This is a genomic window from Alteromonas sp. 4NS20-0143 (genome assembly GCF_057542855.1).
In genome coordinates this window covers 57,672-115,342 of record NZ_BAAJLR010000008.1, presented here as the reverse complement: position 1 = coordinate 115,342, position 57,671 = coordinate 57,672, and the positions used below count along the sequence as shown (strand labels likewise).

The 57,671-nt window shown below is 44.7% G+C and carries 43 protein-coding genes (2 of these 43 cut by a window edge); 24 read left to right on the top strand and 19 right to left on the bottom strand.

What is annotated here, in order from left to right:
* The 5 genes from AC27HD_RS15535 to rnr form a co-directional block, all read right to left on the bottom strand.
* Positions 1 to 188: the 5' end (the start) of a DUF4397 domain-containing protein gene (locus tag AC27HD_RS15535; protein ID WP_487106954.1), read on the bottom strand. The gene continues 1,255 nt to the left of window position 1, outside the view; 188 of the gene's 1,443 nt are visible here — the first part of the coding sequence; it begins with the start codon at positions 186 to 188; its stop codon lies beyond the left edge, outside the window.
* A 353-nt stretch (positions 189 to 541) separates the two neighbouring features.
* Complete coding sequence (locus tag AC27HD_RS15530) at positions 542 to 2,242, bottom strand: S8 family serine peptidase (protein ID WP_487106952.1); 1,701 nt, start codon at positions 2,240 to 2,242, stop codon at positions 542 to 544.
* Between the two features lie 768 nt (positions 2,243 to 3,010).
* Positions 3,011 to 3,988 (bottom strand): transposase, encoded by a 978-nt coding sequence (locus AC27HD_RS15525; RefSeq protein ID WP_487106950.1) that lies wholly within the window; start codon positions 3,986 to 3,988, stop codon positions 3,011 to 3,013.
* A 240-nt stretch (positions 3,989 to 4,228) separates the two neighbouring features.
* Positions 4,229 to 4,969 (bottom strand): 23S rRNA (guanosine(2251)-2'-O)-methyltransferase RlmB, encoded by a 741-nt coding sequence (rlmB, locus tag AC27HD_RS15520; RefSeq protein ID WP_349377481.1) that lies wholly within the window; start codon positions 4,967 to 4,969, stop codon positions 4,229 to 4,231.
* The gene (gene rnr, locus AC27HD_RS15515) at positions 4,970 to 7,351 is read right to left on the bottom strand and encodes a ribonuclease R (protein ID WP_487106948.1); all 2,382 of its coding nucleotides are present in this window, start codon (positions 7,349 to 7,351) and stop codon (positions 4,970 to 4,972) included.
* 703 nt (positions 7,352 to 8,054) lie between these two features.
* Here rnr and AC27HD_RS15510 point away from each other — a divergent pair.
* Positions 8,055 to 9,731 carry an alkaline phosphatase D family protein gene (locus AC27HD_RS15510; RefSeq protein WP_032094901.1) on the top strand — a complete coding sequence of 559 codons (1,677 nt, stop codon included), beginning with the start codon at positions 8,055 to 8,057 and terminating at the stop codon, positions 9,729 to 9,731.
* A 120-nt stretch (positions 9,732 to 9,851) separates the two neighbouring features.
* Here AC27HD_RS15510 and AC27HD_RS15505 read toward each other — a convergent pair whose 3' ends face one another.
* A complete protein-coding gene (locus tag AC27HD_RS15505) occupies positions 9,852 to 12,215 on the bottom strand; it encodes a TonB-dependent receptor (RefSeq protein ID WP_487106945.1) in 2,364 nt (787 codons plus the stop codon).
* Between the two features lie 343 nt (positions 12,216 to 12,558).
* Here AC27HD_RS15505 and AC27HD_RS15500 point away from each other — a divergent pair, with 343 nt between their 5' ends.
* Together AC27HD_RS15500 and AC27HD_RS15495 are read left to right on the top strand one after the other, a co-directional pair.
* Entirely contained in the window at positions 12,559 to 12,843 is a 285-nt protein-coding gene (locus tag AC27HD_RS15500) for a PepSY domain-containing protein (RefSeq protein WP_032094903.1), read from the top strand.
* A gap of 103 nt (positions 12,844 to 12,946) precedes the next feature.
* A complete protein-coding gene (locus AC27HD_RS15495; RefSeq protein ID WP_487106943.1) occupies positions 12,947 to 13,825 on the top strand; it encodes a cytochrome b/b6 domain-containing protein in 879 nt (292 codons plus the stop codon).
* A 166-nt stretch (positions 13,826 to 13,991) separates the two neighbouring features.
* On the opposite strand, the gene AC27HD_RS15490 is transcribed toward AC27HD_RS15495, so the two are convergent.
* Positions 13,992 to 14,642, bottom strand: coding sequence for a tetratricopeptide repeat protein (locus tag AC27HD_RS15490; RefSeq protein WP_487106941.1), 651 nt, complete (start codon positions 14,640 to 14,642; stop codon positions 13,992 to 13,994).
* Between the two features lie 117 nt (positions 14,643 to 14,759).
* Positions 14,760 to 15,011 (bottom strand): TIGR02647 family protein, encoded by a 252-nt coding sequence (locus AC27HD_RS15485; RefSeq protein WP_032094905.1) that lies wholly within the window; start codon positions 15,009 to 15,011, stop codon positions 14,760 to 14,762.
* Between the two features lie 225 nt (positions 15,012 to 15,236).
* Between AC27HD_RS15485 and ubiD the strand changes: the two genes are divergently transcribed.
* The 4 genes from ubiD (at position 15,237) to AC27HD_RS15465 (ending at position 20,423) form a co-directional block, all read left to right on the top strand.
* Complete coding sequence (gene ubiD / locus AC27HD_RS15480) at positions 15,237 to 16,706, top strand: 4-hydroxy-3-polyprenylbenzoate decarboxylase (protein ID WP_032094906.1); 1,470 nt, start codon at positions 15,237 to 15,239, stop codon at positions 16,704 to 16,706.
* Between the two features lie 53 nt (positions 16,707 to 16,759).
* On the top strand, positions 16,760 to 17,455 hold the full coding sequence (fre, locus tag AC27HD_RS15475) for an NAD(P)H-flavin reductase (RefSeq protein WP_032094907.1): 696 nt from the start codon (positions 16,760 to 16,762) through the stop codon (positions 17,453 to 17,455).
* 249 nt (positions 17,456 to 17,704) lie between these two features.
* Positions 17,705 to 19,051, top strand: a complete 1,347-nt coding sequence (locus AC27HD_RS15470; protein WP_487107041.1) for a M28 family metallopeptidase — start codon at positions 17,705 to 17,707, stop codon at positions 19,049 to 19,051.
* Positions 19,052 to 19,400: 349 nt separating this feature from the next.
* Positions 19,401 to 20,423, top strand: a complete 1,023-nt coding sequence (locus AC27HD_RS15465; RefSeq protein WP_487106938.1) for a substrate-binding periplasmic protein — start codon at positions 19,401 to 19,403, stop codon at positions 20,421 to 20,423.
* 315 nt (positions 20,424 to 20,738) lie between these two features.
* Here AC27HD_RS15465 and AC27HD_RS15460 read toward each other — a convergent pair whose 3' ends face one another.
* Both AC27HD_RS15460 and AC27HD_RS15455 read right to left on the bottom strand, forming a co-directional pair.
* Positions 20,739 to 23,441, bottom strand: a complete 2,703-nt coding sequence (locus tag AC27HD_RS15460; RefSeq protein ID WP_487106936.1) for an ATP-binding protein — start codon at positions 23,439 to 23,441, stop codon at positions 20,739 to 20,741.
* 205 nt (positions 23,442 to 23,646) lie between these two features.
* Positions 23,647 to 24,852, bottom strand: a complete 1,206-nt coding sequence (locus AC27HD_RS15455) for an MFS transporter (protein WP_487106934.1) — start codon at positions 24,850 to 24,852, stop codon at positions 23,647 to 23,649.
* 212 nt (positions 24,853 to 25,064) lie between these two features.
* On the opposite strand from AC27HD_RS15455, the gene AC27HD_RS15450 reads away from it, so the two are divergent.
* Genes AC27HD_RS15450 through AC27HD_RS15440 form a run of 3 tightly spaced genes read left to right on the top strand, consistent with a single transcriptional unit; the run spans position 25,065 to position 28,021 of the window.
* A complete protein-coding gene (locus tag AC27HD_RS15450; RefSeq protein WP_032094910.1) occupies positions 25,065 to 25,622 on the top strand; it encodes a GbsR/MarR family transcriptional regulator in 558 nt (185 codons plus the stop codon).
* A gap of 11 nt (positions 25,623 to 25,633) precedes the next feature.
* Positions 25,634 to 27,004 carry a cytochrome ubiquinol oxidase subunit I gene (locus AC27HD_RS15445; protein ID WP_487106932.1) on the top strand — a complete coding sequence of 457 codons (1,371 nt, stop codon included), beginning with the start codon at positions 25,634 to 25,636 and terminating at the stop codon, positions 27,002 to 27,004.
* A 9-nt stretch (positions 27,005 to 27,013) separates the two neighbouring features.
* Positions 27,014 to 28,021, top strand: a complete 1,008-nt coding sequence (locus tag AC27HD_RS15440) for a cytochrome d ubiquinol oxidase subunit II (RefSeq protein WP_032094912.1) — start codon at positions 27,014 to 27,016, stop codon at positions 28,019 to 28,021.
* Between the two features lie 271 nt (positions 28,022 to 28,292).
* Here the strand turns inward: AC27HD_RS15440 and AC27HD_RS15435 are convergent, their stop codons facing one another.
* From AC27HD_RS15435 to prlC, 8 genes are all read right to left on the bottom strand, one after another.
* Positions 28,293 to 28,766 carry an Lrp/AsnC family transcriptional regulator gene (locus AC27HD_RS15435; protein WP_200883163.1) on the bottom strand — a complete coding sequence of 158 codons (474 nt, stop codon included), beginning with the start codon at positions 28,764 to 28,766 and terminating at the stop codon, positions 28,293 to 28,295.
* Positions 28,767 to 28,948: 182 nt separating this feature from the next.
* The gene (locus AC27HD_RS15430; RefSeq protein ID WP_487106929.1) at positions 28,949 to 29,785 is read right to left on the bottom strand and encodes a hypothetical protein; all 837 of its coding nucleotides are present in this window, start codon (positions 29,783 to 29,785) and stop codon (positions 28,949 to 28,951) included.
* Positions 29,786 to 30,119: 334 nt separating this feature from the next.
* Positions 30,120 to 30,329, bottom strand: a complete 210-nt coding sequence (cspE, locus tag AC27HD_RS15425) for a transcription antiterminator/RNA stability regulator CspE (protein WP_032094913.1) — start codon at positions 30,327 to 30,329, stop codon at positions 30,120 to 30,122.
* A 301-nt stretch (positions 30,330 to 30,630) separates the two neighbouring features.
* The gene (gene ubiB / locus AC27HD_RS15420; RefSeq protein WP_487106927.1) at positions 30,631 to 32,262 is read right to left on the bottom strand and encodes a ubiquinone biosynthesis regulatory protein kinase UbiB; all 1,632 of its coding nucleotides are present in this window, start codon (positions 32,260 to 32,262) and stop codon (positions 30,631 to 30,633) included.
* A 9-nt stretch (positions 32,263 to 32,271) separates the two neighbouring features.
* Positions 32,272 to 32,907: a ubiquinone biosynthesis accessory factor UbiJ gene (locus tag AC27HD_RS15415; RefSeq protein WP_487106925.1), complete on the bottom strand. Its 636-nt coding sequence runs from the start codon at positions 32,905 to 32,907 to the stop codon at positions 32,272 to 32,274.
* Entirely contained in the window at positions 32,907 to 33,761 is an 855-nt protein-coding gene (ubiE, locus tag AC27HD_RS15410) for a bifunctional demethylmenaquinone methyltransferase/2-methoxy-6-polyprenyl-1,4-benzoquinol methylase UbiE (RefSeq protein WP_235207861.1), read from the bottom strand. Before ubiE ends, AC27HD_RS15415 begins: the two co-directional genes overlap by 1 nt.
* Before the next feature lie 68 nt (positions 33,762 to 33,829).
* Entirely contained in the window at positions 33,830 to 34,519 is a 690-nt protein-coding gene (locus AC27HD_RS15405) for a DNA-3-methyladenine glycosylase I (protein ID WP_032094916.1), read from the bottom strand.
* A gap of 8 nt (positions 34,520 to 34,527) precedes the next feature.
* Positions 34,528 to 36,564: an oligopeptidase A gene (gene prlC, locus AC27HD_RS15400; protein WP_032094917.1), complete on the bottom strand. Its 2,037-nt coding sequence runs from the start codon at positions 36,562 to 36,564 to the stop codon at positions 34,528 to 34,530.
* 341 nt (positions 36,565 to 36,905) lie between these two features.
* Here prlC and AC27HD_RS15395 point away from each other — a divergent pair, with 341 nt between their 5' ends.
* From AC27HD_RS15395 to AC27HD_RS15330, 14 genes are all read left to right on the top strand, one after another.
* Positions 36,906 to 37,466 (top strand): response regulator, encoded by a 561-nt coding sequence (locus AC27HD_RS15395; protein WP_032094918.1) that lies wholly within the window; start codon positions 36,906 to 36,908, stop codon positions 37,464 to 37,466.
* Between the two features lie 26 nt (positions 37,467 to 37,492).
* Positions 37,493 to 38,308 (top strand): PhnD/SsuA/transferrin family substrate-binding protein, encoded by an 816-nt coding sequence (locus tag AC27HD_RS15390; RefSeq protein ID WP_200883164.1) that lies wholly within the window; start codon positions 37,493 to 37,495, stop codon positions 38,306 to 38,308.
* A 10-nt stretch (positions 38,309 to 38,318) separates the two neighbouring features.
* The gene (locus tag AC27HD_RS15385; RefSeq protein WP_487106922.1) at positions 38,319 to 39,980 is read left to right on the top strand and encodes a sensor histidine kinase; all 1,662 of its coding nucleotides are present in this window, start codon (positions 38,319 to 38,321) and stop codon (positions 39,978 to 39,980) included.
* 148 nt (positions 39,981 to 40,128) lie between these two features.
* Positions 40,129 to 41,436, top strand: a complete 1,308-nt coding sequence (nosR, locus tag AC27HD_RS15380) for a response regulator c-di-GMP phosphodiesterase, NosR family (protein ID WP_032094921.1) — start codon at positions 40,129 to 40,131, stop codon at positions 41,434 to 41,436.
* Positions 41,437 to 41,782: 346 nt separating this feature from the next.
* Entirely contained in the window at positions 41,783 to 43,132 is a 1,350-nt protein-coding gene (gene gorA, locus AC27HD_RS15375; RefSeq protein WP_487106920.1) for a glutathione-disulfide reductase, read from the top strand.
* Between the two features lie 401 nt (positions 43,133 to 43,533).
* Entirely contained in the window at positions 43,534 to 46,875 is a 3,342-nt protein-coding gene (locus AC27HD_RS15370) for an amidohydrolase family protein (RefSeq protein WP_487107039.1), read from the top strand.
* Positions 46,876 to 47,380: 505 nt separating this feature from the next.
* Positions 47,381 to 47,929 carry a hypothetical protein gene (locus AC27HD_RS15365; protein ID WP_487106918.1) on the top strand — a complete coding sequence of 183 codons (549 nt, stop codon included), beginning with the start codon at positions 47,381 to 47,383 and terminating at the stop codon, positions 47,927 to 47,929.
* A 21-nt stretch (positions 47,930 to 47,950) separates the two neighbouring features.
* Positions 47,951 to 49,204 (top strand): hypothetical protein, encoded by a 1,254-nt coding sequence (locus AC27HD_RS15360; RefSeq protein ID WP_487106916.1) that lies wholly within the window; start codon positions 47,951 to 47,953, stop codon positions 49,202 to 49,204.
* A 22-nt stretch (positions 49,205 to 49,226) separates the two neighbouring features.
* Entirely contained in the window at positions 49,227 to 50,678 is a 1,452-nt protein-coding gene (locus tag AC27HD_RS15355; RefSeq protein WP_487106915.1) for a hypothetical protein, read from the top strand.
* Between the two features lie 10 nt (positions 50,679 to 50,688).
* Positions 50,689 to 52,689 (top strand): PEGA domain-containing protein, encoded by a 2,001-nt coding sequence (locus tag AC27HD_RS15350; RefSeq protein WP_487106913.1) that lies wholly within the window; start codon positions 50,689 to 50,691, stop codon positions 52,687 to 52,689.
* Between the two features lie 124 nt (positions 52,690 to 52,813).
* Complete coding sequence (locus AC27HD_RS15345; RefSeq protein WP_487106911.1) at positions 52,814 to 53,584, top strand: MotA/TolQ/ExbB proton channel family protein; 771 nt, start codon at positions 52,814 to 52,816, stop codon at positions 53,582 to 53,584.
* A 15-nt stretch (positions 53,585 to 53,599) separates the two neighbouring features.
* The gene (locus AC27HD_RS15340; protein ID WP_487106909.1) at positions 53,600 to 54,658 is read left to right on the top strand and encodes a vWA domain-containing protein; all 1,059 of its coding nucleotides are present in this window, start codon (positions 53,600 to 53,602) and stop codon (positions 54,656 to 54,658) included.
* On the top strand, positions 54,658 to 55,608 hold the full coding sequence (locus AC27HD_RS15335; RefSeq protein ID WP_487106907.1) for a VWA domain-containing protein: 951 nt from the start codon (positions 54,658 to 54,660) through the stop codon (positions 55,606 to 55,608). The genes AC27HD_RS15340 and AC27HD_RS15335 overlap by 1 nt, the downstream gene beginning before the upstream one ends.
* Positions 55,609 to 55,924: 316 nt before the next feature.
* Positions 55,925 to 57,331: a M20/M25/M40 family metallo-hydrolase gene (locus AC27HD_RS15330; RefSeq protein ID WP_487106905.1), complete on the top strand. Its 1,407-nt coding sequence runs from the start codon at positions 55,925 to 55,927 to the stop codon at positions 57,329 to 57,331.
* A 177-nt stretch (positions 57,332 to 57,508) separates the two neighbouring features.
* Here AC27HD_RS15330 and AC27HD_RS15325 read toward each other — a convergent pair whose 3' ends face one another.
* A protein-coding gene (locus AC27HD_RS15325; protein WP_349378306.1) for a hydroxymethylglutaryl-CoA reductase crosses the window boundary here: on the bottom strand, positions 57,509 to 57,671 show its end. Its footprint extends 1,382 nt past the window's final position; the window shows 163 of its 1,545 coding nt (coding positions 1,383-1,545); the start codon falls outside the window, past its right edge; its stop codon occupies positions 57,509 to 57,511.

Sequence of the window (57,671 nt, the reverse complement as noted above, 5' to 3'; positions counted from 1 at the left end):
AACTGAAGATACGCAAATTCGTAATCTGAATCGCTGCTGTCTGAGCCTCCACATGCCGCAAGGGCAAATAGCGCAACTAAACCTAGTGCTACAGTTCGATACCACGAACGGTGACCGCCACTAATGAGACAGGCATCATAAAAGCCACTAATGTGACAGGCACGGTAAAGGGAGGAGAGTGCTTGCATAAACGGTGTTTCCTTTAAATTTGTTTTTAAATAGATTAATTGGATAACAGCACAGACGGGAAAACCTGCGCCGAACGCCGTTATGGCATAAAGTTTTGAGGTAGGTTCATAGCTTTACGCTGTCTTTACAAAGCTGACAATTCACTGAAGAAAGTGACGGTGAATCTATACAAAGTTTGTGATTAGTTTGACTGTCACTTTTAAAAGGCTCAGTTTGAGGCATAAGCTTGAAGGGGTAAGCTTAAAAAGCTGTTACTGCTGAGTGTTTATTTTCACTTTTCGATAAAAAGAAAAAAGCCTGCAGAGCTGCAGGCTTTTACCTATCAATCTTATTTACATTTATTCGCTAAAGATTATTCATAAGAATAAGACAGTGTTACGTTGCTGTATCTAGAGTATGCACGTATACCGATATGCCAAGTACCTGCCGCTGGCGCGTCGAAGGTACATTCTTCGTTGTTACCATTGCGATAAGGACGGCAATCGAAATCACTCGTCTCAGGTTGAGAACCGAACTTCATATATAGGTCTGCATCGCCTGAACCACCAGCAATACTCACGGTCATTTGGCTTACACCTTCTGGGATAGTCCACGTGTAGCGGTTCCACTCGTTACGAGCCGCCGATAAACCTGGTACTTGGCCAGACACTGGCTCAACGGTAGGGCTACCACCATTGTCAGTTCCGCCGCCGTTTCCATCACAACCGTTGGTATTAAGTTGGTTGTAAGCATCAGCCAATTTCATCAAACCAAAACCATAGAAGTTATCGCGACCTGCACTGCCTTTATCCTGTGCAGTTACATTCAACGCATTTCGAATTTGGTTATTTGTACACTGAGGGAAATAGCTCCATACCAATGCTGCACCACCTGCTACGTGAGGTGTTGCCATTGATGTACCGCTAAGGGCTGCGTAGGTGTTAGTTGGATAAGTAGATTGTACCGCACTACCAGGCGCAGCAATCTCTACTTGGTCGTTATATTGACTGTAGCTGGCACGGTTTTCATTTGAATCTACCGCAGCAACTGACATAACCGCATCGTAAGACGCCGGGTAAGACTTGCCACTGTTACCATCGTTACCCGCAGCAGCCACTAGCAGCATGCCTGCATCGGTGAAGCTTTGCATAGCATCACGTTCTGTCGCTGATGCACTGCCGCCACCCAAGCTCATATTAACAACGTTTGAACCCGCATTTTCACACTGAGTAATAGCATCGATAAGATCTGACGCGTACGTCCACTGACCGTTGTCATTGAATATTTTCACAATGTGAAGGTCTACGCCAGGATACACACCTACAACACCTTCGTTATTGTCATAAGCCGCAATAGTACCAGCGACGTGGGTTCCGTGACCGTTTCCGTCGTTATACCAGTTACCCACGGCGGCATTGTTTGCATTGCCTGTTACACCGTTATTGGTATCCGGTAAGTCGGGGTGGCCCAAGTTGTATCCTGTATCGATAACACACACTTTACGCGCTGTGGTATCTGCTTGACCAAACTGGTTAGCCTGAACCATGGTGTAACCGTATGGCGTGGTTTGTGCCATAGGCTTGCGCTTCGCATCTATTTCGATACTTTCTACATTTGGGTTTTTACGCAGTTCATTTAATGCTTTACGATCGAGCTTCGCCGCCATCATGCGATGTTTTTTCAATTCTTTTTTAACTAAGCCCCCTGCACGAATAACATCATTTTTTGCAGCTTGTACGTTGAACGCTTTCTTCTGTTTACCGAATTTTAACGCTCCTTTTCCTCTTAACGACACATCGTTTGTTCCCATAAGAACTTCAGATGTCATTTCATCTTTGAATTTTACAATGTAGCGATCGCCAGGCTCTTCAAGTGAGCCAAGACCGACTTTTTTGAATCGTTTATCTAGGCGCTTATTTAAGCTTTTATTCAATTTTGAGGAGAAAGATTTTTTCTTTACTTCTACTTTTACCGGAGCATTTTCTTCAGCTATTGCGCTTTGACCAGCGAAGGCTAAAGAAACTGCGATGGCAGCAGCAGTCATACATGTGTGTTTCTTATTTTTTAAATTCAAAATTTATTTCCTGTTTATCTGTCTTGTTGTTTCAACACTTTTACTCTCGTGCTTTAGAAACTTTTGTTATGTTTTGACATACAGGTTCAACCATTACCTTATACGAAACGCCTATCCATGACTTTCAACGCAACTGCGTTGCAACGACCTACCCGCGTGTCAGTTGGCGTAAATAAAACGTATCAACACTTCATCTACAAAATCCATATTAATAGGCAAATCAGCATGTTGAGTATACAACCTCAGTCTTGATGAGTTTTTTTCATACCTATTAAACAGTAATCAAACGGAGTAAAAAAACGTCATACCCCGTCAGCCCTGCCCTATGGACAGATTCAGATTAGGAATAGATTTTTATAATTAACAATTATTTTACAACTGTAAATGTAACAAAATGTGAGCTGTGCCTTTTTGAAAGTTATTGGCAGAAACTTGAGATGGCTTAAAAGGCCCATGAGAAGGTGGTTTGGTGAATTAGGTGAGTGGAACTGGAAGGTTTATTAAATTTAGACGGGCAGTTTGCTCAATACGCGAGAGTATTTATTGAGACAGGCATAGTTAAAGACGAAAATTGTGACAGGCATAGTTAAAAATGAGAAAAGTTTTCACTTAGTCTATTTGCTAGGCACAAAACGGGCTTGAACAAATTTTTTTGAATTCTTCTTGTTGAAAATTAGAAGCGGTTGAGCAAATGAGTTTCGCTGTCGAAAAAGAAGTATGCAGCCACATTGACTGGTCTGGTATGTGGTTGGTCAATTTAGATTGAAATTATCCTAGCAAACGTCTGGCATTTGTTTGCCCGTGCACCCGTTGTTGATTTTGATTATGCGCGTACTGTTCTAAGTGCAGCACTTTTCCTGCTGCATGCTTAAATAGGGTTTCGAATTGCGTGGTTAGCGTTAACCATTTGTCACTTTCGATGTTGAGTCTTTCTAAAATGTGTAATTTGATGTTGTCTACTTTCCCTTGTTTGGCAAGGTAGATGTGTCGACTGGTTGCATCAACGGCCTGAAGATATTCAATGAGAGTAAAGGGCAAACCGGTCGATAAACCTTTTTTTGATTTACTTGAAAAAGACATGAGTCGTTTTGGGGTCTTCCCTGCCCTAGCTGCGCGTATACGATACTGTATACTAGTGTGATTGGAACTTTCTGGGGTTTTTGCCATATTTGCACGCACTGGATTTAAATCTACATAAGCCATGCAGGCCGCAAGAGCCGATTCATCTAATAGCGCTTGCGATTTAAATCGTCCCTCCCAGAAATGTCCTGTGCACTCATCTTCTTTGTTAGCAGCTCGGGCAATGTATTCATTCAGTGCCCGCATAAACCAGCTGATATCGTATAGCCGCTTTCGCCACACTTCTGCGGTACATTCAATGGTTTTAAGCTGCGCTTCACTTAGCACTTCTCGCGTAGGTAACGACAGATACTGCTGTGTAAGCAGGGTTCCCTTATACAATGTATGCCACCTCTGAAGCACTTCCGCTGTGGTCATTGATTGCGCTTTGTCCTTGTCTATATGCAGCACCAAGTGGGTATGATTACTCATGACCGCATAAGCACATACACCGATAGTGAATACCTCACTCAACACATGTATGCGATCTTCTACCCATTGGCGGCGGTGTTCAAAGCTTTTTCCATTTTCTTCCCCGCATAAAAATGCACGACGAACACAGCGTGAAATACAGTGATAATAAGGCGTATCGAATAAACTAATTTGCGACTTTCTGGTTTTAGGCATCGAGGCTGTCAAACTATGAGTTGTAATATAAACAGTTTGAGTATTCATCGAGTTTAAAGAAAGTGTATTGAAGTACAGTTTTATTACTGTTTTATGTTTGTCGCATTAATTGCTTGGGCATCGGTCTATGCCTGTCTCACTAGTTGTCACTAGTTGATGAGTACTTGGGCACAAAAAAGGGGCAATAAAGTTGCCCCTTCGTCAGTGCGCTAGGTTTCACGCGCGGTGGTGTTAGCGATGCTAACTGAGTCGCTGCCTAACAATTTCATATAAGCACACGCCAGTGGCAACCGACACGTTCAAACTAGACACACTGCCTGCCATAGGAAGCTTCACTAACTCGTCGCAGTTTTCTCTTGTGAGCCTGCGCATTCCCTTTCCTTCAGCGCCCATAACCAGAGCTGTAGGGCCCTTTAAATTAACATCGTAAAGGGTTTTATCGGTCTCACCTGCTGTACCTACAATCCAAATTCCTTTGTCTTGCATGTGCTTTAAGCTTCTCGATAAATTCGTTACTTGAATAAGCGGTATCACTTCTGCCGCACCGCACGCCACTTTGCGCACAGTGCCATTTAAGCTAGCTGATTTGTCTTTAGGTACCACAACGGCATGTACACCAGCGCCATCAGCAGTTCGTAAACACGCGCCTAAATTATGCGGGTCGGTAATTCCGTCTAGCACCAGTAAAAAAGGTTGTGACTCTTTCTCTAAAATGCGATCAAGATCGGCTTCATCAAGTACTCTTGCAGCTTTTGCTCTGGCAACTACGCCTTGGTGCTGCTCGCCGTTAACTTTGTCATCTAAGGTTTTGCGCTGACAAAACTGTACAGAAATGCCAAAACGGCGGGCTTGGTTCACAATGTTGACTAAACGCTCGTCGGTTCTACCTTTAAGCACCATAACTTCAACAACACGCTCAGGCTCGTTTTCTAATACCGACTGCATAGCATGTAAACCGTATAACCATTCTTGCTGCGCCATTTAACGCTTTCCTCTTCTGCTCGTTTTATCTGATTTACCCGCTTTAGCAGGGCTTTTTGCCCCACCCTTGGCTGATGTCTTCGCTGGGCCTTTTTCTTGCTCGGTGCCACCACCTTTATTTGATGCAGGTTTAGGGCCTCGCTTCCCTTTTCCAGCGGCTTTCTTAGAAGGTTTCGCTTTTCCCTTCTTGCCACCAGGGCTGCGCAGCATAGACTTATCGAACAATAAATCAATCTTTCTTTCATCTAAATTAACGGCAGCAACTTGTACTAAAACGGTGTCGCCCAATCTAAACTGATTGTGCCCAGACTCGCCAACTAGCGCCATTTTCACATCATCAAAATGATAGTAGTCATCATCTAATGAAGTAATGTGAACAAGCCCGTCAATGTGATATTCGGTAAGACGTATAAACAAGCCGAAATTAGTAACCGAGCTCACCACACCTTCAAAGGTATCGCCAACGTGGTCGAGCATAAATTCACATTTCAACCAATCGGCAACGTCGCGCGTCGCATCATCGGCTCTGCGCTCTGTCATAGAGCACTGTTCACCTAATTGCTCTATTTCATCAACCGTATAACTCTTACTGCCGCTTACCGACTTTTTGCCCTGCTGCTTTGCAATAATGCTTTTCAGCGCTCGGTGAACCACTAAATCTGGGTAGCGACGAATTGGAGAGGTAAAGTGCGCGTAAGCTTCAAGCGCCAGACCGAAATGACCTACGTTCTCGCCGTCATACACCGCTTGCTTCATTGAACGAAGCAGCATGGTTTGTATTAGCTCTTCATCAACGCGACCTTTGGTTTTTAGTACCACATCGGTAAACGCAGAAGGCTCTGCATCATCAACAATGCGATGAGTAATCCCTATCTCGCTAAGGTAACTCGTGAACGCGGTAAGCCTGTCGGCGTCTGGCTTGTCGTGTATGCGATATAACGCCGGTGCTTCATGCTTTTCAAGCATAAGTGCAGCGCTCACGTTCGCCATGATCATGCACTCTTCAATAAGCTTATGCGCGTCATTTCTCACAAGAGGAACAATGTTTTCTATCTTGCGCTGTGCGTTAAACACAAATTTCACTTCTTGCGTTTCAAACTCAATAGCACCGCGTTTGGCGCGAGACTTTTTAAGGCCCCGATACAAGTCGTGTAAGTTACGCAAATGAGGCACATGCGCTTCGTAGCGCTGATGCATTTCTTTGTCGCCCTGCAGAATTTTCCACACCTTGTTATAAGTAAGACGAGCATGAGAATTCATTACGGCTTCGTAAAATTGGAACTCTTCAAGAATGCCTTGCGCACTGATGGTCATTTCACACACCATGCACAAACGATCTACTTCAGGGTTAAGCGAGCACAAGCCGTTTGATAGTACTTCAGGCAGCATTGGAATAACTTGGTCAGGGAAATACACCGAGTTTCCACGCTGCTGCGCTTCATCATCAAGGGCTGAGCCTGTTTTGACATAGTGGCTCACATCGGCAATGGCTACCCATAGCTGCCAGCCGCCATCGTCTAGCGGCTCACAATATACTGCGTCATCGAAGTCTCTGGCATCTTCACCATCAATCGTTACCAACGGTAATTGACGTAAATCTACCCGTCCCGCTTTGGCATCATCAGGCACTTGGTCGGTAAGGTGTGATACTTGTTTAGTCACGCCCTTCGGCCACTGGTGTGGAATATCAAATGTGCGCAGGGCCATCTCAATTTCCATACCTGGCGCCATATGCTCTCCAAGTACTTCAACAACTTTACCTACTGGGCTCATTTTTCTGCGCGGGCGCTGAGAAAGCTCTACAACCACAACTTGCCCCATTCGAGCACCGTTGGTGCTTTCCGGCGGAATAACAATTTCGTGCTGAAGGCGACTGTCGTCTGGCACTACCATGCCAAAGCCTTGCTCTACAAAGTAGCGCCCAACAATGGGCTCTTCTCTTGGCTCTATCACTTGTGTAATAAAGGCTTCTTTGCGGCCTCTGCGGTCGGTGCCGCTCACTCTGGCTTCTACAATATCATCATGCAGGAACATGCTCATTTGCCCTGCACTTACGAATAAGTCGCCGCTTTTATCTTCAGGGCGCAAGAAACCAAAACCGTCGCGGTGACCAATTAGTCGGCCTTTAAATATTTCATCACGGTTTTGAAGAATGTACTTTTTCTGACGCGTAAACTGTACCTGCCCCTCGCGCTCCATGGCACGAAGTCGTCGTTGAATACCAATGCGGGCATCTTCGTTTTCAGCATTTACTTCGGCGCAAATATCAAGAAATGACAAGGGTTTGTCATGCTCTTTCAATATGCTCATCAAATGTTCTCGGCTAGCTACCGGGTTTTCGTACTTTTCTTTCTCGCGCTGATAATGCGGGTCGTCACTCATGTATTTGTAAATTACCTTTTGTTTATTTGGTTTTGTTTTTCAATATCATTTCTAAAAAGCGGATATTTCAATTGGCTTTGCGTGATTGCATAGTGTGTAAATTCATTCCCGAAACTACTTTGCTGTTATGGCATCACTGCAAACTGTTCGCCATTTGGTTGTTTGATGCACAGTATAACAGTATTTATCACAAAAATATTGCGCTCAAGTGACAGCCAGAAACGGCGTAAATGCGTAAGTTGACTCGACTCATTATTTTTCTTACAAAATAATGAGCGGTCTCTCGCCTCGTTTGATTAGTTCATTGTCTACAGGTGACGCCTTCATATCACAAAAGCGCAATTTATCATGCCTGTCTTATTTCTTTTCATCTCTTGTCATTATGCCTGTCTCATTAGTTGCGTTGGCTAATTTTTATGACTGTCTTAATAGTATTTTTTTACAATGAATACTCAAGCTTGGCTTTAGTAGTGCAAAATATTGATAAAAAAGTGACACCTTCATGTCATATAGCTCCTGTATAAAAATAAGCGTTAACATGTCGAGATGTGTGTTTGTAAACATTAACGCTTCCGAGAATTTATGCTTAGAAGCGACAGTGCTCTGGGGCACTGGCACTTTATAGCGTTGAAACCTAGCGTTATTTCCGAAATATAAACGCGGCATCGCTATATCACTTACTCTTTTTGGAAAACCAGGCACCATGGATAGAAGAAAATTTATTGCATTATCATCAGTTGCTGGCGTGAGCATGGCAATATCAAGTGGACTAGCGGGGTGCGTTTCAAACGCTCGCCCATCAAGTAATGCCACTTTTACACATGGCGTGGCCAGTGGCGATCCGTTACAAAGCGCGGTTATTATCTGGACGCGGGCAGTTCCAGCAGATAATGCCGCTAAAGCCGATATTATTTGGGAGATAGCCAGCGACAAAACGTTCAAAAGTATTGTGGCCAGCGACAGAGTATCCGCAAAAGCATCTCAAGATTACACCGTTAAAGTTGACGTAAAAGGCCTATCCCCTGACAGCCAATATTATTATCGCTTTCGAAGCGCTGACAGCGTAAGTGCTATCGGTGAAACCCGAACTCTACCCTCCAATGATGTCAGTGAAGTGACTTTTGGAGTATTTTCTTGCTCTAATTATCCAGCAGGCTTTTTCACGCCTTACATGGAGGCGGCCAAGAATTCAAACATAGACTACGTGCTTCACTTGGGCGACTACATCTATGAATACGACGGCGAAGGATATGCCACAGAAAACGCAAAACAAATTGGCCGTACATTTGAACCTGATAATGACACCGAGCTCTTTACCCTTGCCGATTATCGCCGCCGCTATGCGCTTTATCGAACAGATGAAGGGTTGCTCGCGCTGCATCAAAACAAACCCTTTATTGTAGTATGGGACGACCATGAAGTATCGAACGATACTTATAAAGATGGCGCTCAAAATCATCAGGATGATGAAGGCGACTTTTTCAACCGTCGCGCTGCAGCGATACAAGCCTACTACGAGTGGCTACCAATAAGACCCACCTTTGGTGAGGCGCGCATGGAAATTTATCGACAATTCACATTTGGCAAGCTGCTCGACCTGTACATGTTAGACACGCGGGTACTCGCTCGCGATAAGCAGCTTGAATATGCTCATTACCGAGACAAAGATACTAAGGCGTTCAACCAAACGGCGTTTACTAAAGATATAAGCAACCCGCAGCGAGGTCTGCTTGGCGACGCGCAGCGTAAATGGCTGAACGAGGCAATGAGAAACAGCAGTGCAAAATGGCAGGTGTTAGGCCAACAGCTTTTAATGGGTCGCATGCTGTTTCCGGTGTCTATATTTAATGGCGTGCCGCGGGAGCAAATTCCGGCTCACGTTAGCAATCTTGCCGAGATAAAGCGTAAACAGCAGCGCGGAGAAACGCTTAGCGAAAAAGAGTTGCAGCTAGTGGCCTCGGTCATGCCATACAATCTTGATGCGTGGGATGGCTACCCTGTTGAGCGGGAGCGTTTACTAATGCAACTAAAACAGCTTAATAAGCCAGTCATAGCCCTAGCTGGAGACACTCACAACGCGTGGCATAATACCCTCACTCTCGCTGATGGAACAAAAGTCGCCGTTGAGCTTGCGACTCCAGGAGTTTCCTCGCCAGGGATGGAAAACTATTTATCTATGGATAATAAAGCAGCCGAGGCAATGGCGAAGGATTTACCCATGCTTATTGACGACCTTCAATACTGCAATCTTCATCAGCGCGGATTTCTAACACTAAACGTTACCAATGAAGAAGCAAATGCGACATGGTATTTTGTCGATGACATTTTGACTAAAGACGGAAAAGTAAGCCAAACACATTCCATAACTCTTAAGGCTTAGCAGTAAGGTTTTATAGTTTTGGGCGTGAGAATAAAAAAGGGGCAGAGTGAAAGCTCAGCCCTTTTTTGGTGTTACTTTTGTGACGCGTATTTAATTGGGATCTGACCCTATTTATTGTTTTTAGAACTCGTAGTATACGCGTACGCCGGCTATTCTGGGCATGCCGCGAACATTGGTAGGAATACCAAGGCCGCCACCGGTGTTACCAGCATCAATCAAATACTCTTTATCGAACAGGTTATTTACGTACAGCTCGTAGGCAAATTGGCTGTCTTTTTTATTCAACTTAAAAGAGACGTCGGTGAGTGAATACGTATCTTGTGACGAACCAGGATAATTACTGCTTTCAAAAAACACGGTAGACTGAAAGCTCGTTAACCAATTCACATCAAGGGTCCAAGCATCTACGTAAAACAACTTGTTGATGTTAAACGCACCGCTTACCTCTGGTGCTAAACGAAACTTGTTACCGCCATATTCGAAGGGTGAGCCATCTGCCGTGTCATTAGCAAACTCGGCATCAAGAAATCCTAAGCTACCTGTTAGGGTTAAGGTGTCGCTGTAATTATAAACCGCCATTCCCTCAATACCCGACATCGACGAGTCACCTACAGTCACGGTAATCGATTGCAACGTTTCAGGGTCGGTAAAACTTTGCTGATAATTACTGTATTCATAGGTAAACATGGCACCGGTAAACATAAAGTTGGCACTTTGATATTTAACACCAACATCAAAACTATCCACTATCTCTGCATCGGTAATATTTACCCCACCAGCATTGGCATCTACTACAGGAGAGCGTCGGCCTCGCGCGTAACTTGCGTACACATTCCAGTTATTTTGAATATCGTAACTTACTGCAAAACGAGGAAGGGTATCGCTAAAATCGCCCTCACCTTCAAACGTAAATGGCCCATTCGCAGTGGCAAAGGTATTGCGCGTGAAGCGAGTTTCATCAATGTAACGCATACCCGCTGTAACATTTAATTCATCGGTAACAAAGTAAGAAAACTCAGCAACGTACGACTTAATATCTAATTCAGCCTCGAAAACAAACGGCCCCTGAATAACAGTAGAAGGTAAGTCGGGATTGGAAATTGGCGTACCATCTGCGTTAAACAACGCCGATACCAGCTGGCTGCGAAGGGCTTGTATTTGCTCAAGCGTTGCGTCGGTAGCAATATTTTGGTTAAGTGGAATATCCGACGACGCTTCTAGCTGAGCCTTTACCGCATCGAATGTACCGCGAACAAATGGGTCCACCATGATGTAGTAAGGCAAAATTGAATCATCCTGCATAATAGATGCCCCCACAAACCCAGTTAGCCTGTCACCCGAGTTGTAAACTAGGCGCATGGAGCCGCCTTTTAGTGTGGCATCGTTATCAAAATACGCATCTTGAATTCGAAGCGCTGAACCATCAGCGTCAAAACCTTCGCTTACTTCAACATCCTTGTAAAAGCCATCTGCATGAAAGCGCAGCGTGTCGTTGATGTCATAGTTAACTGTAAGATCATAAGCGTACAAAGAACGCTCAATACCCAGTTCACTCCCCATGCTAAATTCAGCCGCAGTGTAGGGGCTAGTATCGCCATTTTTAGGCGCGATAGAGCCAGATTTAAACGCAATACCTGGTTGGTCATTGTATTCCATTGAAGCACGGGCAATAATTTCCAGTTGGTCATAATCAGCCTTCCATGTAGCGCGCAACGCCTGAACCGACACCCCTTGTAAATCTTCACCGCTACAAGGCACACTATTACCTAAATGGTCGATGACATCAGCTTTGCCATAAAATGCTTCATCACTACAGGCTTTATTTTCAACGATGCCATCCATTTCCCGGTACAGTCCTGCAATTCGAAAACTATGGTTTTCGTTTACTGGTTTGTTGTACATAAAGTCGAGCTCTCTTCCCTGCTCGCTGTTATAACCAAGCTGTACCTTACCTTCCTCTGTGTCGGTGGGTAGCTGAGAGTGAATGCTAATAGCACCATTTGCAGCGGCGACACCGAAAAGGGTTGGCTGTGGCCCTTTAAGCACTTCAACTCGCGCAATATCGTAAAGCGCAACACTCGACACGGTCTTTTTGCTGATATCAAAACCGTCTTGGTATACTGAAATTCGCGGTGTTGCTGAAACCGCTGACACGTCATCTGTCACGCCGCGAATATTGAAAGATGGCAAACTTACCGCTTGCTCTTGAATTTGAACGTTAGGAAGGATGCGAGATAAATCGTCGAGTTCCATTATGTTGGTGCGTTCTAAAAACTCACTGCCGATAACATCCATGGTTACCGGTACGTCCATTACCGATTGCTCACGCATTTGGGCAGTCACGGTAATTTCTTCTATATAGTCGTAAGTATCATCTGACGTGTCTGGTGCCACAACACTCGACTCTTGTGCATTTGCTGACGCAAAAGCGGTTGCAGAGAGCGCGCATAAAACTGCGCGGGCTAACAATGAGCGGGGGTACATAGTTCATTCCTTTATGTGTGCAAGCTTTGTGTTTTTTGATTTCAGCGCTTATGAGTAAGATGATTGATTTTTCTGCGCTGGCGTTCATGAAGGTAGAGTGGATTTGAGACGTTTCGATGACACATACATGAAAGATAAAAGGCAGTTCTATGACAGTGTCTTTAACCATAAACTTTTGTAATTTATGTACATTATCATCTTGTATAGTAGTGCTATAAAAAGCATGCTAGTCTGATAATAAGAATTATTCTCAGACGATTGTGCGAGCATTTAAAGCGTATTTACGTTTTACTAGGCTCAGTGAATTTACAGTAAAACCATTACCATGTTGAAGGAGAAAACAATGAAAAAAGCGATAATGCTACTAACCGCGGTTGGCGCGGCCACATTGCTAAGCGCATGTAGTGCAGAGCACGGTACTACTATGTGTACAACAGCCCCTCAGGCAGATTGGCAAAACCAAGAAGCCTTTCAAGCACAACTTGTTGCGCAAGGCTATAAAATCAATGAGTTCAAAGTAACCGATGGCAACTGCTACGAAATCTATGGCTTCAACAAAGATGAAAACAAGGTAGAAATTTATTTCAACCCTGTAGATGGCAGCATCGTTAAAGAAGAAAGCCACTAACCTTAAAGTCAAATACGTTGTAAGGTTTATGTAAAAGCGCCACAATTATTATTGCGGCGCTTTTTTGTTTTCGACGCCGTGCAAACAAGCGAAGGCAAATGGTATGACAGAGCGCACAACACAAGCTGTGAAAAAGACACCACCTGTAAATAACCACCGCAGTAATAACCACCCGGGAAATAACCACCAAAGCAATAATCTACAAGACATTAGTATTTGGGATGGTGTCGTAAGGCTATGCCACTGGGGCTTGGTTATTTGCTTTATCACGAATTACTTTATTGTTGAGCCAGGACGCCTGTATCACGAAATTGCGGGTTACAGCGCCGTGTTTTTCGTTGTCGTGCGCATCGTTTGGGGCTTCACACGCCCACCAGCAGTAAGCACCTATCAGGACAGGCATGCTTCTCATGATATTTCTCATGCCTGTCACAATACTTTTTATGACAGGCATAGCAATGAGGCTACTTCTTATGACTGTCACAATAAAAGCGACAATAAGGACCAAAGCGTTTATCAAGACTCCACTTTTTGTGGCAGTCATAATAGTAACAATATCGGCACGTCTCATGATTCTTTTTATGCCTGTCTCAATAAGGAAGCTCCTAGTGAATCGAACTACGCTAGCTTCCGTACTATTGACCTGAGTAGCCAAGCCTTTAAAGAACATCTACAGCACTTAAAACTTCGTAATGTGCCTGTCCAAACAGGGCACAATCCCTTTGGTTGGCTCATGATATTTGCGGTTATAGGTTTGTTTTTTGGCCTAGGTATTAGCGGGTTTCTAATGGAGGAAATTGACGCCCTATTTGGCAATAGTACGTTGGAATGGATCCACAGCATATTTGCTGATGTGTTATATGCGTGTGTATTGGTCCATATTGCAGCGGTGTTTTTTGTGCAATATAGAGGGCGCGTACAGTTGCTGCGCCCTATGATAACGGGCTTACGGCGAAACTTGTCTCGAGATGATAAGCCTTAGGGTGTATTGACCTTTGCTGAGCATTTTCGTCACGGTCTTTGTGGTGTTTAGCCAAAATAAATAGCTGAAAGTCTTCAGGTTAAATCGAAATCATTTAACGCGTTATATACAGCACGCCGGCGCTGCCCAAAGGGAACTGAATTCCTACAGTAAGGGTTAACGTGCCCTAGCTATCCATAGGCCGTTTTGCAGCGCGAACTGCTTTGGGGTGCATTAGCGTTTCTAGTTCATCAAGGTATGATGCTATTTTTTTGTGCTGGGCTTTGTCGTTAGTAATGGCGTTATGCAGCCAGTGGTAGGCATCTTCGTAATCATATGGGCTACCGTAGCCGGCGAGGAACAGCTCTACTAACTGAATTTGCGCCTTTAAATTCTTAAGTGCTGACGCTTCTCGTAAGTAAACAACGGCTCGCTCTTTATCTTCTTGTACTAGTGTTCCGTTTGCGTAATATCGGCCTAGCTGTTCTAGCGCCGCGGGCAATCCCTGGTTCGCCGCATCTTCTATGTAGCCAATACCTCGTGCAGGCTCCTCATCAACGCACACTCCCCACGCCAGCATGTCACCCCAAAGAAACTGATAGGCTGGTACTTTTAGCACTTCAGCTCGCGCTTCAATGTCTTGGACCAGCTGACAGCGATCGGCCAGCACTTTATCTAAATGCGTGTTCGCATTTATCATTTCAATAAGCGCATCTTGACTGTAAAGCTGAACAGCACGTATCTCTTCTATGGTTTCGCCTTCCAATGCATGAACACGCACAGAAAAACTAAACAGTAAAAAAGTGATCGCGATAGTGGTAAGAGAATATGGTTTCATAATTACGGGTTCTAACAAAAGATAAAGCAAGCGTAGTTAAGTTATCGTCCAAGTATAGAATATCTTAACTACATTGCTTACTTCTTTGAGGTCAACACACTTTCCTAGCAACCTAGTTTAATGGCCGCCTTTGGTGGAACATAAAGCAGACTGAATATGACGGGCGTGATCAGCTAGATCAATACCTAAATCGGTAAGGTAACCTCCATCAGGCAAAGTAATAAGTCCTTTTGAGTATAATCGAGAGGCGGCGTTAACCATGGTTTGACTTGCGTCGTGGTGAATTTTTAAACCTTGTAGCAGGCTATTGTCGGGAAATTTGAGTAGTAAATTTAACTCGTCGAGCATGTCCTGATCGAATGTTGTCATACAACCACCTTAGGCAAAGGATTGAAAGTTATAGCGCTTATGTTTCTCTATTAGTTATAGCGCCATTTCCTATATCACACACAATTAATCGCACTGTCCAGATCATTTTCTCGAAAATAGCCACTATTGAACCTTTAATCTGGATTTCACACTGCGAACTGATCGGACTTTACCGCTAAATAGTATACTCTTGCCATAACATGAGTTCGTGGATGTGCAGCCCCAATGAAGTATAAAGATTTACGCGACTTTATTCGCCAACTAGAAAGCAAAGGCGAATTGGTTCGCATTAGCCAGCCGATTGATACCGACCTTGAAATGACTGAAATTGCCGACCGCACCCTACGTGCCGGCGGTCCTGCGCTTCTTTTTGAGAACCCCAAAAATCATTCTATGCCTGTCTTGGCAAACCTGTTTGGTACACCTCAGCGTGTTGCCATGGGTATGGGTCAAGACTCGGTAGAAGCGTTAAGAGAAGTGGGTAAACTTCTAGCCTATTTGAAAGAGCCTGAGCCACCAAAAGGATTGAAAGATCTGTGGTCAAAACTTCCCGTGTTTAAGCAAGTACTTAACATGCCCGCCAAGGTGGTTAGAAAAGCGCCTTGTCAGGAAGTGGTGCTAACAGGCGATGATGTAGACTTATCAAAAATTCCCGTTCAGCGCTGCTGGCCAGGCGATGCCGCGCCATTGGTGACGTGGGGGCTCAGCGTAACTCGCGGGCCGCACAAGAAACGTCAGAACCTAGGCATATATCGTCAGCAGGTTATTGCCAAGAATAAACTCATCATGCGTTGGTTATCTCATCGCGGCGGTGCGCTAGATTTTCGTGAGTGGTGCCAAACTCACCCCGGCGAACCTTACCCAGTGTCAGTGGCATTAGGTGCCGATCCTGCTACTATTTTAGGTGCTGTTACGCCGGTGCCCGACACGCTATCTGAATATGCATTTGCCGGGTTGTTGCGAGGTGATAAAACGGAAGTAGTTTCTTCCATCAGTAACGACCTACAAGTACCCGCAACCGCTGAAATAGTGCTTGAGGGATATATTGCGCAAGATGAAACTGCCCCAGAAGGGCCTTATGGCGATCACACTGGCTACTATAACGAAGTAGACGAGTTTCCTGTGTTCACCGTAACGCACATAACTCACAGAAAAGACCCTATTTATCACTCTACCTACACCGGGCGTCCGCCAGACGAACCCGCCATTTTAGGCGTTGCCCTCAACGAGGTGTTTGTCCCTATTTTGCAAAAGCAGTTTCCAGAGATTGTCGATTTTTATCTGCCGCCTGAAGGATGCTCCTATCGAATGGCAGTGGTTACCATGAAAAAGCAGTATCCAGGGCATGCGAAGCGGGTAATGATGGGTGTATGGTCGTTTTTACGCCAGTTTATGTACACCAAATTTGTTATTGTATGTGACGATGACGTGAATGCGCGAGATTGGAATGATGTGATTTGGGCCATCACTACGCGTATGGATCCGGCCCGTGATACGGTATTGATAGAAAATACCCCTATCGACTATCTCGATTTTGCATCTCCAGTATCAGGGCTAGGCTCAAAAATGGGAATGGATGCGACCAACAAAATGCCCGGTGAAACCGACCGCGAATGGGGCGAGCCCATCGTTATGGATGAAGACGTTAAAAAGCGTGTTGATGATATTTGGGACGAACTTGGTATTATGAAATAATCAGGCTCAAGAGCAAAGGCAACACGCTAAACCAAAAGGTAAGAAGAGAATACATGCCACAAATTAATTGCAAGGTTGCAAGCATTACGCCTTTAACCGATGTAGTACAAAAAGTTGAGCTAACGTTACCAGAAGCAGTAGCGTTTAAAGCAGGTCAATACGCCATGGTGGTGATGGGCGAAAAAGATATGCGCCCGTTTTCTATTGCTAACCCGGCCTACGACAATAATAGAGTAGAACTTCATATTGGCGCAGAGCCAGGTAACAGCTACGCGGGTGAAGTGTTAGCGCGCATGCAGCAAGATGGAGAAATAACGCTCAGTCTTGGCCATGGCGATGCATTCTTGCAAAGCAACGGTTTACCCATGGTGCTTATTGCTGGCGGCACAGGATTTTCCTACACCTACTCTATTCTAAAAGAGCACTTACAAAGCGGCGATAAAACACCTTTAACGCTGTATTGGGGTGGTAAGCACGCCGACGACCTGTACTTAGCCGATGAGCTTAGCGCGCTAGCTGATCAAAACGACCATTTTACCTTTGTGCCTGTTGTTGAGTTTGCAAGTGACGACTGGACGGGAAGAACGGGTTGGGTACACCATGCCGCAATGGCTGATCATGCCGACTTCGGCGAGGTTCAGGTATATGTTGCTGGCCGCTTTGAAATGGCCAAGGTCGTTCGCGATGACTTCACCCAGCGCGGTTTAAAGGTAGAAAATTTGTATGGTGATGCGTTCGCCTTTATCTAAGACTTGCTACTTCTTTTAGTGTTTTGAAAGCCGACTGATTACTGTCGGCTTTTTTTTGATTCGTTCAAATTCGATAACTAACTGCTGTACACGTTTACTCCAATTGTTCCTTTCTAACGTATCCGCTATGGTTGAGTAACTCTGTTACCTAGTGTTCAGTTAAAAGCACCCTTGGAGAAAAGAATGATAAAAAATATTCCTACAACATTCAAAAGCGCGGGTCTGTCTGCGCTTTCATTAGCACTTCCTATGGCAATTGTGAGTGCCGCTGCCATTGGTAATGCTCACGCTGCAGATACCAAGCAAAAAGCAGCACTGTATGATATTGCCGCATCTATTTCACCAGAGAGAATAGAAGACGATATCACTACGCTGGTTAATTTTGGTACCCGACATACCCTATCTGAGACTGAGTCTGATACCAGAGGAATTGGCGCGGCAAGGCGCTGGATTAAATCTGAGTTTGAAGAAATTTCTGCTCAGTGCGGCGGCTGCTTAGAAGTATACTTTCAGTCTGAAACCATTAGTGGTGAAAAGCGTATTCCTAACCCTACTGAGGTAGTCAGTGTTATCGCTATTCAGCGAGGCGCTACCGACCCTGGCCGCTATGTGATCATGTCTGGCGACATTGATTCTCGCGTATCCGATGTCATGGATTTCACGTCTGACTCACCTGGTGCTAACGATAATGCATCAGGTGTAGCCGGTACGCTGGAGGCCGCACGAGTATTGTCTAAGTACGAATTTAACGGCACCATTGTCTATGCAGCGCTGGCAGGTGAAGAACAAGGCCTTTTTGGCGGACGCATAATGGCGAACCAAGCTAAGAAAGATGGCTGGCGCATAAAAGCGGTATTGAACAACGATATGATTGGCAATATTGAAGGGGTAAATGGGGTTATCAACAACACCACAGCCCGTATTTTTGCTGAAGGTACACGAGTTACTGAAACCGAAGCAGAAGCAAGACGCCGCCGTTTTACCGGTGGTGAAGTAGACTCGCCAAGCCGTAACTTAGCTCGCTACATCGACAAGGTGGCCGACCAGTATATTGAAAATCTCGATACCATGGTGGTATACCGTTTAGACAGGTTCGGTCGAGGCGGTCATCACCGCCCATTTAACGATCTTGGCTATCCGGGCATACGCATTATGGAAACCAACGAAAACTACACGCGTCAGCATCAAGACTTGCGTGAAGAAGATGGCATTAAATACGGCGATACCCTCGATGGCGTTAACTTTGAATATGCGGCCAAGTTAACTGGCTTAAACGCCGTAACCTTAGCCTCTATGGCATGGGCACCAAACCCACCTGCAAACGTGTCGATAAAAGGCGCGGTTCAACCTTCTACAACCTTGATGTGGGACGCCTTAAACGAGGCACAAAACCCACAGTTAAAAGGGTATAAAGTATATTGGCGTCATACTGACGCGCCGCAGTGGGAATACAGCAAATTTGTTGGTGATGTTACTGAGGCCACCCTTGAGAATGTAGTGATTGATAATTACTTCTTCGGCGTTGCCAGTGTCAACAACGATGGCGTTGAAAGCGTGGTCGTTTATCCAGGCCCAGCCGGTAGTTTTGGTGAGTAAACTAGTCAAATAGCAACACGAGTAAAATAACAAAGCGCTGCGACTGTAATGAAGAGGCTTCATATACACCTGTATTTAAACCCCTCTTCACCAATGTGCAGCGCTTTTTTTAACCATAGCTTTTAAGCTAGCTTTTAAGTCAGCTTTTAAAAAAGCCTTTAAAACCGCCGCTTCGTGTACGCAGTGTTAATTGTCGTTAATATGGCCGCGGTGGATTAAACTTTATATCTACCCTAGAGTGTATAAAGAGGCACAATTCGCAGTATATTAGTTAAAGGGGAAAAATAACTTGCTCACAAAGCGTGTTAGTCGTTTTACGTTTACCTCCACACTCGCATGCATCTTTTGCATGTCGGCCCTCTCTCACGCAAATGCCCAATTAACTGACGAGCCAAACGAAAAGCTAAATAAAGTCACTCTTGCCGCAGCCCCTTTCGAGACTTACGTCAATGACGACGGTGAGCCTGCGAGAGTGAATGACCTGGTATCCACCGCGCTAGCGCAAAGTGGCACCGATGCTAATTTAAAAGTCATGCGTCAGGCTTTTTTGGGAAGCGCTGTTCGAGCAGGAAGGGTAGACGGTGAATATGCACTCGTTGATATGGGCCAGCAAATAGAAGGCGTAATAACATCGAACGTGTTTTTACCCCTATACCTTTATGCCGCCAGTAAAGATGCCGACGTAGAGCAAATTAAAATTTTTCAGCATTTGAAACGCAACCGCGTGGCGATAGAAAATCGATTTGCTAACACCCCGAACTTCAGATTAATTAAAGATATAAAATGGTCGCGCAACCCGTCCACCTTTGATGCATTTCGCCAACTTGCCGACGACAGAGCGCCCTATTTAATTACATCTGAATTGCTTATAAGAGAGTTTAATACCTTACTTGCAAACGATAGAGAAGAAACTCTGCACTATTCTGCAAAGCCTTTGATGAAAAGTGGGTTTCAGCTAGCGATACGCGACGACGTGCCTAATGCGCAGAAGATTATTAACAACTTCAACAATGCTGTGTCTGCCATGCAACAAAACGGGCAGTACAATAAGCTTCTTCAAATAGACTGGTTGCGTAAAGACATAAACTTCGACGGTATTGCAGATTACATTGGTCATTCTGATATTACACGCGCTTCTAGCTTACTAAAAACAGCCTATAATCTGGATTCTACACCGGTTTCTGACGATAGTGTATTTGTGATAGACGGTACCATTTTCACCTCAAAAGCCGAGGCATTTAATGCTTTGCCGAGTATTGAAGAAAACACTAGTGAAAAAAATAGTACTGAAGCAGAAAAACGCGATGCAATGAACAAGCGAATGTCCTTACTTGATGCGACGACCTACGAGACGCTATTAAGGCGCTGGTAGGTTGTTTGCTCCCTACCTTTTTTGATGCTTTAGGAAATGTCGTCGCAATAGGCTTTTTTGCGCTGCGGCTTTATGAGCTGCGACTATCTTTCACGGCTACTAAACGTGGCTTTCTCTTATAACTATCAATTGCGACAAGCACTTACTAAATGTTCAAGCTAGCAGACACTTTTTAGTGGCGCTCAAATACAGGCGCCGCGGCACTAATTAGCAATACTTAAATAAAGGCGCCGCTAATAATACAAAACAAGCGCCTCAAGCGTTATGACAACGCCCTTGGCGCATGCACCCTTTTTGCCTGCAATAGGGTTTACCCTACATATACATTTCTAAGATAGTGAGCAGCTCTTCGCCATCAACAGGTTTAGACACGTAGTTATTAAAGCCCGCTTTCAGTGCTTTTACGCGGTCAGAAGTATACGCATACGCCGTCAGCGCCACTGCATTAAGTGACGATATTTGCGAAAACTCACTAGAGCGAATTTTCAGCACCAGCCCCAGCCCGTCGAGTTCCGGCATACCAATGTCAGATAACACAAGGTCAAACGCCTCCGGCATTTCATTAATCTCTTTCCACGCAAGTAGGCCGTTTTTCACCACGTTAACTCGCGCCCCGTTAGACTCTAAAAAGAGTTTGATAAAGTCTCTGGCATCTTTTTCATCTTCGGCAACTAAAATCCGCAAACCGTTTAGTCGAAGCGAAGGAGACAAGTCGCTTATTTCGCTGTTCCTCACCTCAATAATCTCATCGAATACATTTAGCGGTGCTATGGGTAGCGATACAAAAAAGGTGGTGCCAGTATCAAGACCATCGCTTTCTGCGTAAATTTCCCCGCCGTGCATTTCAACAAGGCTTTTCACAATAGAAAGACCTAGCCCAAGCCCATTCTTGTTATGCTCGTTTTTGCCCTGATAGAAGCGCTCAAATACGTGAGAGATTTGCTCACGGGTCATGCCCTTTCCGTTGTCTTTTACTTTGAACAGGTAATTCGAATGTTCCCGTCTACCTTTAATATGAACCGTACCGCCTTTTGATGTAAATTTTAAAGCATTGCTCAACAGGTTATTGATTACCTGCTTAATACGTAAATTATCACCGAGTATTTGCGTATGTTCATCATCACAATTGATAGATAGCTGAATATTTTTGCCTGCGAATCCGGCTTCAAACGACTTAGCCACCTCTGCAATAGAATGAGTGATCTTTAACGAGTGAGTGGATAGTTTCATCGTTCCCGAGATTATCCGCGACAAGTCGAGGATATCGTTAATCAGTGCCGCTTGCGTAGACGCCGCGCGCTTGATAACACCTAAGGCATCTTTCATCCTATCGACGTTATCCACGTCCATCAGCGCCAGATCGGTCCAGCCTACAATCGAATTAAGTGGCGAGCGTAACTCGTGAGAAATACTGGCTAAAAACTGGTCCTTTGCTTTATCAAGCTCTTCGAGTTTGCTAATTTGTTGATCAAGAGACGATTTTAAACTCAGCGCATAGGGAATAAATAAGTGGTCAAATCCTTCAATAATTAACTTATCGTCTTCGGTCCAATCCACCGATTCATCTGCCACACTTTGTAAGTAAAGCTCGAAAGAGTTGCGCGGCGTTAATGATTTAAGCCTGTCCTGTTTCGCGGCATCACGACCAGCCCAACGAATAGTTTTGTCCCGTTGCTCCCTAAACCACACTGTGTAATAGCCTAGCTTTGCAGACACGCATGATATGTACATACCACGAATGCCGTTGAGGTTGCACGAGTCTGTCACCTGCTCTGCCAGCCTATTTAACGTAATGGACTGCTCGGAGTTAGGCGTGGCAAATTTCTCTAGCAGTTTCATTACCGTAGATTCTGAGGGGGTTTTGCCTACAAAATAATTACTTGATGGTGTTATCACCGCCATGCCGCATGAATCCGCAACCTGCAGTAATTCTTTCTCTTTCTCTCCTATCGCATCGAGCGGGTTTGAATAAGAGGTTAGCTGGTGAACAATGCTATTCAATGAACGCTGACGATTTTGGAAATGCTCCTTTTTTTCATGAAGCGTTTTTGTATGTAGCTGCCATGCATAAAGATGCCCGAGTGATTCACACACCAGGCGTTTCTTCTGATCGACATAAATAGGCTGCTTGCTATGACAAGCTATTAGGCCCCACAGCTTGCCTTCAAATACCAGAGATACCGAAAACGATGAACGCACACCCATATTTTTAAGATAGGTAATATGAGTAGGAGAAACCGAGCGCACCATAGACATAGAAAGGTCAAGTGGCGGACGCTCAGATTCTTCAATACGAGGCAACAATGGAATTGCTGCTTCGTTAACATCGAACACGCAGCGCACGCGATTCAATAAATAAAGCGCTCTGGCCTGCTGTGGGATATCTGACGCTGGAAATTTGAGGCCCTTAAACGATTTACTTCCCGATTCAGTGGCCTCTCCGATGACTTCACCACAATAGTCATCGTCGAATTGATAAACCATAACGGCATCAAACCCCACATAGTCTTGAAAATATCGCGCTATGCTATCTGCCACGTCGCTTATGGAATCGCGATCATCCACATCGGGCAGTAGTGCACGCAAGTCCATATCCATGGGTACCCACTGCTGCGCTGCTTCATAACTTAACTGTGGCGTGGGTTCTAATTCAATGACCAATAAGCCGTTAGATTCATAAGCAACGCCACTGCCTTCTTTTTCCCAGTCTTCTAGCCAGAGCGCGTTTTCTGCAAAATTCCACTGATAAGCGTGACGAACGTTGCCACCTTTTACGGCTTCAAAGATGGTTTTGAAGGTATGAGCTTCTGGGTTTGGAATGGTAAAAAGCTCAGTAATAAGCGTTTTACCTGGAACAATGTCTACTTTGAAAAGTTCGCCAATGTTACTGCTTACAACTTGAATGGTTTTATCTGCCGGATTAAGGGCTATCACGTAACCGAAACTTTGAACACTTTCGATAAGGTGAATGGGTTCGTCTGCACAATTCTCGTTTAATTGTGGCGAAGCTTGACTCATAGTGGAAACCTTTTTCTGATACGCCACTATCTAGCAAGAGATGAGGCGTCATTCAGGCGCAACATCATGAAAGCGCCTGAAAATAACTAATTCGATATGGTAAAGGTTCTAACGCCAATAATCACTTTTTCGCTTATTTTTTAATGAAAAAAGCCACGTAAGCACTAAAAACGTAGATGAACTGACTTTTCACCAAGGCTGTAAGTTAAATTCTAGACCGTTTTAAGAGTAAGCAAGCAGAAGTGCTTACAAGGCATAAGCCCGTTGTTATAAGAACGAAGGTATGTGCAGGAAGCATTGAAAACGTGCGACCTAAATAAGCAACTAAGTAAGCGCCTGCGGCAGCGCCGGATAAATGAAAAAAGCCCACCAATGCGGCCAAAAAGCCTGCTGATTTTGCTGAAAAGCTCAGCATAATAGTGACACTGCACGGCATAGCAATACCAGTAAAAAAGAAAGTGGCATAGCTGTAGGCGAGCATCATAACTAAACCGTCAAGATTTAGGAGAAATGTGAGCGCACTAATGAGTACTGACAAACTCAGTATGGCAACACTCGAAAGCCTAAACTTTAGTAAGCTAGACAACTTAGAAAGCCGAATATTGAGTATGCTACCTGCAACAAAGGCGAGAGTTGCGAGCAGTGAATAAATAGAGAAAAGCGTTTTGCTCAGCCCATGCTGCTCCATAATCATCGACGGTGCGATAGTGATGAAACAAAACACAATGCCATAGAGTAATCCGCTTGCTACGCCCATCAAGATAATCGGCGCGCTACTCTTTTTAATCAACCTGAAGGTTTCACCTAAAACGTTAGGTGAAACCGCCGGACTGTGACGGGAAATAGTCTCAGATGCGATTAAAAGAAGTAATAACGCTGCGCCCGCTATTGTTAGAACGAAATAGAAAATAGCAGACACGCCTAGTTGCTCTCCAATTACAGTACCTAGTAACGGAGCAATCGCAGGCGCAATGGCAAATGCTATGTTGGTAATAGAGAGTGATGCACTAAGTTGCTTTTCATTAAATATTTGCCTTGATAAGCCCCGTGACACTGACACTCCAACGCCTCCGCCAAGCCCTTGCACAATTCGACCTAAAAGAAAGCTGTTGTCTGAATTAGCCAATGCAACCAAAAGAGTGCCGCACATAAACACTAAAATTCCACATAACAGAAAAAAACGTTTATTTATGTAATCGCAGAGAATACCAGACAGTAACTGTGAACCTGAAAAAGCAATAAGAAAGATAGCCACACTTTTTTCAATAAGGCTAACGTTACTGTTGTAGGTATGGGCTAGATCGTGAAAGAAAGGAGTATAGATGCTAGTGGAAACCTGCCCCAGTACAGACAGTAATGTGAACGTACTTATTACCAAGTAAAAGTGGTACCGGGAAAGAGTCGATGTCATGTAGAGATACCAAAAAGCGCTGAAACGTCCTTAGTAATAGCTTACCTCTCCCGTATGACAATTTAACTATCATTCCTGTGCTATTGAGCTCGTGGGCGTAGTGAAGCGAAGCGGCGTATTTATGAAACCATATTAATGTCAAAAAAGATTGATCTGCATCAAATAGAATATTAAACTTTCAGTAATTTCTGAAACTTCAATAGGCACACAAAATGAAGATGACACCTTTGATCACATCAGCAGTAATGCACTTTGGTGAAATGGGAAGTCGATGGGGCTTTAACAGAACTGTAGGACAGATTTTGGCTCTTATTGTGTTAAACGAAGAACCTATTTCAGCACAAGAAATTGCTGATGCGCTGAATATCTCCCGCGGAAATACCAGCATGGGGTTAAAGGAACTTCAGTCGTGGAGACTCGTCAAACAGCATTTAGTACCCGGCGAACGCAAAGAGTTTTTTATTCCTGCAGGCGATATTTGGACGTTGGCCAATCGAGTTTTTGAAGAACGAAGAAAACGCGAAATAGATCCAACTCTAAGCCTACTGCGAGACCTACTGCTCGATGAGCCTGCAAATGGCACCGAAGCTGGTGCACAAAATAAGCTTAATGAAATACACGATTTATTGGAATCAATTACGGCTTGGTCTGAAGAGCTTCAAAACCTTGGACCAGAAAAACTTAATACGCTGATGAAACTCGGTTCTGGCGTAGGCCGTATGCTAGACCTTAAGGATAAGATTTTACCGGGTAAAAACAGCGTTAATTAAGGAGACGTTCTGTGGATGCATTCTTGTTGTCTCGATTACAGTTTGCTTTAAATATCAGTTTTCATATTCTATTTCCCACCATTACCATGGCTATGGGATGGTTTCTTTTCTACTTTAAAATGCGCTCTAACATATCTGGTCACCCTGTATGGATGCGTATGTACCGATTTTGGGTACGGGTTTTCGCGCTAAGCTTCGCCCTAGGTGTAGTAAGCGGTGTAACCATGTCTTTTCAGTTTGGCACAAACTGGCCTGGTTTTATGGAAAAAGTGGGTAATGTCGCTGGCCCATTATTGGGGTATGAAGTACTCACCGCCTTTTTCTTAGAAGCCACGTTCTTAGGTATTATGCTATTTGGTATTCGCCGAGTCCCTAATTGGCTGCATACCACTTCCACACTTATTGTCGCCCTTGGCACCACAACGTCTGCGTTTTGGATCTTAGCGCTGAATAGTTGGATGCAGACACCACAAGGGTTTGAGGTAGTTGACGGTGTGGTTTACGCCACCAATTGGAAAGAAATAATATTCAATCCGTCGTTCCCCTATCGCTTTGTGCACATGATGTTGGCATCGGGATTAACGGCAAGCTTTTTAATCGCCGGTCTATCAGCCTACAGAATGTTAAAAGGTGACGATAAACTTGCGCCCAAGCTTGCCCTTAAAACGGCTACTTACACAGCGGCCGTGCTGATACCGCTACAGATTTTTGCAGGCGACATGCATGGGCTTAACACCCTCGAGCATCAGCCGCAGAAAGTAGCCGCTATGGAAGGTCTGTGGGAAACCACTGAGGGCGCGCCGCTACTGTTGTTTGCTATACCGGATGAGGAAGGCAGAGAAAACCATTTCGAAATTCCCATTCCCTATGCAGCCAGCTTAATTCTTACCCACGAATTAAAAGGCGAGATAAAAGGCCTCAATGAGTTTGAGGGGGAGCATCCTCCAGTTGCGCCCGTATTTTATGGATTCAGGGTAATGGTAGGCATGGGCATGTTGATGCTGGCAGTGTCGTGGTTAGGCAGTATTTACTTAATGCGTAACCGTTCATTCCCGGTGTGGTTAAAACGTACTTTTGCCGGTATGGCATTTAGCGGTTGGGTAGCAACCCTTGCAGGCTGGTATGTTACAGAGATAGGCAGACAGCCTTATCTTGTTAGCGGTGTATTAAAAACGACTGACGCAGTAACACAACTACCACCCAGCAATATCGCGATATCGTTTACTCTGTACGCTGTTATCTACAGCGGGCTACTTATCGCCTACATCGGCACCCTAATGCTGATGTGTCGCCGAGCAGTTGAGATTGAAGAAATCACCACCGAGGAACGCGAGATCGCAAAAGCGAAAATGAGCCCCAATAACAACCCAGTCACGGTGTAAGGAGTCACTATGTTTGAACATGTTTCACCTGAAATGCTCGGTAATATCTATGTGGGTTTATTGGGCTTGTCGGTTTTACTTTATGCCATATTAGATGGCTACGACTTGGGTGTGGGCGTACTGATACCACCTCGCACAGAAGCCTTTAGAGACGACATGATAGCCTCTATTGGCCCATACTGGGATGCCAATGAAACCTGGTTAGTACTCGCAGTAGGTTTGTTACTTATTGCCTTCCCTGAAGCGCACAGCGAAGTACTGCAAACTCTTTATCTGCCGGCAACCTTTATGCTGCTAGGGCTTATTTTACGGGGCGTTGCCTTCGATTTTCGCGCAAAGGTAGTGCAAGTAAATAAGCGTAAATGGGACCTAGTGTTTAAGTATGGCTCTTTGCTCACTACCCTTGCCCAAGGCTACATGCTAGGTATTTACGTTACTGGCCTTCGCACCGATTTGTGGGCACAAGCGTTTGCCGTATTAGCAGCACTGGGTGTAACAGCGGCATACGCGTTTATTGGCTCGTGCTGGCTTATCTTAAAGTCGGAAGGTGAATTGCAGCAAAAAGCATATTACTGGGCAAAACGAGGGTTAGGGATATTAGCGCTGGGTATTGTGTCGGTGAGTATTGCCAATCTATCTCTGCATGAAGAGGTGCGCGACTTATGGCTATCGGCGCCGTGGGGAGTCATGCTATTTGCCATTCCGGTTACCTGCTTTGCGCTGTTAACACTCTGTGGGGTGCTGCTGAAAAAGCTTCCCCATAGTGATGGCAAAGGAGAATGGCTACCGTTCTTCATCGCATTGTTAGTCTTTCTACTTTGCTTTACCGCGTTTGCCATAAGTTATTACCCGTTCATTATTCCAGGGCAAATGATGATATCTGACGCGCTAAGTGATGCCAGTTCACTCCGGTTTTTATTAGTTGGTGTGGTGGTGGTAGTCCCTGTTATCTTGGCTTACACCGTGATGGTATACAAAATTTTCTCAGGAAAGTCAGAGAAGCTGTCTTACTACTAACTAGAGCGTGTGCTGACATAGTGAGACACTAAGGTAAAGTGAAGTAAAGAGAAGCGGAGCGAGCTTACAAGCTTCAACCTCATCAAAACGAACCAAGGGGTCTATTCGATAGGCCCCTTTTCGTTTTTGTTATATATGTTTTTGTTTTGTATGCCTAAGCGCTAAGTGCCTTGGTAGAATGTGCCTTTGTAAAATATGCCTTGGCAGTATTTGTTTTTGGAGCTATCTGTCTTTTGCGTTGAATGCCTGTTGCATGAAAGGGCTTCACACACTATAAATGTGTGAGAGGAACCGCAGTGGTATATTTAATTTGCTCCATAGCAAAACTTGAGGTGACGTCTGAAAAGGCGATACCGCTTACCAGCCGTTTATAAAAGTGGTCGAAACAGGCCATGTCGGTTACCAGCACTTTTAACAAATAATCATATTCCCCCGACATACGATAGCACTCCACCACTTCATCAAAAGAAGATGCATGCTGCGAGAAGGTCGACAACCACTTTCCATCATGATTGCCTGCTTTAACTTGCACAAACACGGTCATGGTAAGGCCCAGTGTTTGTGCCTGCAGTAACGCTACTCGTCGAGAGATAATGCCGCTTGCTTCTAACTTTTGTATTCTGCGCCAGCAAGGTGTGGAGGTTAACCCCACTTGCTCAGCTATTTGTGCAACAGGCGTTTCTGAATCTTGCTGTAAAATACTCAAGATGGTGCGATCGATAGCATCAATGTTAGTGTTTTTCATACATTACATATTGTCATTTTGTTGCTTCTCTATCTACGCCTTTAAAAGCACGATTAAAAGCTTGGCTTTATTTCGGCTTCAATCTCGGTTCTACTCTAGGCACTAATCTCGGCTCTAATCTCGGCTTTAACTTGGCTGATAAGTTAAGCGCAGTGTTAGGCCGTAGGCCACTGCAATGCTAATTACAACCACCAAGGCTGAGCAAAATTAATATTCTCTTCAGCCAACTCGTACTGATACGGCGGGGTAAATGGCGTCCAAAAACCATCGGCAAGCCCCTTATCGAGAATGGTAAATTTACCTGATTGCTCATAGTTTTTAAGCATTTTGTAATAGGCACCAACGGGTAACTGTGGGTTAGACTGGCGAAACACGACCTTGCCGCCATAAGTGTTGTACATATGCTTTTCTGCTATAAAAATCATAACTTGGCGCTTTGCAACATCGTCGCTAATGCCATCTTCACTGGCGCTACCCGCAAATTTAGTTTTAAATTTTTCTACCAACGCTGCATCAACAGCGAGGTTATTTTGTACGACGTAGTCGTCTAGCACCCCCTCAATAATACGTTCTGACAATTTTGTTAGGCTGGCAAGTGCCACCATGGCATTTTGTTCTTCACTGCTACTCGCTTGAGAGGCCATTTCAGCTAAAACCTCGTCATCTGGGGTAATATCTTTTGCAGTGATAGGCTTATCAAAAAGCGTGGCTACTACTGTCGATGGCTCATCATCACTCGACTCACTGTTTTGCGCCGATTCAGATAGAGGTTCAGAGGCTGACGGAGATCCTATTGCAGTCGCTGATTCAGCCGTTGGCGCGGATACTAGTGCAGACGCAGATCCTATTGCAGTTGCTGATGCAAGTGCTAATACAGCCCCTTCGGCAGCAGTGGCCGTACCTAAACCCAAGCCCAGACTCAATAAAGCGCCCACCGCCCTAGTTCTCCCTACACCTCTTTTGGGTCTTGTCATATTAGAGAATGAGAAAAGTTGCGAGCCAACCATACGAATAATCATAAGAATACCCTAATAACCAAATGTGAAAATATAAGCAAAATGAGGCGTTTGTCGGTTTGTTTGTACTCTAGAGATAACCAGCACAACAAAACCAACACTACTAGGTTTAGTAGAACACTTTACACAAGGAAATAGCAATACATAGCAGGCAATGCAGAGTGTGAATTTTGGTTAACGAGAGCGTTTTCTTGAGACTGGAAAATTAAGTTATGTGTTTAGCGTGGCGATTAGAACAAGCACGATTTACACAATGCCGAACAACGAGATTGCCGGTGGAAGTAAAATAAAGCGGAAAGAAAAATGGCGGTCAAATTGACCGCCATTTTTGAATTTCTTAGATAGCTTGCACGTTAGCAGCTTGAAGACCTTTTTGACCTTCTTCAACTTCAAATTCTACGCGCTGACCTTCTGGAAGAGTTTTGTAACCTTCAGAGATAATTGCACGGAAATGAACGAAAACGTCCTTGCCGCCATTATCTTGAGTAAGAAAACCATAACCTTTATCAGCGTTAAACCACTTAACGGTGCCTGTAACTTTAGACATGTCGTATAGACCTCAAATATCGTAATAAATTGCGCAAAAAAGCGCGTGTAACTGTGTTTCTGTTGGTCTTTAAATTGGCGGAGTATTGAGGCTTACTTACGAATGGACTAACAACAAACACAAATTACTGGGTAACTCGAGCAGTTTTTACTTGTAGCAACATATAGCAAATAATACAAATCTCGTCTATTTAAAGACTCTGGCAAACAGCCATTGCCACTATAACACTCTTGGGAACAATTAACATACTAATTAATGGCTTATTAACCAGATTCATAAAAAGTTCATTATTGCTTTGCCGTTATTGCCGACTATTTCGCCAAGACAAGAACCAAAAAACAGTGCCAATAACACCGCTAAATGCTGGGAAATACCACGAAATGCCGTAAATTGGCAGGATAGCGGCAAGTAGAATAAATGTACCACCAACCACACTTAAGTGAGTGGTCTGAGTAGTTCTTTTCTGCTCTTGAAGAAGCGCTGCGGACGCCTTTTGCTGCTGTAGCGGCATCCGTTTTATATGCTGTAAACTGTCGTAAAGTAAGTCTGGCATCTCGGGCAATTTTTCTGACCAAAACGGAAAGTTGGCTTTCACCTTCCCCATCATGGCAGAAAATCCAATCTGCTCTTTCATCCAGTTTTCTAAAAACGGCTTCGCGGTTTTCCATAAGTCTAACTGCGGATATAGCTGCCTTCCCAACCCTTCCACATACAGCAAAGTCTTCTGCAACAGCACCAGCTGGGGCTGCACCACCATATCGAAACGGCGGGCTGTATTGAATAGTTGCAGCAATACATTACCAAAGGAAATTTCGGCTAGGGGCTTTTGAAATATAGGCTCGCATACCGTTCTAATGGCCATTTCAAATTCATCAATGTTGGTGTCTTGAGGTACCCAACCAGAATCGGCGTGAAGTTGCGCTACTTTGCGATAGTCTCGATTAAAAAAGGCGATAAAGTTCTCGGCCAAGTAGCGCTTATCTTCTTTATTTAAGGTACCTACAATGCCGAAGTCGATAGCGATATATTTGGGGTTATCTGGGTGTTCGGTGGAAACAAAAATGTTACCCGGGTGCATGTCTGCATGAAAAAAGCTGTCGCGAAACACCTGGGTGAAAAATACTTCTACACCGCGCTCTGCTAACTTTTTTAAATTGGTATTTTGCGCAATTAACGCATCGATATTCGAAATGGGAATGCCGTAAATTCGCTCCATAACAAGCACATTATGACGACAGTAGTCACTGTAAATTTTAGGTACATACAGGGCATCAGAGCCCTCAAAGTTGGTGCCCAACTGAATACCGTTGGCCGATTCACGCAGTAAATCAAGCTCATCCACGATAGTCTTACGATACTCCACCACCACTTCAACAGGGCGCAAGCGCCTGCCATCGGGAAGCCAGCGTTGAATAATATTGGCAAAACTAAACAACAGCTCCATGTCTGCCACTATCGTATCGCGAATATCAGGGCGCAGTACTTTTACCACCACGTCTTCGTTATTTGCCTTTAATTTTGCTGCATGCACCTGCGCGATAGACGCTGATGCTAAAGGCTCTTCTTCAAATTCACTAAACAGTTCGCTCAGTTCGCTTAGGCCTAAAGAGGACTTGATTATTGCCTGGGCCGCTTGTGAAGGAAAAGGCGGCACTTTATCTTGTAACCGCGCCAGTTCATTGGCAATAGAAGGCGCAAGCAAGTCTCGGCGTGTTGACAGCATCTGGCCAAACTTAATGAATACAGGCCCTAAGCTTTGTAGCGCAAGCGTAATTCGCTCGCCTTGGGATTTACCTTTGTGCTTGTTGCGCACCCAAAAGATACTGTGGCGCAATAGCCTTGCGTACCAAGGTAACCACTTTGCAGGAATTAGTTCGTCGAGGCCGTGTTCTAGCAGCACTCGATTAATTTGATACAGCCTAACAATTCGCATGCAAGTCTCTTATTTAAGTCGTTCTTCTAAATCACGTAGCCTGGCATCTAAGCGCTCTGTGCTATCTCGCAACGCACTGACCTCATCGCTAAAATGCATAACCGCGAGCTTATGTGCAGCCAACTTTTTTTCTTCCACTAAGGCATTGCCAAACACATCACCCATGTTGGCAAGCATCGACATGGATTTTTCATGAAAAGCTTTTACCGTTTTCATCGACTGATGGGCAAAAACGTCATTTGTTCTAATAGCGATAAGTTCTTCTACATCTATGTCGAGATTTTGAAACAGACTGCTTACCTGCTGCGCCACGTTTAACTCACCTTCTAAATACAGCGCTTTTTGCTGAATAAGGCGAGTTAACTGACTGGTTTCTTTTAGCGCTGGCAATGTATCGAGTGAGGTTTTAATGCAACAGTCTTTGGCACCTAACTGCGCCTTTACCTCTTCAAAATCACCATGCTCTGTCAGCACATCAACCTTGTCGGAAAATACCAGGGTAATGCCAAATGGAATAGGAGATAAAAACGCTGACATCCGCGAACCGTCAAGGGCGTTAAGCCTCGACTTACTGTCGCTATCCAGCGCTAGCAGTTTATTGATAGAAGACTCTAGCGTAGCCGCAAAAAGTGCAGATGCAGGCATTAAAATTTATAACCTCGGTGAAGCGCTACAATACCGCCCGTCAAGTTTTGGTAGTCGCACTGCTCAAACCCGGCTTCTTCAAACATGCCTTTCAAGGTGTCTTGGTCTGGGTGCATGCGAATACTTTCAGCTAAGTACTGGTAGCTTTCTGCATCGTTCGCGACCAATTGCCCCATCTTGGGAAGTAAGTGAAATGAATACATGTCATAAAGCTTACTGAGCTGCTCAGATGTTGGTTTAGAAAACTCTAACACCAATAAGCGACCGCCAGGCTTTAGCACCCGATAAATTGAATTAAGCGCGTTTTGTTTTTCCGTCACATTTCGCAAACCAAATGCCATGGTAACCACATCAAAGTGGTTGTCGGGAAATGGCAGTGCTTCTGCATCAGCTTGAACGTAGTCGATATTGCTGACAAGCCCGCGATCACGCAGCTTATCTCGACCTACCTGAAGCATGGATAAATTAATATCAGCAAGGGTTACGCGGCCAGTAGGGCCAACTAAGCGAGAAAATTTAGCAGTTAGGTCGCCAGTGCCACCTGCAATGTCGAGCACCTTATTGCCCGCGCGCACACCTGAACAATCAATAGTGAATCGCTTCCATAAACGATGAACGCCCATGGACATCAGATCGTTCATTACATCGTATTTCGCTGCGACAGAATCGAAAACGTTGGCAACCAAAGACGCCTTTTTTTCTTTCTCTACTTGCTTAAAACCGAAGTGCGTCTTTTGATCTGTAGCTTGCTCTGCCGTTTGTTCCACATCGTTTTCTAGCACGTGCTCTTCAGAAAGAGAGTGCTCGGATGAAGAGTGCACATCACCCGCTGATGAGGTCTGATTGTCGCTCATAACGTTCCTATTGCTAACTGTATTTCACAAAGCTGAAGTGTATAGGATTGTGAGGGTAAGCTAAAGCCTTAACGCACCCGTGAATTCGTACCCCAGCTGAATGCCACCGTAGTGCTTATCTCTTGCAAAGACCGGCCACTTTCTTTATGCCAATTGGCAAACGTATCATTCGCTGCCCTAAGACTCTTCTTCGAGGTAAGGCCGCCATCCACAATATCGTTTTTACGTAAATAATCTTCCACGTCACGGGACAACAAGAAGGTATCAATACCTAGGGAGCGAAGTGTATAAGGCCCCGTATTTCCGCCAAGCCGTGCGCCTCGCTTTTTCAAAAAAGCCCATAGTTCGGTGATGTTTTCAGGACCAAAAGACGCCACAAACTTTCCAAAACTCCCGTATTCTAACGACACATCTTTGATCATGATGGCGTTATCTCTCACGGTCATGACTTTTTTATAATTTCTTACAATGCGTTTATCAGATGCTTTTTGCTCTAGCATCTCATCAGGCATCAACAATACTTTGTCGATATCGAAGTTAAAAAAGACCGTTTCGAAGTCGTCCCACTTATTTTCGATAACTCGCCACACAAAACCCGACTGAAACACTTTTTTCGTCATTGCGGCTAAAAAACGATCGTCCGGAATAGTAGCCACATCAGAAGCCGACAAGGGTGCGTGAAGCATAGCTTCAAGCACCCTTTTTCCACCTTTTCGCTCACACGCTCGCTGGTATATAGAGTGAAACGATTCAGCCATAGCGTGTGTTATCCTTTTATCCCGCTGTGACGCAGTAATGCATCCACTTTAGGCTCTCGACCTCTAAACGCGACAAATAGCTCCATTGGCGGTTTGCTTCCACCCATTTCTAAGATATTCGACAAAAAGGCTTTTCCGGTTTCACGATTGAAAATACCGTCTTCTTCAAACTTACTGTAAGCATCGGCAGATAATACCTCAGCCCACTTGTAGCTGTAGTAGCCTGCTGCATATCCACCAGCAAAAATATGACCAAATCCATTTTGGAAACGGTTGAAAGAGGGTGGTACAGATACGGCCACTTCGTCTCTTACACTATCGAGCACACCTTGCACGTCAACGGTGCTGCCTTTTTCACTGTGAAGTAAGAAGTCAAACAAGCTGAATTCTAACTGTCTGACCATCTGCATGGCAGATTGATAGTCTCTGGCTGCTAACATACGTTCTAGTAAATCTGCCGGTAGTGGCTCGCCAGTCTCATAGTGTCCAGAAATGAAGTTAAGTGCGTCTTCTTCCCAGCACCAGTTCTCTAAAAACTGACTTGGTAGCTCTACCGCATCCCACGGTACGCCATTGATACCAGATACACCCGCCACGCGCATTTTGGTTAACATATGGTGAATGCCATGACCAAACTCATGGAAAAGCGTTACCACTTCATCGTGGGTGAATAACGCAGGCTTATCGCCAATGGGCGCGTTAAAGTTACACGTTAAGTAGGCGACAGGAAGCTGCAGTTCGCCATTGCTCATTTCGCGACGCACGCGACATTCATCCATCCAGGCACCACCGCGCTTTTTCGCTCGTGCATACAAATCTAAATAGAAGCTTCCGCGAAGCACGTCAGCTTCATCAGTGATGGTGAAGTAGCGCACATCTTCATGCCAAGTATCTACACCAGGTTGCTCGACAATCGACAGGCCGTAAAGTTTGTGAACCACATCAAATAACCCGGACAGCACTTTGTCTTCTGGAAAATAAGGACGCAGCATTTCATCTGAGATTGTGTACTTCTCTTGCTTCAGCTTTTCACTGTAATAAGGCAAGTCCCAAGACGCTAACTCAGTCACATTGTGCGTGTTGCGGGCGTACGCTTTTACTTCGTCTAACTCTCGTTCTGCCTGAGGCTTCGACTTAGCCGCTAGGTCGCGCAAGAAACCAATGACCTGCTCGGTAGAGTCAGCCATTTTAGTGGCTAGCGAACGCTCAGCGTAACTCGAAAATTCCAGCAGTTCAGCTATCTCAGTACGTAGCGATAGTATCTGTTTAATGATATCGGTATTGTCCCACTTGCCTGCATTCGGCCCTTGATCAGACGCTTTCGTTGAGTACGCACGATACATTTCTTCACGCAAATCACGGTTATCGGCATACAGCATCACAGGAAGGTAAGATGGAATATCTAGCGTGAACAAATACCCTTGAAGGTCTTTTTGATGGGCAGCCTGCGCCGCCGCTTCTAAGGCAGACTCTGGCATACCCTCTAACACACTTTTATCACTAACATGCTTAGTCCACCCCATGGTGGCATCCATCACATTATTTGAAAACGTAGAAGACAATTCACTTAACTTTGCCTGTATCTCTGCAAAGCGCTTCTTTTGCGCATCAGGTAATGCCACGCCAGACAGCGTAAAGTCTCTAACCGCGTTTTCGACTACTTTCTGTTGTTCATCATCTAGGCTACTGAACTCTTCTGAATTTTGTAGCGCCACATAGGCATTGAACAGACCTTCATGTTGCCCAACCCAAGTGCCATATTCTGACAATAATGGTAAGCAGGCATCGTGGGCCTCACGCAGCTCATCACTGCTAACCACACTGTTCATGTGTGACACTGGAGAAAATATTTTGCTAAGTCGGTCGTCAACTTCTTCTAGACGAAGAACCACATTTTGATAAGAATAATCTTTAGACGCGACTACATCGTCAATTTCTGCTTTGCAGGCCTCAATAGCGCGCTCAACGGCTGGTTTTATCGAATCGGCTTCAATGCCAGAAAATATGGGTAAACCGTCGACTAATTCAATTGCTGGGGTCGTCATAATATATTTACTCTTATCGTTGTATGCATAATCTCAATTATAAATAAGGTGGGGGTTTTTCATCGAAAAACAACATTCATTCACAGCCAAGCTTCGTCTAAACAATACCGCCACACTTCGCTGTATCATGCCATGGTTGGTAAGTGATTTGACTTAACCTGTAAGTACAACTATTTTTTAGTCGAAGATCAAAAGCTATTAACAGTGACAAAGCGCACTTTTGCTGGCCTTTCAGCCGCCACAAACCGAAATGTCACTAATGTCACATTTAAACCTTTTGTCTACTTTGTCTTCTGTGCGTATGACGCTATAATTCACAAGGATATGAAAAGGGCGAAACTATGAAGACACTTACATCGGGCGAAATAGCATCATACTGCGATGTTAATTTGCGTACCGTAATCAGATGGATAGAAAACGGTAAACTTAAAGGCTTCAAGCTTCCCGGCCGAGGGAACAATCGCGTGCTCGTTGAAGATTTCATTGAATTTTTAGAGCGTCACGACATGCCTATCCCCGACTCACTTAAGGGTGACGCAACACCTTCAATACTTATTGTCGATGATGAAATGCCTGTTGCAAAGTCAATTCAACGGGTAGCACGCAGAGCTGGATTCGACAGCTACATTGCTACCGGCGGTTTCCAAGCGGGCATAATGCTGAGTCAGTATGAGCCTAAGGTCATGACACTCGACCTGAGTATGCCGGGAATGGATGGATACAGCGTCATCGATTTCACACGTGAACAAAGCAAATATAAAGATTTAAAAATTGTTGTTATTTCTGCACTCGATGATATTAGCCTTGAACGTGCCTTAGAAATAGGTGCCGATGCATCACTTCAAAAGCCATTCTCTAACCACGATCTCACCATGGTACTCGAGCAGTTTATGTCGATGTAGGGCAATAGAGGATAAGGAGCGTTTTCATGTGTAGAGTACTATGTGCAATGTGCACCGCTTTTATACTGATGTTACCGCATGGGGTACAAGCGAAAACCCTCACTTTTGGCGTTGTTCCTCAACAGTCTGCAAAAAAAATGGTGAAGTCTTGGCAGCCTCTTTTTGACTACATAGAAAATTACACCGGCCTCACTATCGATTTTCACACGGCAAAAGACATTCCCTCCTTTGAAGCTAACTTAGCAAATGGCGAATACGATATTGCCTACATGAACCCGTTTCATTTTGTCGTATTTAACTCGTCAGTGGGTTACCAAGCCCTCGCAAAACAAAAAGATAAACGTTTACAGGGCATTATTGTTGTCCATAAAGATAGTGGCATTCAATCTTTGTCCGAACTAAACGGGGCCGAGCTAGTATTTCCAGCACCGGCTGCCTTTGCCGCAAGCATAGTCACGAGCGCCAAATTACGAAACGAAAATATTGCTTTTGTTCCTCGCTATGTAAATTCCCACGATTCCGTTTATTTAAATGTAGAAAAACAGTTTTTTATCGCTGGCGGTGGAATTTATAGAACGCTGCAGTCATCTCCAGCTCAACAGTCGTTAAGGATATTGTGGGAAAGCCCTCTTTATACTCCTCACGCTATTGCTACACACCCAAGGCTAAGTGAAGATGAGAGACAATCGATAATCAATGCATTAATCTCGATTTCTAGTGATGCCAGTAGCGCCGATATATTAAAGAATTTGGGTATGAACGGCTTCGTTGAAGCCGATGATTCTCATTGGGATGATGTCCGTGAGCTTGGCATATCATCACTATCTCGGCCCCATAGTTAAAGGACTAACTGTGCGATTATCCTTGCGAACAAAAACCATTACAGGCGTGATATCAATAACCGCCTTACTGCTTATTGTTTTAGTGGTCACTATTTTTCAATTTTTAAACGACCTTGTTGATAGCAGCGTTGAAAAATCTGCAAGCACAAGCGCGGCACTATTTGTCTCTACCACTAAAAATGCATTTTTAAGTTACGACCTTTCCTCTCTTGATGCTGATGTTACAGAAATACTCACCAACCCCAATATTGCTTACGTAAGGGTTAAAGACAAAAACAATAGAGTGTTTGTTGAAAAAGGCGATTCAAGGGCATTGCAGAACACGTTTAATAAGGACACCTCGGCCTCTCACACCGACGATGGCATTTACGACACACGGGCTCCCATCTTGGTGAACGACACACTCTACGGCTATGTGGAAATGGGATTAAATATTGCTTCGGTGACAGACTCGGTGTCGCGGGTGAGAAGCTGGACGCTCACCCTAGCGGTGCTTGAGTTTGTACTTGTTGGATTGTTGTCTTATTTACTTGGCTCTTACTTAATGAGACAGCTTCAATCACTTCACACTGGTGCTAAACATCTTGGCGAAGCCGTTGAAAATAATCATTATCAAAATATCCTTATCGAGGTTCGCGGTAAAGACGAACTCAGTGATTTAGCAGAAGCTTTTAATCATTTAGTGGAGCGTTTAAGAGAAGAGCACGGACAGCGACAGCGCTTTGAAGATGAGCTTAAAGAACTCAACGCCCTACTTGAAGATAAGGTACGTGACAGAACGGCAAAGCTTAATCAAAAGAACATGGAGCTTGAAGAGACAAACACAAACCTAAAAGAAGCGCAGGTGCAGTTATTGCAAGCTGAGAAAATGGCTTCCGTTGGTCAATTAGCTGCCGGCGTTGCTCATGAGATAAACAACCCTGTTGGCTTTGTGAGTAGCAACATATCAACGTTAAACGACTATATTGCCACCTATCAAATGTTATTCGCGCAAGTGACAGCGCTACTAAATAGCGATGATGAGGCTCAGCGATTAGCTCTCATTACCGATATAAAGCAAAACATCATTGATAAAGATATGGCATTTATCAATGAGGATATTAGCGATTTACTTAATGACTCCACCGAGGGGCTTCATCGCGTTGCAGAAATAGTGAAAGGGCTAAAACTCTTCTCCCGGGTAGATAGCGATGGCGTGCAGTTACACAACATTAACGATTGCGTACGCACCACATTGGCCATGGTTAATAACCAGCTAAAATATGTATGTACTGTAGAAACTAAATTAGGCAACGTGCCTGCGGTGACGATGAATATTGGCAAAATTTCACAAGTCGTGACGAATTTGCTTATCAATGCAGGCCAAGCGGTAGAAAGCACAGGTGTACATGGGAGAGTCACTATCTCCACAGTCGTCGTTGACGATTTTGTAGAGTTAAGGGTGAAAGATACTGGGTGCGGTATTCCTCAAGACAATTTAGATAAGCTGTTTAATCCATTTTTCACTACCAAGCCAGAAGGGCAAGGTACCGGATTAGGATTGTCTATTTCGTTTGGAATAGCACAGGAACATGGCGGTCGTTTAAGCGTTACAAGCGTAGAAAATGAAGGCAGCATGTTTACATTGGCATTACCCATTGTGAAAGATGAAAGCGACGAACCAGAAACCTAGCTACCTAAGGTAGCCTATTGACTAACAGTCAAGGTACTAATGTCCGGTTAGGGTATTGAGTAATTGTCAGTACATTAAGAAAGACTCGACGTAGGCAGTGCAATGCTTACATAGTGAGAGATATCGTTTTAACAGGATTACGTTTTTTATGACAGCACCTACCCCAGAAAAGCCGGTGACATACACTGTCTTATTTGTCGATGACGAGCCCAATATATTGCGCGCGATAAAACGTGCTCTGTTTACAATGGATATAAATCTGCTGCTCGCTGATGGCGGCTCAAAAGCCCTAGAGCTAATGCAGAAGCAGACTGTCCATGTGGTGATTTCGGATATGAAAATGCCGCAAATGTCTGGGGCTGAACTGTTAGAGCAAGTCGCTAAAAACTATCCTGACACCTTTAGAGTGGTTCTCACCGGCTATGCCGATATCGAGTCTACAATCAAAGCCGTAAACCAAGGTAAAATTCATCGCTATTTGCAGAAGCCATGGGATAACCAAGAGCTCATTTCAGTTATCAATGAAGGGCTAGAACGGGTTAAGCTTAAAGAGGAAAATACGCGACTGCAAAAGCTGACTCGTCTTCAGAACAAAAAGCTCAAAGACATTAATACGTCCCTTGAAAGTGTGGTTCAAAAAAGAACCCGTCAAATAAAATTTGCGCTAAATAAGATTGAGAAGCACAACCAGGCCATGGAGCAAGTGCTGTTCAACGTAATCAGTATCAACCCCCATATCAACGGTAAGTTTGCCATTGAAGTGAGCGAACTTGCGGCAAAAATTGCCCGTATTGCACAGCTAGAGAAAAGTGATATCAAACAGGTAAAGTATGCAGGGCTCATATGCGAACTCGGCCAATTGGGTTTGCTGGTAGAAGATTTTGCCGAGCCGTTTGCTAAGCTGAAATATCAACAGCAACAGAACTACTTATCGCAAACTAAACAAGCTGCGCTTATTCTCGCTCCAGCCGAAGAGCTTCAGCCCATATCAGATATCATCGAGTTTCAGTTTGAGCACTACAATGGTTCCGGCCTTTACAATAAGGTAGCGAAAGAGATCCCTGTGGGAGCACGAATATTGGCGATTGCAAGAGACTACTGGCGCTTGGTCACTGGCCGAATGAGCGGTGTGGAAATGCTGCCTAGAGACGCCAAAGCAGAAATGAAAAAACACAGAAACACCCGTTATGACGGTGAGTATCTTGATTTACTATTAAGCGCCGAGGACATTGGCACCTCTACCCTACTCGATACCACAATGAAGGCCGCTCAGTTAAAAGAAGGGATGCAGCTGGCTCAAAACTTGTATAACGACAGTCATATACTCATCTTGCCTGAAGGCCACGTATTTAACCGTGCAACCATTCAAAAACTACAGCAATTTGAAGAAGAGCGCGGTAAAGCATTTAGCATTCAAATAGAACCAGAAAGCAATTCTGAGACTACAAGTCAGTAGTTTCTCTTTAAAAAGGTGCGCTAGTAGCTAGTAATTAGCGACTAGCGAACCTTTTATACCAGTCCTCATAGATAGTTACCTACTCAACGAGACTTAAAAGGTTCGTAATTGCGGCGTGTTACCGCAGGTATAGTGGTTCTGCATCAAGGTGACACAACAAAGAGTACGGATATTTTTAGCAGCAAAGGCTTGTGGCTGATGTGTGCTCAATACGCATAGTTACATGTATTGCTTGCGATTAATCGCATTATTGCCGCTGGCGATGCTATTTCGTATGTCGTTACAGTAGAATTCATGTGAGAATGGAAAAATAAGAATTGGCTCTAACAATTTAAAAGGCTTTTGTATGAAACATTTTGATTATATTTCTATTGGCGGCGGTAGCGGTGGCATTGCATCGGCTAATCGCGCAGCAAAGCACGGCAAAAAAGCGGCAATTATCGAAGCAAAGGATATTGGTGGCACCTGTGTAAACGTGGGCTGTGTTCCTAAAAAAGCCATGTGGTACGGGGCACAAATTGCAGAAGCCGTGCACCGCTATGCGCCAGAATATGGCTTTGATGTTTCAGTCAATCACTTTAGCTGGGATGGCCTAATTGCAAGTCGCCAAGCGTACATTGAACGCATTCATGCCTCATACGATCGCGTGCTAACTGCTAATGACGTAACCCTAATTCACGGATTTGCTAAGTTTATCGATAACAATACGATTGAAGTGAATGGTGAAAAAATTACGGCAGACCACATTACTATTGCAGTAGGTGGCCGCCCTTCTATTCCAGATATCGAAGGGGCGCAGTACGGCATCGACTCGGATGGCTTTTTTGCCCTAAAAGAGCAGCCTAAGCGCGCAGTCGTTGTGGGTGCTGGTTACATTGGTGTTGAATTGGCAGGTGTACTTCATGCGTTAGGTACAGAATCTCACTTAGTAGTGAGAAAACATGCACCACTTAGAAACTTCGACCCTATCATTCACGAAACATTGGTTGATATGATCAATACCGAAGGCTGTAAATTACACACCTTCGCCAGTGTTGAAAAAGTGGAAAAAGCTGACGACGGTGAATTAACAATAACGTTAACCAACGGCGAGCAGTTAAAAGCAGACTGCTTAATTTGGGCCATTGGCCGCGAGCCATCTACCGATAAAATCGGATTGGAAAATACCGATGTTGAGCTTAGTGATGACGGTACGGTGAAAGTGGATAAATACCAAAATACCACGGCCAAAAATGTATACGCCGTTGGTGACATTACCGGTGAAGCAGAGCTGACTCCCGTTGCGATAAAAGCCGGCAGACTGCTCAGTGAGCGTCTGTTTAACGGCCAAAAAGATGCGCATATGGACTATTCACTTATTCCAACGGTGGTGTTTAGCCACCCGCCTATCGGCACTATTGGAATGACAGAGCCAGAAGCCATTGAGGCGCACGGCGAAGACAATATTAAAACTTACACGTCAAGCTTTGCATCTATGTACACCGCCGTAACCCGTCATCGCCAAATGACAAAGATGAAGCTTATCTGCGCCGGTAAAGATGAAAAAGTGGTTGGCCTGCACGGTATTGGACACGGCATGGATGAAATATTACAGGGTTTTGCAGTGGCCATAAAAATGGGCGCAACAAAAGCCGACTTTGATGCCTGTGTCGCTATTCACCCTACCAGCGGTGAAGAATTCGTTACTATGACATAATTTCTGGGCTCTGGGCTTGGGCTTTTTGCTTTGGGCTTTGGGCTTTGGGCTTGAACTCTCAACTTGAATTCATGACTTAATCAGCAACTGTGACCTTCAATAGGTCGCACTTGCTGTAAAATATTAACCGTAGGCCGCCTTTGAGATTAAGCGGCCTTTTTTGTGAGCTAAAAAAAATCAGCCTTACTCTTTATCCACTCTGTTTCTTCTTACAAACAACGTAAATATAATGTTAACTGGCATTCATCACTTAATGAAAGCGACTAGTCGCGTTATGTTTATATAACGTTTATGTTGTAACGTATGATATCAACAACCAACGCTGTTCTTGTTTTCGGGCCTAACGAAAAAGAAACAACAACACGCACACTATAAAAACTAACGACATTAAAAAGTTGGAAATAAATACAATGAAAAAATTATCACTGACTCTCATCGCATCAGCGATGTTGGCATCAGGCATTGCTCCTACCTTTGCACAGGAAGCAACGTCTCAGAGTAAAGAAGAAAACGGCTACGATGTAGAAAACTGGGATGTTAATAACCCGCCTTATGCACTTAATGAAGTGGCAATAAGCACTACTGAAACCACGTGGTCGAGCCTAGATGTGGCACCTAACGGCAAGTTTATGGTTTTCGATATGCTTGGCGATCTATATAAAGTCGATATCAATGGCGGTGATGCGTCGCCACTTACCCAAGACTTTGCATGGAATATTCATCCTTCTATATCGCCAGACGGTAAGCACGTTGCCTTTATTTCAGACCGCGATGGCCTAAGTAATGTGTGGGTTATGGATATCGATGGCGAAAACCTTCATCAAGTGACTAGTGAGAAGAACAACCTTATTCACTCTCCTAAGTGGAGCCCTGATGGCGAATACCTTGTGGTAACAAAGGGGATTATGTCGAGTCGCAGTATTCCTGCGGGCGAGATTTGGATGTATCACAAGTCAGGCGGTGACGGCCTGCAAATTAAAGCGCGAAACAGCGGAAAGCGTGATCAGCAAAACATTGCTGACCCTGTTTTTTCTCATGACGGCAAATACATCTACTTCACAGAAAATACCGTTCCTGGCAGCCGCTTTGAATACAATCGCGACCCGCTAGAAGGTATCTTTGCCATTACCCGTTTTGATCGTGAAACCGGTGAAGAAAGCCGTTACATCAGCGGCACTGGCGGTGCAGTTGTCCCTACTCCGTCACCAGATGGTAAATACATTGCGTTTGTTCGCCGCGTGAAAGACCGAACTGCTCTGTTTATAAAAGACGTTAAAACGGGTATTGAAACGCCCCTCACACTAGAACTTGAAAGAGATATGCAGGAAGGCTTTGGTTCTGAAGGCTACTTTGCGTATTTCGACTGGATGCCCGATAGCTCGAAAATCGTGTATTGGACAGGCGGAAAGTTCCACACCATCGATGTTGCTGACAAAAGCACATCAACGATTGAAATTAGTGTAGACGCCATAGTGCAATACGCTGACGCCCTTCGTTTCGACGTAGACGTAGCTCCAGACAAATTTGACGTCAATATGATCCGCTGGTCTCAAATGTCACCTAACGGCAAAACCGTTTTATTTCAGGCGCTAGGTAAGCTGTACGTTCGCGACGTGAAGTCGGGTGACATCAAGCGTTTAACCAAACAAAGCGACCACGACGAGTTTTACCCACGTTTTTCTAACGACGGTAAAAAAGTGGTGTATACCACGTGGGACGACCAAGATTTAGGTACCGTTCGGGTAGTGTCAGCGAGAGGCGGAAAAGGCAAAGTCATCACCGAACAACCGGGCCATTACATTGAGCCATCATTCTCCGCAAATGGAGAGAAAGTGCTGTTTCGCAAATTCACGGGTGGCTATTTGCTTAACCCTAAATACTCTGTGGAGCCTGGCATTTATGTGGCTGACCTTGAAGAAGACACCGTCAATAAGGTGACCGACGGTGGGTATAATGCCCACTTTGCAGGCGGTGACGAACGGGTTTACTTTACTGAGTCTGCAGGCGGTGAAGCCTATTACGAAACGCAGCTATCTAGTGTAAACCTTAAAGGCAACGACAAGCGTACTCATCTATACGGCAGCACCAAGGTAAGTGAGTACAAACTTTCTCACGATAAAAAGTGGATTGCCTTTGTCTATCAGTTCAAAACGTATGTGGCGCCGTTCGTCGATAATGGTAAGAAAATTACCATTGGTCCAGACATGACCTCACTACCAGTAACACAGCTTTCAAGTCGTGCTGGAGAGTACCTAACGTGGTCGCCTGACAATAAAACACTGAGCTGGTTTAACGGCCCGACGTTGTTTAAGCGCTCTCTTGATGAAGCCTTCGCCTTCGTTGACGGAGCCTCAGACACATTACCAGAGCCAGTGGCACAGGGAATGGACCTATCGTTCTCTACCGACGCTGACAAACCATCAGGGTATAAAGCACTGGTAGGCGGCAAAGTGGTCACCATGCGTGACGCTGACAATACGCAGGAAATCATCGAAGATGGCGTTGTGCTTATTAAAGACAACCGTATTGAAGCTGTCGGCAAGCGCAGCGATATCGAGATCCCTGCCGACGCGATGCAAATTGATACCAGCGGAAAAACCATTATTCCAGGTCTTATTGATGCTCACGCTCACGGTTCGCAGGGAAGAAATGAAATCATTCCACAGCAAAACTGGAGTCAGTACTCGAATGTGTCCTTTGGTGTAACCACTATTCACGATCCGTCAAACGACACTACTGAAATATTTGCAGCGTCAGAGTTACAGCGCAAAGGTAAAATTGTAGCACCACGTATTTACTCTACCGGCACCATTTTATATGGCGCAGAAGGACTAGGATACAAGGCCATCATTAACGATTATGACGATGCTTACTTCCACGTTGAACGCTTAAAAGAAGCGGGCGCGATTTCAGTCAAAAGCTATAACCAGCCACGTCGTGACCAACGTCAACAGGTGTTATGGGCGTCTAAGAACCAAGAAATGATGGTAGTGCCTGAGGGCGGCGGTAAGTTCCAGCAAAACCTAACCATGCTAGTTGATGGCCATACAGGTTTAGAGCACAGCCTACCGGTGGAAAAAGGGTACAGCGACGTAACTCAACTATGGAAAGCCACAGAGTTTGGTTACACCCCCACGTTTGTTGTGTCTTATGGCGGAATGATGGGTGAAGAATACTGGTACGACAAAACAGAGGTGTGGAAAAACCCTCGCTTACTGCGTTATACCCCATCAACCATCTTAGATAGACGTGCTATTCGCAGACCTAGCGCACCAGAAAATCAATATAACCACCAAAACGTGGCTAGCTACGCTAAAGAGCTTCGCGACAATGGAGTAAGTGTACATATTGGTGCTCACGGACAGCGTGAAGGTTTAGCCGCTCACTGGGAGCTATGGATAATGCAACAAGGCGGCTTTACTCCTTGGGAAGCATTACGCGGTGGTACTATTGATGGTGCCAAACACTTAGGTATGGCTAAGGATCTCGGCAGTATTGAAGCCGGAAAACTAGCAGACTTAGTGGTAATAGATGGCGATGTACTCAGCGACATTAAAAAGAGTGAGTATGTTGAATATACCGTGCTAAACGGCCGTGTGTACGAGTCGGAAACGATGAATGAAGTAGGCAGCAAGAAAAAGCGTAAACCATTCTTTTTCGAGCAAGACAATGCCACCTTTATGCCACAGGCAACAGCCGATGCGGTTGAGGCCAAAGCGCACCACTTCCATTGGGAGCATTAATTCTGCTGAGCAGTAATTAGCGCCAACAGACGGGCTAAATAGCCCGACATAATCTGTAACACTTAAAAGCCAGCGATGAACGAGTTGATACCTCTCATCGCTGGCTTTTTCTTTATCTTCCTATTTTTTAGATGAGAAATACCAGTCCGCATAGATAATTGCCCACTCAGAAGGCGCTGGCAAGTTTCCTAGCGAAGCGTGGGAATGCAGGAATGGCTGTTCCCTTTCAAATTCCCAGAATGAAGCTAGGGAACTTGCCAGACCTTCCCGAAGGGCGAGTTTAAAATGTCCGTACTCTTTGTTGTGTCACCTTGATGTAGAACCACTGCACCTGAGGTAACACGCCGCGATTTCGAACATTTTAAGTCTCGCTGAGTTGGTAATTATCTATGCGGACTGGTATAAAAGGTGCTATAAGTATTCAACAAGAAGCAGCAGTGCTTTTCTTCTTATCACAGCTTTTTGTCTCAGCTTTCGACTTTCAATCTTAAAAGGACTTATGAACGTGAATCGAAATGTTCCCAGTATTCTCATTATTGTCGTTCTTTTATGCATGTCAAAACTTGGGCAAGCGGAAGGCACACCCATCTATTTTCAAGACTGTTCATTCATAGATTTCGGCGAACAGGACACCTCTCTAATGACTGAGGCTGAAAAAATTGAGGCTATGGATAAGTCTCTTTTTAGCGTACTTGATCAAACCGAAGAGTGCATGAACAATGCCGCACAATCTGCTGCGCAAGGTATTGCTGATGCCGCGGGCACTGATGCTGGTAGCGGGTCAGGCGCACTTGGCGCAAACGGTACCGGTACTTCAGGAGCAGGCACTTCAGGTGAGAGTGCGGAACAATCCAATACACAGTCTGCATCGACCAACTCCCAAGCCTCGTCCACCAAATCGACCTCGGCGACGTCGAAAACCACCGTTGGTGGCCCCTCGCAAGGCGGAAGTTCTGCCGTGTGCGACGCGGTAAATACTGGGCTACAAGGTGCAACCACTGAGTCGGAAAAAACACACTTTAAAGAATTAAAAGAACAATACGGCTGTAAATAACACTAAGAAGAAGGAAAGGAAATGTCTTCATTTAATAAAAAACTAATTACCGTGGTGGCTACCGCCTCGCTCTTATTTTTAGGCGGTTGCGGCTCAACGCAAACTAAAGTCTCTAGCGTAGGGCCTTCTATGGTAGGTCCAGGCTCAGGGCAGCCATTAGGTTCATCGTCTAATTCATATAACTACAATTCTTCTATTTTTATGGATGTTGCGGTTCCGGTCTTCGACCCGGGTTTTCCCACTGAGAGGGATGGAAGCATTGACTATGACGAGATTGAAGAAGAAGGTATTTGGCCCCAAGTTCGACGCTTAGAAGCGAATCGCTTTGCCGTAGCGACTAAAGAAGCACTGGGTAAAACAAAATCCTTCGGCAGTATAAATGTGACTCCCGACGCTTCTGCATTAGCAGACGTTTATGTACTTGGAATTATTAACTACTCAGATACTGAAACGGTAGAAATTGGTGTAAAAGTTATGGACGCCAAAAACACCGTTTGGGGCGAAGAGGAATTTGAATATCGGGTAAGCGAAGGATGGTACAGAGACGCCATGTCTCGTGGTGAAAATCCGAATGGCCCTGTTTTCGACGACATTGCTAAGTTTGTATACGGCCTACTGAAAGAAAAATCTGAAGCCTATAAAAAAGAAGTTCAAACCATTTCTGACCTTCGCTACGCTCAAATGTACAGCCCTGAAAGCTTTGGCCAGTATCTTGAACAAGGCCGCAGAGGCACAATTGAATTAGTAAGTGCCCCATCTGAAAGCGACCCTATGCTGCGTCGAGTTCGTGCCATTCAAGCTAAAGACGAACAGTTTATAGACAGTCTGCAAGAAACTTACGACTCTTTTTGGGTGACCACAGAGGAAGCATACAGAAAATATCAAAAGGAAACCTTGCCTGAAGCAAAGAAAATACGCGAATTAGAAACCGAGCGTACCACTAAGCAAGTAACTGCGGGACTGTTTGCTGTTGCCTCTGTACTACTAGGGTCAAACTCAAGCTCGACAGCGGGTCAAGTTGCCGCTGCAGGTGCAGGCATTGCGGCTATCGGCTCGCTTAGCCAGGCTATTCAAACCAATAAGGAACTGCATGCCCAGCGTGATTTGTTCGACGAAATGGGGCAAAACTTGGATATACAAGTCGCCGATCAAATCGTTGAAATTGATAATCAACGCATTGAACTACAAGGCACAGCAAGCGAACAGTACTATCAACTGCGCGCTAAGTTAAAAGACATTTATGATATGGAAGCCACTCCGATGACAGCGCTTTAAGCGCTGCATTAACGAGAAGCCTATGCAAAGCGTTGAAAAAGCGATAGAAGAAAGTCGAGCAAAGAAGAAAGCGATAATTAAAAAGTCTTTGCTTGGCACGTTAGTATTAATTGTTGTTATCGCTGTGGGTGGGTTTCTCGTTTCCATGCTACCGGTGACATCAACCGAAGAACATGACCCTCGTAATGAAAATGACATTACATCATCCCCCTCTTCTATCGAAGCAAGCCAACAAGTGTTTAGCGAAGCGCAGCGAAAAGCCTTACAAGTTGCATTGAGCAAAACCAAAGAGCAGATAGAAGCAATGTCTGCTCGCGTTAGTCATTCAGAGCGCTTTCGTGAGGCGGCAACGACTATAGAGAATAAGCTCGACGACGCTTTTAATGCGTATGCTGCGTCTAACTATGCCAGTGTGGAACAGCGCATCAATGAGATAAATGATGACAGTAGTGCTTTGCTAAACGCGTTTGAATTAGCCTATACCCAACCTTATGAAAAGGCACTGGCCGCGTTTAATCAAAACGACAACGGCACTGCGTTTAATTTAAATCGAGAGTCGTTATCCGTAAACCCGCAATACGCGTTAGCTAATACCCTTCAGCAGCGCATAGACGTATTTGAGCAAGTGCAGGATGCCTACGAACAAGCTCGAATAGGTAAAATTGAAAACAATATTACAAAGCAACAACAAGCCTACACTACCATCGTAAAGCTCGATCCACTCAGAGAGGACGCCTCACAGGCGCTTGCGGCACTGAATAAGCAGCAGACGGATAGCCAGTTTGCCTCTTTGTTAGCACAAGCAAATAGAGCCATAGAAGATAAAAATTATGGCGTTGCTAATCGGGTATTAACCGAAGCTGCTGCCATTAAGGCAAACAGCGAAGAAGTGAGAGTTATTTCCCAGCGACTCAAAACACTTATTGCTGGTGAAAACCTTAATAAGGTTGAGGAGCAAGTGGCTATTTTTATAAGCGCAGATGAGTGGGAGACCGTATCGCTACTTGCTGCTAAAGGTTTAACTCAATTTCCCACCAGCACCTCACTTTTAAAGGCTGATAAAAATGCAAAAGCAATTATTGAAAGTCGTCGACAAATCGCAAACTTTCAACAACGACCTGAGCGCTTAGCAGATAGCAATATAAAACAGGCTGCCATGCTGGCGTTAAAAAATGCAGAGCCTTATTTTAGTCAGAGTGAAAAGCTACGAGCACAAGCAGACACATTCAAAAAAACTATAGACGACGTGAATACACCACGGGACGTGACTATCACCTCAGATAACGATACCTACATAAAAGTATTAGGCGTTGGCATAGTGGGCGAAGTGAAAACTAAAACTATCCAGCTTAAGCCCGGTACATACCGCCTAGAAGGAAGCCGTGAAGGATACCGCTCTGTTATCGAAAATATTCAGGTCACACCGTTGACTACAGATTTATCTATACATATCACTTGCACAGAAAAAGTATAAGGAAACCATTTTGAGTAGCATTGATGAAGCCATTGCTAAGGGAAAACGACGCCGAAAAAGTGCAGCGATTTTTTCTCTTATTGGGCTGTCGATTATTATAGCTATCTATTTTAGTTGGCTATTTTTAACTAAAGGGTATGCCTTTGCTGTTTATCCTGAGGATGCTGCAAAAGCGCCTCAGTTTTCTGTGCTTAGCGGCAATGCTTTTTTTATTAGCGACAAACTTTACGTGATTGGAAGTTCTGCAGATGTTTCGGTATCGGCACCTAAGTTTATGCCAACCGAACTTACTGTTAACAGTCAATCGCCCAGCACCATCGAGGTAGAGCTAGTGCCGCTACCTGCCACATTAACTATTTCCACTGAGCCCGAGTTATCAGATATCAGTTGGTATATTAACGGCGAAAAAATAGCGGTCGCGAGTATCTTAAAAACCGAATTATCGGAAGGGCAATACGATATATCTGCGGTTCATCCTTTCTTCAGTAAAGCTCTACTGAGCGTCACTGCAGACAAAGCTGAGGTTATTGAAAAGGAATTAACGCTAGAGCCGGTTGAAGGTAGCATAATCATAAACTCGGTTCCTAGTGGCGCAGCGGTCTCAATAAACGGTGAGACAGTGGGCAATACCCCTTTAACAATCGCTAAGTCTGGCGGCCGCTACGACGTGTCCTTAACAAAGGATGGATTTGAGCCGTTGCACGATGCTATTGAGGTTAGCAACCAACGTCTATCACCCCGTCGAGATTACAACCTTCAACTATTGCAGGCACGGCTTGCCATTGACGTAGCGCCGTCTGGAGGCATTATTAGCATCAATGGCAAGCCAGCAAAGTCGAATGCTAGCGTAAACGCTGACGTTACCCACTTAATAACGTATGAAAAGCCTGGTTTTGTGCCACAACGTGAGCGTGTAACGCTCACCCCTGGGGAACAAAGAAACATTCGCTTTGAGTTAGCACGAGAAATGGGCGACGTCAGTCTCACCTCATCGCTTACCTCTCAGGTAGTTATTGATGGCGTAAAAAAAGGTGAAACCCCCTTGCGCCTTCAGCTTCAAACCCTTCCAGCGCGGGTATCTTTTCAGCGAAGTGGCTACAGAACGGTAGAAAAAAGCATAACGCCTACTCATAACAAGCTCACCACCGTAAACGCAGAAATGCTGACAGAGTTTGATGCCAGACGCCGCGACGGCACGCCTTTATTTGTATCTTCATTAGGCATTCAGCTGGCGCTGGTGTCACCTAAGGAGTTTACAATGGGCTCGCCACCTAATGAACAAAACCGAAAGCGAAATGAGCATCAGCTTAACGTGGATTTCTCACGACAAGTTTGGGTATCGCGGCACGAAATTACTCAAGGGCAATACGCTGCTTTTAGCGGTCAAAATAAAGGCCAAGGACAGGCAAAAAACAGCAAGCAGCCTGTGGCTAATATTTCATGGGAAAATGCGGCAGCCTTTACTAATTGGCTAAGCGAAAAAGAGGGGCTTGCACCTTTTTATGTGATGCAGGGCAAGCGCGTTGTGGGCATTAACGCTAACGCGAAAGGCTACCGACTACCCACAGAAGCCGAGTGGGAGTTTATCGCCAAACTGAATCGAAGGGCCTCCCCCACTACCTTTGTATGGGGAAATCAGCAACGAATACGAGACAAACAAGGCAACTTTGCCGATGCCTCGTTAAAGGGCAAGCAAACCTTTATTTTTAAAGATTACGACGATGGATTTGCCAATGCAGCGCCAGTGGGTTCGTTTGATGCTGAGCGCGGTGGCTTTTTTGATTTAGACGGCAATGTTCGTGAGTGGGTGCATGATGTGTATTCTGTAACACCCCCTCAAACTAGTGGCACGGCAGTGGATTACTTGGGCCCAACGAATGGCAGTAAGCACGTTGTCAAAGGGGCCTCGTTCAAAATAGGCAGACTAAAAAATATAAGAGCCAGTGTGAGAAGTGGCGAAACTAGCCCACAAGACGACATTGGTTTTCGCATAGCAAGGTATGAAAACTAATATGAAGAAAAAATTTATCATTGCGGCCATTCTTTTGATCGTTGCCGGAACAGCAAGCGCATACTTAGTGTCGTTAGACGCTCCCCAAGACTTTCCAACAAACATTTAGCGCCAAGGATTTACTATGAATAAAAATAATGCGTTATCAATGAATCCAAGCTTTCTCTTTAGCGGCGGCGTTTTCCTGCTTATTTTCGCCATTGTTCACTTTCTATTTGCCGGTGTTATTAGGCCGGCAGCGGAAAAGGTCATTGCAAGCACAGGCACAGCCTCGCTTTCATCTATCTGGGTTATTTTGAAAGATATTGAGCAGCAAGTGTGTATTTCCTTAATGCTATTTTGTATTTTTTTGATGGTATACAAACTTTGGAAGTTGCTTGATGAAGAAGAAATTTATTCTCGCGATCTGCTGCCAGAACACAATAAAGATACACCGTTAGCTATTGATGAGGCAATTAACGAACTATCTTCTTCCTCCTATAGTGACACTCCCGCTTATAGCACTTGGATAAACTGCATTCGACGTTATAAAAACACAAAGAATGTTCAGCATGCTGCCGATGCTATTCATTCATCCATTGATAACATTGCCGCACAACTAGAAAGTGGTAATAACGTTATTCGATACATCATTTGGGCGATTCCCTCTATTGGCTTTGTGGGTACTGTGCGCGGTATAGGCGCAGCCCTTGCTCAAGCTGATGCTGCTCTTGAGGGCGATATTGCTGGAATGACCGCCTCGCTTGGTGTGGCATTTAACTCTACGCTCGTTGCCCTGTTTATCTCCCTTATCTTAATGCTGCTAATGCATCTGCTGAACGGTCGCCAAGATACTATGGTGATCCGCACTCAGGCATCATGTGAACGTCACTTGCTCTCACATTTACATAACTAATAGAGCAACGTAAGCATGCCAAAAACCCGTAAACCCGTAGACGGATTTAATCTTGCCTTTCTCGATGTCATGGCATGCGGGTTAGGCGCCGTCATCCTTATATTCATTTTGGTCGATTTTAACGCGTTCACTCCCACTCCTACTGATGAAAAGGAAAAGCTGGAACAAGAATTAGCGGCAGCACAGACCGAGCAGCAGCAGCTTAAAAAATCAATAGATGAAGTGAACGATAAAATAGCCCTTGAATCGGCCAAGCAGGACGATGTTGAACAAGCCCAAAAAGATAGCACGCAAGATCAGTCCAAGCTGTTACAAGATATGTCTACCGAAATGGCTGTAGTGGCCGATCTTGAAAATCAGCTGGCTGCGCTATCTAAAGAAGTGGAAAAATCGGCCAATATTCAAATGCAGGGCACCGGCGAACAGAACTATATAACGGGTCTTAAGATAGAAGGTTCAGATATAGGTATATTAGTTGATAAAAGCGCGTCAATGATGGGAGATAACCTGCTTGATGTGTTGAGCAAACTGGCGTTAAGCGATGGCCAAAAAGTGTCTACGCCCAAATGGGTGCGTACAAAACGAGTGGCACAGTGGATGCTTGCAAGAGTACCTCAAACATCAAGGCTTTCTGTTGTAACCTTTTCTGATACAGCTGAAACACTGGGGATCAGGAAAATCATTAGTGCAAAAGTCAGTGGCTCTATGAATGCAATTGTTAAAGATTTAGGTGCAGTGGTACCAAGTGGAGGAACAAATCTCCAAGAAGGGCTTAAAGTATTGTTTGACGCTAATTCAAACATAACCGATGTTTACATTGTGACAGACGGACTACCAACACTAGGTGATGGTTTACCACTGAGCTGCAGAAACTTTATTAGTAGTAAAAAATCCATCTCGTCTGACTGTAGAAAAGCACTGTTTGTAGAAACCGTAAAGCGCGCGAAGAAAGGGGTACATTACAACGTTATTCTATTGCCCATTGAGGGCGACCCTTTTGCCACACCTATGTATTGGGAATGGACCCGAGTGACAAGCGGCACATTTCTTTCACCAGCACCGGAGTGGCCGTAATGCGGAAAATTCAGCGAGCTCCCGTAGAAGTCTTCAACATTGCGTTTTTAGATATTATCTCCTGTGCCTTCGGCGCGGTAATTATGCTGGTGTTGCTTGCAAAAAATGGCACTGAAGATACCGAGCGAGGTCCTAGTAACGTAAGTATTCTCATTGACCAGGTTTTGCAAGCACAGGTAAGTGTGGAAACGCTGAAAGGTGCACTTTCAGATAAACAGCAAGAACTTAAATCGGCTCAAAGCAAAACGGCCTCGGTAACCGATAAGCAAAAAAACTTAAACTCCTCCATACCTCGTGCCCAGCAAACAATCACGCAGCTACAAGACAAGGCATCATCACTGAGAGCTGAAATTCGCCAAGCCACCGCCATGTTAAATGCGCCTAATTCAACAGATACTCCCGATGATGATGTAGGCGGTATACCCACAGACGCAGAATATGTCATTTTTGCTATCGATAACTCAGGCTCCATGTCTAATGGAAGTAGCTGGAATAGAGTGATCACCATTGTTAACGATATTCTGCAAAACCACCCAAAAATGAAAGGCTTTCAAATTATGTCGGCCGACGGTGGCTTTATGTTTTCAAGTAAGGCTGGGCAATGGCTGGACGACAGACCAACGCTCAGAAAAACAGCCATGAACCAAATGCAAAGCTTTAAAGGTGGTGCGAGCCAACCTGAAGCTGGTATTTTAAAAGCAATAAAGCTCTACAAAAACACAAAAGGGAAAGTGAGTCTTTATGTATTTGGTGATGACTATCAGCTAAGCAATTTTGACCGAACGGTAACCCAAATAACGCAGGCAAATGCTGGTGTGGATGGTAAGCCAATCATACGTATCCATGGGGTAGGTTTTAGCCGCGGTAGTGGCAACGCCCAGCGCTTTGGCGCTTTTATGCAAGCCGTTGCTAAGCGAAACCGCGGTGCGTTTGTAGGTCAGTATTTTTAATGAACCATCTTAACTCAACTTCAAGTTTCAACTAACCAACTTGCTGCTACTGCTATAGAGAAAAAGTAAATCAGCATATTTTCTCTAGGTTAGGAAGCAAGCCCTCTTCATCCACGTTAAAGAAAATTGCTTATGCCAAGCTAATGCCTTACTTTTAAACCACTCGTTTGCCATTTAAAGGTAATGTATGCGCGGCCTTAAATACTCCTTACTATTGGTTTTTTTGTTATTCACTTTGCCATCAATCGCTGATAGTTCTCGGCTGAAAAATCTCAGTGAAATCAAAAATTACACTCAAGAAAACCAACAACAAATATTGCAAGATTTTACGTCTCTTTTAACCCTTCCCAATGTGAGTGCTAACACACAGGACATGCTGGTTAACGCCAAGTGGATAACCAACTATATTGCGCAAAGAGGGTTTACCTCTGAAGTCGTATCGGCTGGTCGTGCACCTTATATTTTGGCAGAAAAAAGCGTGCCGGGAGCGACCAAGACTATCCTAATTTACGCCCATTTTGATGGACAGCCAGTGGAGCCGGCTAACTGGGCAACACCGCCTTTTACACCTACGTTGATTGATAAGCCCATCGAGCGTGGTGGTAAACCCGTTGATTGGGACGGCAAATCGCCACTAAACCCAGAATGGCGACTGGCGGCTCGCTCAGCTGGCGATGACAAAGCCCCTGTCATTGCGCTAATGGCAGCACTAGACGCTATGGAAGCCCACAACGTAGCGCCTAGCGTAAATATAAAACTTATTTTAGACGGTGAAGAAGAAGTGGGTAGTCCAACATTAGAGGCTATTTTACAAGAACATGGAGACAAGATAACTGCCGACCTCATGCTATTTTGCGACGGTCCAATGCACCCAAGCAGAAATAAGCAGTTAGTATTTGGTATGCGCGGCAGCATGACCGTGGATATCACCACTTATGGTGCATTAAGCCCACTGCATAGCGGCCATTACGGTAATTTCTCTCCAAACCCTACCGATGGATTAATGCGCCTGCTCACCTCAATGACCGACGAACAGGGCACTATTTTAATCGATGGCTATAACGATGAAGTGCGTCCTATCAGTGAAGTGGAGCGACAGGCAATCGCCAACATTCCTGCAGTGGATGAGCAGCTTAAATACGACTTAGCCATTGCTGAAAGCTTGGGTAAAACAGTACGAGTAGAGGAAGGCGTGCTTAATCCAGCCATTATCGTTAAAGGACTGCAAGCCGGTGGCGTAGGTAATCAGGCGCGCAATATAATACAGTCAGAAGCCACGGCATCTATTAACATGCGATTAGCTGCAGACCAAACGCCAGCATTCTTGCGCAAGAAAATGGAAGCACACATCAAAAATCAGGGTTACACCATTGTGCATGAACCGCCTAGCGTTACATTACGCCGGGAAAACAATAAGGTGGTGATGTTAGATTGGCGCGCTGGTGCCTACCCTGCCTTTCGCTCAAAAATAGATAGTCCACAAGCAAAAAAATTAGCAGCTATCATGAATAGTATGGACGAACAGCCAACAATCCTAACGCCAACTCTCGGCGGCAGTTTACCCATATATTTATTTGAGCAGGCGCTTGATATGCCCATTATTATTCTGCCCATCGCTAACCATGATAATAACCAGCATGGTCGCAATGAAAACCTTCGGTTGCAGAATTTGTGGGATGCGGTAGCGATGTATGCCGCCATTTTATCGGAATATGATCGCTAAGCGGGTTTGATCTGGGCAGTATTCGCTGAGCAAGTAAATACTAAAACGTGAGTAAGGGTGAAGAGAATCGCGTTTGTTAAACGCGACTCTCTCATCTAATGAGTAAGCGGGCTTTAAGCATGCCTAAATAGTGCTTTAAAGCATGCCACAACCGCACGTTTTCTATAAGGACTGTAGTTATCTATTACGTCCATACTGCTCGTGAGAAGACACCCAGTCAGACGAGCTTATGGCTGAGGCCAACGATATCTCTCCAGCCAGTACTACCGATGCAATGATTTCAGCGAATTTATACACGCGGTCGCGGCCATAGCAATCAAGCAGCTCTAAACACTCTCTT

What these genes read in the sequence shown, in the direction of transcription:
- nosR (WP_032094921.1), top strand. Translation starts at nt 40,129, where the DNA reads ATGACAGCACCTACCCCAGAAAAGCCGGTGACATACACTGTCTTATTT.
- AC27HD_RS15450 (WP_032094910.1), top strand. Translation starts at nt 25,065, where the DNA reads ATGAAGATGACACCTTTGATCACATCAGCAGTAATGCACTTTGGTGAA.
- AC27HD_RS15415 (WP_487106925.1), bottom strand. Translation starts at nt 32,907, where the DNA reads ATGCCTGCATCTGCACTTTTTGCGGCTACGCTAGAGTCTTCTATCAAT.
- ubiE (WP_235207861.1), bottom strand. Translation starts at nt 33,761, where the DNA reads ATGAGCGACAATCAGACCTCATCAGCGGGTGATGTGCACTCTTCATCC.
- fre (WP_032094907.1), top strand. Translation starts at nt 16,760, where the DNA reads ATGCCACAAATTAATTGCAAGGTTGCAAGCATTACGCCTTTAACCGAT.
- AC27HD_RS15505 (WP_487106945.1), bottom strand. Translation starts at nt 12,215, where the DNA reads ATGTACCCCCGCTCATTGTTAGCCCGCGCAGTTTTATGCGCGCTCTCT.
- AC27HD_RS15460 (WP_487106936.1), bottom strand. Translation starts at nt 23,441, where the DNA reads ATGAGTCAAGCTTCGCCACAATTAAACGAGAATTGTGCAGACGAACCC.
- rnr (WP_487106948.1), bottom strand. Translation starts at nt 7,351, where the DNA reads ATGAGTGACGACCCGCATTATCAGCGCGAGAAAGAAAAGTACGAAAAC.
- gorA (WP_487106920.1), top strand. Translation starts at nt 41,783, where the DNA reads ATGAAACATTTTGATTATATTTCTATTGGCGGCGGTAGCGGTGGCATT.
- AC27HD_RS15510 (WP_032094901.1), top strand. Translation starts at nt 8,055, where the DNA reads ATGGATAGAAGAAAATTTATTGCATTATCATCAGTTGCTGGCGTGAGC.
- rlmB (WP_349377481.1), bottom strand. Translation starts at nt 4,969, where the DNA reads ATGGCGCAGCAAGAATGGTTATACGGTTTACATGCTATGCAGTCGGTA.
- prlC (WP_032094917.1), bottom strand. Translation starts at nt 36,564, where the DNA reads ATGACGACCCCAGCAATTGAATTAGTCGACGGTTTACCCATATTTTCT.
- AC27HD_RS15485 (WP_032094905.1), bottom strand. Translation starts at nt 15,011, where the DNA reads ATGACAACATTCGATCAGGACATGCTCGACGAGTTAAATTTACTACTC.
- AC27HD_RS15395 (WP_032094918.1), top strand. Translation starts at nt 36,906, where the DNA reads ATGAAGACACTTACATCGGGCGAAATAGCATCATACTGCGATGTTAAT.
- ubiB (WP_487106927.1), bottom strand. Translation starts at nt 32,262, where the DNA reads ATGCGAATTGTTAGGCTGTATCAAATTAATCGAGTGCTGCTAGAACAC.
- AC27HD_RS15355 (WP_487106915.1), top strand. Translation starts at nt 49,227, where the DNA reads ATGCAAAGCGTTGAAAAAGCGATAGAAGAAAGTCGAGCAAAGAAGAAA.
- AC27HD_RS15435 (WP_200883163.1), bottom strand. Translation starts at nt 28,766, where the DNA reads ATGAAAAACACTAACATTGATGCTATCGATCGCACCATCTTGAGTATT.
- AC27HD_RS15335 (WP_487106907.1), top strand. Translation starts at nt 54,658, where the DNA reads ATGCGGAAAATTCAGCGAGCTCCCGTAGAAGTCTTCAACATTGCGTTT.
- AC27HD_RS15455 (WP_487106934.1), bottom strand. Translation starts at nt 24,852, where the DNA reads ATGACATCGACTCTTTCCCGGTACCACTTTTACTTGGTAATAAGTACG.
- AC27HD_RS15525 (WP_487106950.1), bottom strand. Translation starts at nt 3,988, where the DNA reads ATGCCTAAAACCAGAAAGTCGCAAATTAGTTTATTCGATACGCCTTAT.
- AC27HD_RS15360 (WP_487106916.1), top strand. Translation starts at nt 47,951, where the DNA reads ATGTCTTCATTTAATAAAAAACTAATTACCGTGGTGGCTACCGCCTCG.
- AC27HD_RS15340 (WP_487106909.1), top strand. Translation starts at nt 53,600, where the DNA reads ATGCCAAAAACCCGTAAACCCGTAGACGGATTTAATCTTGCCTTTCTC.
- AC27HD_RS15405 (WP_032094916.1), bottom strand. Translation starts at nt 34,519, where the DNA reads ATGGCTGAATCGTTTCACTCTATATACCAGCGAGCGTGTGAGCGAAAA.
- AC27HD_RS15500 (WP_032094903.1), top strand. Translation starts at nt 12,559, where the DNA reads ATGAAAAAAGCGATAATGCTACTAACCGCGGTTGGCGCGGCCACATTG.
- AC27HD_RS15490 (WP_487106941.1), bottom strand. Translation starts at nt 14,642, where the DNA reads ATGAAACCATATTCTCTTACCACTATCGCGATCACTTTTTTACTGTTT.
- AC27HD_RS15345 (WP_487106911.1), top strand. Translation starts at nt 52,814, where the DNA reads ATGAATAAAAATAATGCGTTATCAATGAATCCAAGCTTTCTCTTTAGC.
- AC27HD_RS15430 (WP_487106929.1), bottom strand. Translation starts at nt 29,785, where the DNA reads ATGATTATTCGTATGGTTGGCTCGCAACTTTTCTCATTCTCTAATATG.
- AC27HD_RS15470 (WP_487107041.1), top strand. Translation starts at nt 17,705, where the DNA reads ATGGCAATTGTGAGTGCCGCTGCCATTGGTAATGCTCACGCTGCAGAT.
- ubiD (WP_032094906.1), top strand. Translation starts at nt 15,237, where the DNA reads ATGAAGTATAAAGATTTACGCGACTTTATTCGCCAACTAGAAAGCAAA.
- cspE (WP_032094913.1), bottom strand. Translation starts at nt 30,329, where the DNA reads ATGTCTAAAGTTACAGGCACCGTTAAGTGGTTTAACGCTGATAAAGGT.
- AC27HD_RS15390 (WP_200883164.1), top strand. Translation starts at nt 37,493, where the DNA reads ATGTGTAGAGTACTATGTGCAATGTGCACCGCTTTTATACTGATGTTA.
- AC27HD_RS15495 (WP_487106943.1), top strand. Translation starts at nt 12,947, where the DNA reads ATGACAGAGCGCACAACACAAGCTGTGAAAAAGACACCACCTGTAAAT.
- AC27HD_RS15465 (WP_487106938.1), top strand. Translation starts at nt 19,401, where the DNA reads ATGTCGGCCCTCTCTCACGCAAATGCCCAATTAACTGACGAGCCAAAC.
- AC27HD_RS15440 (WP_032094912.1), top strand. Translation starts at nt 27,014, where the DNA reads ATGTTTGAACATGTTTCACCTGAAATGCTCGGTAATATCTATGTGGGT.